General features: G+C 49.1%; 49 protein-coding genes (2 of these 49 cut by a window edge). 13 read left to right on the plus strand and 36 right to left on the minus strand.

The genetic code is table 11. The features are described 5' to 3' along the window. The 11 genes from HP548_RS08630 to HP548_RS08680 all read right to left on the minus strand — a co-directional run. Window positions 1-308, minus strand: partial view of a manganese efflux pump MntP gene (locus tag HP548_RS08630; RefSeq protein ID WP_076287585.1) — the 5' portion only. It extends 253 nt beyond the left edge of the window; 308 of the gene's 561 nt are visible here — the first part of the coding sequence; its start codon is at window positions 306-308; its stop codon lies beyond the left edge, outside the window. A 168-nt stretch (window positions 309-476) separates the two neighbouring features. After that, on the minus strand, window positions 477-1,586 hold the full coding sequence (locus HP548_RS08635) for an L-threonylcarbamoyladenylate synthase (RefSeq protein ID WP_409347647.1): 1,110 nt from the start codon (window positions 1,584-1,586) through the stop codon (window positions 477-479). A gap of 324 nt (window positions 1,587-1,910) precedes the next feature. Next, complete coding sequence (gene spoIIR, locus HP548_RS08640; RefSeq protein ID WP_099857619.1) at window positions 1,911-2,573, minus strand: stage II sporulation protein R; 663 nt, start codon at window positions 2,571-2,573, stop codon at window positions 1,911-1,913. Window positions 2,574-2,874: 301 nt separating this feature from the next. Then, window positions 2,875-4,434 (minus strand): glycosyl hydrolase family 18 protein, encoded by a 1,560-nt coding sequence (locus HP548_RS08645; RefSeq protein ID WP_246317988.1) that lies wholly within the window; start codon window positions 4,432-4,434, stop codon window positions 2,875-2,877. A 754-nt stretch (window positions 4,435-5,188) separates the two neighbouring features. Continuing rightward, window positions 5,189-6,409, minus strand: a complete 1,221-nt coding sequence (locus HP548_RS08650) for an FtsW/RodA/SpoVE family cell cycle protein (RefSeq protein ID WP_076287581.1) — start codon at window positions 6,407-6,409, stop codon at window positions 5,189-5,191. Between the two features lie 212 nt (window positions 6,410-6,621). Continuing rightward, the gene (locus HP548_RS08655) at window positions 6,622-7,842 is read right to left on the minus strand and encodes an FtsW/RodA/SpoVE family cell cycle protein (protein WP_076287580.1); all 1,221 of its coding nucleotides are present in this window, start codon (window positions 7,840-7,842) and stop codon (window positions 6,622-6,624) included. Between the two features lie 85 nt (window positions 7,843-7,927). Further along, on the minus strand, window positions 7,928-8,812 hold the full coding sequence (gene prmC / locus HP548_RS08660; RefSeq protein ID WP_175381525.1) for a peptide chain release factor N(5)-glutamine methyltransferase: 885 nt from the start codon (window positions 8,810-8,812) through the stop codon (window positions 7,928-7,930). Between the two features lie 25 nt (window positions 8,813-8,837). After that, on the minus strand, window positions 8,838-9,905 hold the full coding sequence (prfA, locus tag HP548_RS08665; protein ID WP_063566965.1) for a peptide chain release factor 1: 1,068 nt from the start codon (window positions 9,903-9,905) through the stop codon (window positions 8,838-8,840). Between the two features lie 383 nt (window positions 9,906-10,288). Beyond that, complete coding sequence (locus tag HP548_RS08670; RefSeq protein ID WP_175381409.1) at window positions 10,289-10,888, minus strand: SUKH-4 family immunity protein; 600 nt, start codon at window positions 10,886-10,888, stop codon at window positions 10,289-10,291. A gap of 219 nt (window positions 10,889-11,107) precedes the next feature. Further along, window positions 11,108-12,208 (minus strand): redox-regulated ATPase YchF, encoded by a 1,101-nt coding sequence (gene ychF, locus HP548_RS08675; protein ID WP_063566964.1) that lies wholly within the window; start codon window positions 12,206-12,208, stop codon window positions 11,108-11,110. A 192-nt stretch (window positions 12,209-12,400) separates the two neighbouring features. After that, complete coding sequence (locus tag HP548_RS08680; protein ID WP_175381410.1) at window positions 12,401-12,871, minus strand: GNAT family N-acetyltransferase; 471 nt, start codon at window positions 12,869-12,871, stop codon at window positions 12,401-12,403. A 359-nt stretch (window positions 12,872-13,230) separates the two neighbouring features. Here HP548_RS08680 and HP548_RS08685 point away from each other — a divergent pair, with 359 nt between their 5' ends. Continuing rightward, entirely contained in the window at window positions 13,231-13,662 is a 432-nt protein-coding gene (locus HP548_RS08685) for a hypothetical protein (protein WP_175381411.1), read from the plus strand. A gap of 303 nt (window positions 13,663-13,965) precedes the next feature. Here HP548_RS08685 and fni read toward each other — a convergent pair whose 3' ends face one another. The 9 genes from fni to HP548_RS08730 form a co-directional block, all read right to left on the minus strand. After that, window positions 13,966-15,033 (minus strand): type 2 isopentenyl-diphosphate Delta-isomerase, encoded by a 1,068-nt coding sequence (gene fni, locus HP548_RS08690; RefSeq protein ID WP_175381412.1) that lies wholly within the window; start codon window positions 15,031-15,033, stop codon window positions 13,966-13,968. A 333-nt stretch (window positions 15,034-15,366) separates the two neighbouring features. Further along, window positions 15,367-16,848 (minus strand): phytoene desaturase family protein, encoded by a 1,482-nt coding sequence (locus HP548_RS08695; RefSeq protein ID WP_175381413.1) that lies wholly within the window; start codon window positions 16,846-16,848, stop codon window positions 15,367-15,369. Further along, entirely contained in the window at window positions 16,845-17,993 is a 1,149-nt protein-coding gene (locus HP548_RS08700; protein ID WP_175381414.1) for a glycosyltransferase family 2 protein, read from the minus strand. Before HP548_RS08700 ends, HP548_RS08695 begins: the two co-directional genes overlap by 4 nt. Window positions 17,994-17,995: 2 nt before the next feature. Then, window positions 17,996-18,754 (minus strand): lysophospholipid acyltransferase family protein, encoded by a 759-nt coding sequence (locus HP548_RS08705; RefSeq protein ID WP_175381415.1) that lies wholly within the window; start codon window positions 18,752-18,754, stop codon window positions 17,996-17,998. Then, the gene (locus HP548_RS08710) at window positions 18,723-19,490 is read right to left on the minus strand and encodes a carotenoid biosynthesis protein (protein ID WP_175381416.1); all 768 of its coding nucleotides are present in this window, start codon (window positions 19,488-19,490) and stop codon (window positions 18,723-18,725) included. Before HP548_RS08710 ends, HP548_RS08705 begins: the two co-directional genes overlap by 32 nt. Next, entirely contained in the window at window positions 19,490-20,362 is an 873-nt protein-coding gene (locus HP548_RS08715) for a phytoene/squalene synthase family protein (RefSeq protein ID WP_175381417.1), read from the minus strand. The genes HP548_RS08710 and HP548_RS08715 overlap by 1 nt, the downstream gene beginning before the upstream one ends. Further along, window positions 20,359-21,822 (minus strand): phytoene desaturase family protein, encoded by a 1,464-nt coding sequence (locus tag HP548_RS08720; protein WP_175381418.1) that lies wholly within the window; start codon window positions 21,820-21,822, stop codon window positions 20,359-20,361. The genes HP548_RS08715 and HP548_RS08720 overlap by 4 nt, the downstream gene beginning before the upstream one ends. Then, window positions 21,819-23,369, minus strand: a complete 1,551-nt coding sequence (locus HP548_RS08725) for a phytoene desaturase family protein (protein ID WP_175381419.1) — start codon at window positions 23,367-23,369, stop codon at window positions 21,819-21,821. The genes HP548_RS08720 and HP548_RS08725 overlap by 4 nt, the downstream gene beginning before the upstream one ends. Before the next feature lie 289 nt (window positions 23,370-23,658). After that, on the minus strand, window positions 23,659-24,801 hold the full coding sequence (locus tag HP548_RS08730) for a MerR family transcriptional regulator (protein WP_246317989.1): 1,143 nt from the start codon (window positions 24,799-24,801) through the stop codon (window positions 23,659-23,661). A 21-nt stretch (window positions 24,802-24,822) separates the two neighbouring features. On the opposite strand from HP548_RS08730, the gene HP548_RS08735 reads away from it, so the two are divergent. The 8 genes from HP548_RS08735 (at window position 24,823) to HP548_RS08765 (ending at window position 34,509) form a co-directional block, all read left to right on the plus strand. Then, window positions 24,823-26,301 carry a phospholipase D family protein gene (locus tag HP548_RS08735; protein ID WP_076287568.1) on the plus strand — a complete coding sequence of 493 codons (1,479 nt, stop codon included), beginning with the start codon at window positions 24,823-24,825 and terminating at the stop codon, window positions 26,299-26,301. A 125-nt stretch (window positions 26,302-26,426) separates the two neighbouring features. Continuing rightward, entirely contained in the window at window positions 26,427-27,050 is a 624-nt protein-coding gene (locus HP548_RS08740; protein WP_076287567.1) for a TetR/AcrR family transcriptional regulator, read from the plus strand. Continuing rightward, a complete protein-coding gene (locus HP548_RS08745) occupies window positions 27,047-27,388 on the plus strand; it encodes a DMT family transporter (protein WP_024632750.1) in 342 nt (113 codons plus the stop codon). Before HP548_RS08740 ends, HP548_RS08745 begins: the two co-directional genes overlap by 4 nt. Next, the gene (locus tag HP548_RS08750) at window positions 27,388-27,702 is read left to right on the plus strand and encodes a DMT family transporter (RefSeq protein ID WP_099857480.1); all 315 of its coding nucleotides are present in this window, start codon (window positions 27,388-27,390) and stop codon (window positions 27,700-27,702) included. Before HP548_RS08745 ends, HP548_RS08750 begins: the two co-directional genes overlap by 1 nt. A 132-nt stretch (window positions 27,703-27,834) precedes the next feature. Beyond that, window positions 27,835-27,966, plus strand: coding sequence for a hypothetical protein (locus HP548_RS33695; RefSeq protein ID WP_256716718.1), 132 nt, complete (start codon window positions 27,835-27,837; stop codon window positions 27,964-27,966). 299 nt (window positions 27,967-28,265) lie between these two features. Continuing rightward, a complete protein-coding gene (locus tag HP548_RS08755; protein WP_076287732.1) occupies window positions 28,266-29,195 on the plus strand; it encodes a TetR/AcrR family transcriptional regulator in 930 nt (309 codons plus the stop codon). A gap of 40 nt (window positions 29,196-29,235) precedes the next feature. Beyond that, entirely contained in the window at window positions 29,236-32,451 is a 3,216-nt protein-coding gene (locus HP548_RS08760) for an efflux RND transporter permease subunit (protein ID WP_175381420.1), read from the plus strand. A 369-nt stretch (window positions 32,452-32,820) separates the two neighbouring features. Next, a complete protein-coding gene (locus HP548_RS08765; RefSeq protein ID WP_343054801.1) occupies window positions 32,821-34,509 on the plus strand; it encodes a PucR family transcriptional regulator in 1,689 nt (562 codons plus the stop codon). Window positions 34,510-34,513: 4 nt separating this feature from the next. Here HP548_RS08765 and HP548_RS08770 read toward each other — a convergent pair whose 3' ends face one another. The 11 genes from HP548_RS08770 to HP548_RS08820 form a co-directional block, all read right to left on the minus strand. After that, window positions 34,514-34,741, minus strand: coding sequence for a hypothetical protein (locus tag HP548_RS08770; RefSeq protein WP_175381421.1), 228 nt, complete (start codon window positions 34,739-34,741; stop codon window positions 34,514-34,516). Window positions 34,742-34,746: 5 nt separating this feature from the next. After that, a complete protein-coding gene (gene hydA, locus HP548_RS08775) occupies window positions 34,747-36,186 on the minus strand; it encodes a dihydropyrimidinase (protein ID WP_175381422.1) in 1,440 nt (479 codons plus the stop codon). Beyond that, entirely contained in the window at window positions 36,183-37,478 is a 1,296-nt protein-coding gene (preA, locus tag HP548_RS08780; RefSeq protein ID WP_175381423.1) for an NAD-dependent dihydropyrimidine dehydrogenase subunit PreA, read from the minus strand. The genes hydA and preA overlap by 4 nt, the downstream gene beginning before the upstream one ends. 269 nt (window positions 37,479-37,747) lie before the next feature. Next, entirely contained in the window at window positions 37,748-39,115 is a 1,368-nt protein-coding gene (locus tag HP548_RS08785; protein WP_175381528.1) for an NAD(P)-dependent oxidoreductase, read from the minus strand. A gap of 60 nt (window positions 39,116-39,175) precedes the next feature. Next, window positions 39,176-40,057 (minus strand): nitrilase-related carbon-nitrogen hydrolase, encoded by an 882-nt coding sequence (locus HP548_RS08790; RefSeq protein WP_076287561.1) that lies wholly within the window; start codon window positions 40,055-40,057, stop codon window positions 39,176-39,178. Between the two features lie 45 nt (window positions 40,058-40,102). Then, complete coding sequence (locus HP548_RS08795; RefSeq protein WP_175381424.1) at window positions 40,103-41,383, minus strand: M20 family metallo-hydrolase; 1,281 nt, start codon at window positions 41,381-41,383, stop codon at window positions 40,103-40,105. Window positions 41,384-41,463: 80 nt separating this feature from the next. Then, complete coding sequence (locus HP548_RS08800) at window positions 41,464-42,837, minus strand: aspartate aminotransferase family protein (protein ID WP_175381425.1); 1,374 nt, start codon at window positions 42,835-42,837, stop codon at window positions 41,464-41,466. An 87-nt stretch (window positions 42,838-42,924) separates the two neighbouring features. Next, window positions 42,925-44,001 (minus strand): ABC transporter substrate-binding protein, encoded by a 1,077-nt coding sequence (locus HP548_RS08805; RefSeq protein WP_175381426.1) that lies wholly within the window; start codon window positions 43,999-44,001, stop codon window positions 42,925-42,927. 102 nt (window positions 44,002-44,103) lie between these two features. After that, window positions 44,104-45,054, minus strand: coding sequence for an ABC transporter permease (locus HP548_RS08810; protein ID WP_246317991.1), 951 nt, complete (start codon window positions 45,052-45,054; stop codon window positions 44,104-44,106). Beyond that, window positions 45,051-45,884, minus strand: a complete 834-nt coding sequence (locus HP548_RS08815) for an ABC transporter permease (protein WP_246317992.1) — start codon at window positions 45,882-45,884, stop codon at window positions 45,051-45,053. The genes HP548_RS08810 and HP548_RS08815 overlap by 4 nt, the downstream gene beginning before the upstream one ends. Continuing rightward, a complete protein-coding gene (locus HP548_RS08820) occupies window positions 45,844-46,659 on the minus strand; it encodes an ABC transporter ATP-binding protein (RefSeq protein WP_246317993.1) in 816 nt (271 codons plus the stop codon). The genes HP548_RS08815 and HP548_RS08820 overlap by 41 nt, the downstream gene beginning before the upstream one ends. Before the next feature lie 544 nt (window positions 46,660-47,203). On the opposite strand from HP548_RS08820, the gene HP548_RS08825 reads away from it, so the two are divergent. From HP548_RS08825 to HP548_RS33700, 3 genes are all read left to right on the plus strand, one after another. Next, a complete protein-coding gene (locus HP548_RS08825; RefSeq protein WP_175381428.1) occupies window positions 47,204-49,426 on the plus strand; it encodes a methyl-accepting chemotaxis protein in 2,223 nt (740 codons plus the stop codon). A gap of 119 nt (window positions 49,427-49,545) precedes the next feature. Next, window positions 49,546-50,547 carry a GTP 3',8-cyclase MoaA gene (gene moaA, locus HP548_RS08830; RefSeq protein ID WP_076287554.1) on the plus strand — a complete coding sequence of 334 codons (1,002 nt, stop codon included), beginning with the start codon at window positions 49,546-49,548 and terminating at the stop codon, window positions 50,545-50,547. A gap of 323 nt (window positions 50,548-50,870) precedes the next feature. After that, a complete protein-coding gene (locus HP548_RS33700; RefSeq protein WP_076287553.1) occupies window positions 50,871-51,707 on the plus strand; it encodes a methyl-accepting chemotaxis protein in 837 nt (278 codons plus the stop codon). Between the two features lie 87 nt (window positions 51,708-51,794). Here HP548_RS33700 and HP548_RS08840 read toward each other — a convergent pair whose 3' ends face one another. Further along, a complete protein-coding gene (locus tag HP548_RS08840) occupies window positions 51,795-52,403 on the minus strand; it encodes a LysE/ArgO family amino acid transporter (RefSeq protein WP_175381429.1) in 609 nt (202 codons plus the stop codon). 156 nt (window positions 52,404-52,559) lie between these two features. Here HP548_RS08840 and HP548_RS08845 point away from each other — a divergent pair, with 156 nt between their 5' ends. After that, on the plus strand, window positions 52,560-54,047 hold the full coding sequence (locus HP548_RS08845) for an aminotransferase-like domain-containing protein (protein ID WP_175381430.1): 1,488 nt from the start codon (window positions 52,560-52,562) through the stop codon (window positions 54,045-54,047). A 115-nt stretch (window positions 54,048-54,162) separates the two neighbouring features. On the opposite strand, the gene HP548_RS08850 is transcribed toward HP548_RS08845, so the two are convergent. From HP548_RS08850 to HP548_RS08865, 4 genes are all read right to left on the minus strand, one after another. Then, window positions 54,163-54,990 carry a carbohydrate ABC transporter permease gene (locus tag HP548_RS08850; protein WP_076287550.1) on the minus strand — a complete coding sequence of 276 codons (828 nt, stop codon included), beginning with the start codon at window positions 54,988-54,990 and terminating at the stop codon, window positions 54,163-54,165. Further along, window positions 54,987-55,871 carry a carbohydrate ABC transporter permease gene (locus HP548_RS08855; protein WP_076287549.1) on the minus strand — a complete coding sequence of 295 codons (885 nt, stop codon included), beginning with the start codon at window positions 55,869-55,871 and terminating at the stop codon, window positions 54,987-54,989. The genes HP548_RS08850 and HP548_RS08855 overlap by 4 nt, the downstream gene beginning before the upstream one ends. A 78-nt stretch (window positions 55,872-55,949) precedes the next feature. Continuing rightward, complete coding sequence (locus tag HP548_RS08860) at window positions 55,950-57,230, minus strand: ABC transporter substrate-binding protein (protein ID WP_076287548.1); 1,281 nt, start codon at window positions 57,228-57,230, stop codon at window positions 55,950-55,952. A 144-nt stretch (window positions 57,231-57,374) separates the two neighbouring features. After that, window positions 57,375-57,671, minus strand: the 3' portion of a protein-coding gene (locus HP548_RS08865) for a response regulator (protein ID WP_076287547.1). Its footprint extends 804 nt past the window's final position; 297 of the gene's 1,101 nt are visible here — the last part of the coding sequence; its start codon lies beyond the right edge, outside the window — the gene reads right to left on this strand; the stop codon is at window positions 57,375-57,377.

The raw sequence follows: 57,671 nt of genomic DNA on the forward strand, positions 1-57,671 counted from the left end.
ACCAGTTTGGTGTCTCCCTCCCGGAAAGCGTTCAAGATCATATGGGCACCGAGCAGGACCAGCAGACCGCCAGCTGCATACGTCGTAATGTCACCAAGCAGGGAACTGACGTATTTGCCCGTATACATACCGATGAGTGGCATGATGATGTGAAACAGGGCCGTTACGGTACTGATTCGCAATACGTCTCTCAGACGAATACCCTTCATGCCAATCCCGATACCGAGTGAGAACGCGTCGAGTCCGAGAGCGACGGCCATAATCAAAATGGTTACCAACTGCCCAACATGGGCAGACACATCCCACATCCCCATACCCCCAAGTCACGTAAAGGTTCTTGTACACCATATGCGGACAAGAACACAAACATGACCTGATAAGGCTTTTTGCATGGCTGGCATTCAAAAAATGAATGGCTAGTCGTGGCTAGAGGGCGGGTGCCAAGGGGAAGTATTCATAGCGATGGAAAAAGGGGGCTATCGGTTACCGACCTGAATGAGTCGGTGACCTGCCGCCTTGAGCAGCCGGTTCATGACGGCTGCTCCCAGCCCTTCGCGCGAGCAGGCTTCAGCCACAATATATGTGGCCCCCTGCTCATCGCAGCTGCGCAGCGCGGCGTACAGCCGGCGCGCTGCTTCCTCCAGCTCGCTGGCTTCGCCCAGCGAGAACACGGCATCGGCGCGGTAGTGCTCCGCGTGCTCGGCGAACGCCAGCACCGCGGTGCGCTCCCCGCGCTGCGCCGCCTCTACGAGGGCGGCGCTGATCCAGGCCGCCACCGCTGAGGGCGGCCCCTCCACCACGCACAGCGCACCTGTGGGCGCGTAGTGCGTGTACTTCATGCCCGGCGAGCGCGGCGCCGGGCTATCATCGCCACCGGGCCCCTCGGCGAGCAGCGCCGGGTCCGTGGCGACACGGGCGGCAACGGCGGACAGCTGTTCCGCCGTAATGCCGCCAGGGCGCAGGATGGTGACGGTACCGTCGTCACCGACCTGCACCACCGTGGACTCGACGCCCACCCCGGTGGGGCCGCCGTCCACGATGCCGCCGATGCGGCCTGCCAGATCCTCGCTCACATGTGCAGCGAGGGTCGGGCTTGGCCGCCCGGAGCGGTTAGCGCTCGGCGCGGCAACCGGGCATTCCGCCGCCGCGATCAACTGCAAAGCCACCGGATGATCCGGCATCCGCACGGCCACCGTGTCCAAACCGGCGGTAACCCGCGGGGATACCGCCCCAGGCCTAACCGGCAGCACAAGCGTAAGCGGCCCCGGCCAGAAGGCTGCCATCAGAGCCTCCGCTGTGCCATTCACTTCCGTGACCAGTGAATCCAACTGGTCACGCTGTGCAATATGAACAATCAGCGGATTGTCTGAAGGCCGCCCCTTGGCTGCAAATACAGCTTCCACCGCAGCTGTACTGCGAGCGTCTGCACCCAGACCGTATACCGTCTCGGTTGGGAATGCCACGGTCTGCCCTTGACGAAGACAGGCTGCAGCATCCTGTAGGTCAGCAAGAGCCTGTTTATACGCACTCCCTTTTGCCGCCTCATCCTTGTTCTCATTGGTTACCAGTACATTGACATCCCACATACTTGTAACCATTTTCTCTGTACTTTCATCGTTCTCCATACCTTTCATGGAAGACTGATGCAATTGCTCGTTTTCTCTCATCATATATCCATCATTCCTAAACTTCAGTAGGGTAGTTAATGCAAGACATCCCACTTCCGCGATGCCTTCTTCGCTTATATTTTCTGATTCCTATAATTATAACATATCTGCTCTGCCCGAGGATGCGGTCTGAATCTTACCAGCGATTAACATCACATAGTCTCTGACTCGAACCCATAATAAAACAAAAGGGCACTTCCCTGAATCGAAGTCCCCCTAATAAAGTTTATATCTAGCACCATGTTATGCAAACAATCCCGATACCCAATCCCATAATTTGATCGCCATATCCCACAGGAAGAAACGTGCTTCCGGTGTAGCTGCCTGAACAGATGCTTGTGCGTCCCCAGGCTCAGCAGCTGCTGATGCTGTTGCTGTTGAAGGCTTCGCCAGTGCATCACCTGTTCCTGCATCTATGAAGCATAATGGTGGAAACAACACACACCACCAGTTTTGCCCTTCACCCTTTCCCAGTGTTATCCGCACTGCTTCATAATCTCCAGCAGGATATACGGTGCCGCCATATAATTTGGTTGGAAACGGAACCACCCCAAGTTCCACCTGATATGAATAGGTTAAGCCACGATTGGCAAGCTCTTCTCCCACACGATCCTCTATTTCAGATAGATGCTGACGAATGACCCCACGCGCTTCTTCCAAACTTTGCGGATTCTCCAGTTCGGTTACCCACTCATTCATTTGGGCAACGACGGCGTCACGAATCTCGCGTTTGACCAACTGATCTCCCGCTGCATCCGAGTTTGCGAGAATACGCAAACGAATGGATTGTTCCGGAATCGCTGTGGCCGCCACAGCTGCATCGGTTTTCTGACCTTCCCACATCATAATAATCATCATAAGACATACAATTATAAGTCCAATTTGTTTCACGATTTTTCTGCTCATTCCATTCTCCCCCTCGGCTCCCGTGATCATGATCCCTGTAACTCTCTCATGTCTATCAGTATGCCCGGAAGAGACGGAAGTAAACCTGCTAGATTACAAATCTACTAAAATTTTAATAGGCGGGTAAGACTTAAAACGAAAGGACTATTATCTCCCTCATGAAACTGGCGAAAAGTCAAAAAAGCGCCTGCCTATGGAACACTTTTCGGCTGGCACTTCTTTGATTAATCTAAAACTCTATCCTAGCCTTGATGTTCCATTTAGCATGCTGTTTGAATACCCTTGCTTCTCGGCTTCTCGGTTATTTATTCACCCGGAAAGCTTCCCAAGCCCCGCCAACCGAATTGCGGCTCGCTACAAGTTTACCGCCGTTATTCAGATCACAGGTCACATACAGGTTATTGGCGAGAGCCTGCAATGCAATTGTTCCATCACCCAAATCTACACGATTGAACTTCTCCCATTGCTGAATGGTTGTGGCTTTTGCGATCAGGGCACCACCCAGATTAACATCTGCTGTGACATATTTATTATTGATTTTGGACTTGAGGGATATCGTTCCATCGGAGTTCGTGATCCATTCAAAAAGCTCCCAGTCTCCTGCCGTCGTCCGATTTGCGACAAGCTGGTCATTGCCCTGATTATCAGCAGAGACGATTTGCTGATTGGCTTGAGCAACAAGATAGTTGTACCCACTTGGATTTGGAGGCTGCACCGTGCCCCCACCCGTAACCTCTGAATATACAGCCTGAAGCAGCGCACCTGAGCGGTCATTGCTGTACTCCCAGAACATGATGCCACCCAGATTGCTGTTTTTCACATATTGCACCTTCAGGCTGAGTGATTGCGGGTCATCATAGGAGATAAAGGTATTTCCATTAAACAGATAAGGAGCTTGGGCACTGCTGTCCCAGTATCGTGTATATCCGTTTTTATTCAAATACTGGCTGACAATAGTGTTGTAGTCGGGTTCAAAACCACCTGAACCGGGCCTGTCCAAACCATTGTTCGAATTCTGAACCCCAGTCCAGGCCCGGCCATAAAAGGCTCCGCCAATGACCAGTTTGTTCGCGGGAACACCGCTATTTCTGAACAGATTGACCGCAGACGTTACACTAATATCTCTTCCGGACAGATTCGTATGATGCCCAGTGGTTGCATCCCAGGTTCCATGAAAATCGTAAGTCATCAGATTGATCCAATCGAGCAGAGGCGTGATATTATTGATCTCCACACCGTTCAGATAACTGCTGCTCGCTCCGGCGGCAATGGTCAGCAGATATTGTTTGCCATTAATCTGTCCTTGAGCATTCAGCTTCTCCCGCACCTTCGAGAGCAGTTGTGTGAAGTTTTGTTTATCCTGTGGCCGCGCAGTTGTACCAGCAGCAGGGTTGGTCGGATATTCCCAATCTAGATCGACGCCATCCAAATTGTTGGAGGTTACCAGTTGCACAATGCTGTCAGCAAAGGTTGTGCGTGAGGCGTCCGTTAGCGCAGCGTCTGAAAAACCGTTAGCTCCCCAGCCACCAACAGACAATAACACCTTCAGATCAGGGTTTCTGGATTTCAATCCAACCATCAGTTGCAGTTTGGTACGATCTGAATTTGTAATTGTTGCTTTGCCGTTAGAGATGAGAGCGAAGGAATAATTGATATGAGAGAGCTGTTCTGCCTTGATATCATTCGCGGTCCAGTTGGCCCAACCAGCCACATAAGCAATAATTTTCTTCGGAAGAGGAGCTGCGTCAGCTTGTTTCGCTGGTCCGATGGCAAATGTTGAAACAGTTAGTGCAAAAGATAAAAACAAGAGCATGAACACTTTTACAAATGAAGGGATCGTACCAACTCGATTTAGGTTCATTATATAACTCTCCTTTGGGGTTTTAATTTTAGGAATTCAGCAGCACCCTTACATTTTGGTTAGCAGGAGGATCACGCCCTGTACTCCCTACTACTTCTCTCGTTAATGCCGCTGAAAGACTATGTTTGTTGATCCACATCGCCTTTTCACCCTCTCTTTCCCAATCAAATTAGAATCAAAGGAAGCGTTTACAATTAAATGTAATCGATTTCATTTATGAGAAAAAGAAATCTGGTTCGCAGAAAATCATGGATGGAATAAATAGATTCGCAGATAAAAGTAGGCTAACTTAAATAGGATCATAGTACATTAAGCTGAAGGGCAATGGGATATCAAAGGATCTTTATAGCTGAAATATTTTGATAATCTAGGGAAGAATACACCAGCGAATTACGGTTACATTCATCATTGGCATGACTGGGTGTATGGATGAGGAGTAGGTTCATAACCCACTTTCAAAGTATTGATTACTGTCTAACGTGTAGAGTGTATAAGTAGGCGGGCAAGTTACTGATATAATCTAGTTAAAATTAGGATAATACAGAATTGAAATATTTGTCAATAAAAATTAAATTTGTCATTCTTCCAAAGTTACAAATTCACATCTATTTTAAAAACAAAAAAAGACCTTCACCTGACAGCCACAGGCAAAGATCGGACTAGCACACAAATCACTTACTGCTCCATAACATACTCCAACACCCTTGGGAAGATGGATGTCCAAGGCAGAGTTGAATCATACCAAAGTTTAAGTTCACGCTGTTGTCTTTTCCTTTTTGACCATACTCCATAAACGTTCCAGCAAGGTAGGTCGTTGTTCTCCCATAAGAAGCTCGTCCTCGTCTTCCTGACCATACAATTTAATGCTCATCACCAGCCCGATACAAGCCATATTAATAAGCAACGAGGTGCCCCCATAGCTGATAAACGGTAGCGTAATGCCCGTAAGCGGCATCAGCCCGAGGAAAGCGCCAATATTTTCAAATACCTGATATAACAACATGCCGATAATCCCTACAATCACGACAGGTCCTGCCCTATCTCTACATTGTAATGCGATTAACACCATACGATGAATGAGGATAAAATACATTAAGAGCAGAACAGATCCACCTACAAAACCAAACTCCTCAGCAATGACCACAAAAATGGAATCCGAATATGTATACGGTACACGCCCCGATTGGACGGATGTGCCCTGCATGTAACCTTTGCCTGTTATGCCTCCCGAGCCTATGGCGAGACCCGCATTTTTCGTATGCCAGGAAGCTTTCGACGTTGCTTTATCCGGTACAAGCCAGGGATCAATTCGCTCGGCCCAATGCTCCCTGTTCGCCTTTTCCAAGAAGGTAAAAATCTCATCGTGATACGACGTATATGCTTTGACGAATCCAAAAAAGGTGATTCCCACAATAGCAAGAGCAATTAATGCATGAGACCACTTGATATTCCCTATCCATAACACAGCAACCAGAATCACGATGTATCCGAGGGCGTTGCCCAGGTCATTCTGAATCATTACGAGTGCAAAGGGAACGAACGTCCATAAACCAATGGGCACGATATCTTTCCAGAAATGAAGCGTAGAATTTTTTCTTTTGACCAATAAATGAGCTAGAAACAGAATTAAGATCATTTTAAACAATTCTGCCGGTTGAAAAGAAAGATAATCATTAATCTTTATCCAGCCATTCGCATTATTAATAGGTCCGCCAATAAAGTTGACAAGAACCAGTAGAATGATCCCCACTGCGTAAATATAAAATGCATATTGGATATACAGTTTATAATTCACTAATCCAATACCGATGATGGCTAGGAATCCAATCCCGTAAAACAGCAAGGTTTTGATATGATGATTGCCCAATTTCGGATCGGACTGAATCGCACTGTACACCGTAAATACACTCATGACCATAAGCAGCAACAACACAAACAGAATAACCCCATCCATCTTCTTCAGCATTCTCAGCATGTTCCCACATATCCCCCTGAGGTTTAATACCCAATAATTATTTCCATTAGTCTTTAATATTACCATTGTATAGAATTGGAAGACAAATTGGAAATCCGTCAAATAAATAACGAAAAACCCTGAAACCCACAGATCCATCTTGCTCTAATCTGTTGATTCCAGGGTTAGCTTATATCGTATTCACTTGCAAAGAGTCTGGCCTAGGATCAAAACTATTGCTCCTGCTGTGTTGATTTGCGTCTAAATAATTTCAATACCAGTTCCGTAATGCTTGGCTGTTCTGAGGAACCGAGTATATCCTCGTTCTCTTCTGTATGCACTTTGATACTCATCACAAGTCCCATACTAAGCATGTTGAGCACAAGCGAGGTTCCCCCGAAACTGATAAACGGCAGTGTAATCCCTGTCAGCGGCATCAGACCAATGAACGGACCAATGTTGACAAAGATCTGGTAGAGCAGCATCGCTATAATACCGACAATCAGGTATGGCCCTGCCCTATCCTTACACTCCAGTGCAATCAGCACCAGCCTGTGGATCAAGATAAAGTAGAGCAGCAGCAACACCGATGCTCCAACAAAACCAAATTCTTCACCAATCTGCACAAAGATCGAGTCCGCGTAGGCCAGCGGCACCCGATTCGACTGAATCGTGGTACCTTCCATGTATCCTTTACCACTAATACCTCCAGAACCTATAGCCAACTTGGCATTGTAGGTCTGCCAGAGCACGTCCCTTGACGTCTGATCCGGTACAAGCCAAGGGTCGAAACGATCTGCCCAGTGAGAGCGACCAATGTCCTTCAGAAATTTTACAATTTCATCATGGTAATGAATATAGGCTTGTGTCCCACCGATCAAAGCGGCCACGGCTATGACAAAACCGATCAGGGCATGCGTGAATTTGATATTGCCTATCCAGAGAAGCCCTACCAGGATAACGACATAACTCAGTGCATTCCCCAAGTCATTTTGAAGCAAGACGAGCAGCAACGGGGGAAGCACACAGAGTGAAATCGGGATGACATCTCGTCCAAAAAACAACGGCCTGTTTTTCTTCCTCGCCAGAAGCGCTGACAGGAAGACAATCAGACATAGCTTGAACAACTCCGCAGGCTGCAAGCTCAGACCAAATATGGATAACCATCCTTGAGCACCGTAATACTCCTGACCGATAAACATGACCAGGATAAGCAAAATCATGCCTACCGCGTAGATGTATAGATAATTTTTAATAATCACTTTGTAGTTGATCATGGACATCCCGAAAAAGACGATAAAACCTATAATGTAAAATATTACGGCTCTTTTGGGGAAGGCTTCCCATTTCGGTCTGCCGAAGGTAGTACTGTAGATCGACAAGATACTAATGACCATCAGAATGAGCAATATAAAAACAATCGAATAGTCTATTTTTTTGAATTTATGCAGCATGTAGTTATGTTCCTCCAAGCATTCAGCAATCTTCGGTATATCTCATTGTAGAGGATTTCACGTCAAAAAGAAAACCCGTGGAACCTTACATTTTCGTCACCTGTTCCGAAGTACGAACACCCAGTACATGCCGTTCAATGCCTGCAAGGTCTGGCACGACGATAATTTCCGGCCAATATCCGGCCGATTCAAGCAGAGCTGCGATGTCCCCGGCTTGTCCCTGACCCAGCTCAAAACCGATGATCTGCGGCGGTGCAGGCAGCAGCGCCAGCTGCTCCAGCATAATGCGGTACGGCCCCAGTCCATCCGGGCCGCCGTCCAGTGCCGTGCGCGGCTCATGGTCGCGCACCTCGGGCTGCAACCCGGCGATATCTGCCGCCGGGATGTAAGGCGGGTTGGACACCAGGATGTCCACCCGTGCCCCTGCGAACGGGGCCAGCAGATCGCCTTCACGGAAGTCGATCTGTACCCCGTTCGCGGCCGCGTTCCGCGCGGCCACTTGCAGGGCAGCCGCCGAGATATCTCCGGCGCCTACCTGCCAGCGCGGGCGCTGCGAAGCCATCGTCACTGCGATGGCGCCGCTGCCCGTGCCAATGTCGACGGCGAGCGGAGCGCCGCCGGGAAACACGCGGTCGGCTTCGCGCAGCACAGCCTCGACCAGCAGCTCAGTCTCCGGCCGCGGGATCAGCACGGCCGGCGTTACCTCGAACGGCAGCCCGTAGAACTCCTGGCTGCCGATAATGTACTGCGCCGGCTCACCTGCAGCCTTACGCGTGACGGCGTCTTCCCAGCGACTACGAAGATCGCTGGGAAAGGGCTCCGGCTGCATCATATAGTACTCGGCCCCTTCGCGGCCGAGTACATGTTCCAGCAGCAGCCGGGCATTGTTGTGCGGCTCGTACACGCCGCACTTCTCCAAAAAAGAGGAAGCCTCCACGAAGGCTTCCCGACAACTCTGTTCCGGCGTCATGACAAACTGCGCGCGGGTCACAGCATTATTCTCCTCTATCCATCATATCCGTCTGCTCGGCAATCGTCAGCGCAGACACGATATCAGCAATCTCACCATTCATGATTTGATCTAGCTTGTGCATCGTCAAACCGATACGGTGATCCGTAACACGGCTTTGTGGGAAATTATAGGTACGAATCCGCTCACTGCGGTCACCTGTACCCACTTTGCTCTTCCGTTCACTCGAAATCTTCGCTTCTTCTTCCTGACGCATCATATCAAAGATACGCGTACGCAGAACCTGCAATGCTTTTTCCTTATTCGAGTTCTGGGATTTACCATCCTGACAAGTAGCCACAATTCCCGTTGGAACGTGAGTTACCCGTACAGCCGATTTCGTGGTATTAACCGATTGTCCACCAGCACCACTGGAACAGAACGTATCTACACGGATATCTTTATCATGGATTTCAATATCGAAATCTTCGGCTTCAGGCATAACCGCTACTGTGGAAGTAGACGTATGAATCCGGCCGCCCGATTCCGTTGTAGGAATACGTTGCACACGGTGTGCGCCACTTTCGTATTTCATTTTGCTGTAAGCGCCGCGTCCATTAATGAGGAATACAACCTCTTTGAAGCCGCCCAGATCATTTGTGTTAACGTCCATCAGTTCGACGCGCCAGCCTTGCGTATCGGCATAACGTGTGTACATCCGATAGAGATCCGCTGCAAACAACGCCGCTTCATCGCCACCAGCAGCTCCACGAATTTCAACGATGACGTTTTTATCATCATTCGGGTCTTTGGGCAGCATGAGAACACGAATCAGATCGTCCAGTTCTTTCTGGCGAGTGCTCAGTTCATCAATTTCCATTTTGACCATTTCACGCATCTCGTCGTCCAGTTTCTCGCCCTGCATTTCTTTCGCAGCTTCAAGATCCTGGCTCACTTGTTTGTACTCATTGTATGCTTCATAGGTAGGCTGCAGATCCGATTGTTCTTTGGAATATTCCCGCAACTTCTTGTTGTCACTTGCTACATCCGGGTCACACAGCAACTCGCTGAGTTTCTCGTAACGGTCGGCTAACGCCTGTAATTTATCAAACATGTATAGTCACCTCACGCGTTATTTTCGTTCCAGCATTCAAATTTCATTCGATTCCGATAGGCATTCATTGATGCGTTATCAGACCATTTATATTTCACAAGGCACGGAGTTCACAGAAATCCCTGACCGTAACATTTCATTTTATGATCGACGTATAACATCGCTACAACGTCATCAAATCCTTTACTTTTAAGTTATATAAAAGAAATCGCGTACCCGGTATCAACCCGCTTCAACTCATTAAGCTGAGGCGTGAAATTTAACATAGGTATACGACTCTTAATTATAGCATATTCTTATGTTCCTGAATAGCAACTGTTTGCGGATCCTGCATCCAAATTTTGATTCACTTATTCTAAGTAACCAAATTGATTTGCAAAGGACTATAAGAGATCATCCTCCAGCTGCTCAAGCACAACACTCCACCATGTATCCTCATTCAAGACACTCATCGGGTCCTTTTCCACAAATAATAAACGAAGTTGCTTTAACACAAGCTTCCTCGCCGATTGAGAAGAAGATTGTTGTGAAGGTATAATCTCACCCCGCCGAAAAGCAGCCAGCTTCGCCTGTGCTTGCTCGAGCGTCATCACAGTTGGCTCGTAGCTCTCCGAATTCTCATTAATAAATGCAACATACCTTTGCAGAAACTCGATAAATAGAGTCAGATTGGAGTTCATGAGGCTGTACTCTCCCGTTTGCACATCCACCCTGTAGAGCGTACCCACATCCGTTTCCAGTCCCAATATAGCTGACGTCTCCTCATACTCATAGCCAATAGGAAGTAACGTTTTCCGATCATCCCGAGTCCTTATGAGACCTTGTTCTGTCAGAGGTTTAAAATGTATACCGAGCAAGTTCTCATCATCCAGACGGAGCTGTGGCAAGCCGAATTTCAATAATAGTTCCTCCGTCTCCTCAGGCAAACGAGCTGTTTGCACAAGCGTTTGGTTATATCGAACGTACTTCGACTGTTTCTCCAACTTGCCACCTCCCATGAGCCTTCTTCCTTTTATTATATCCAGAGCGAGTAAACAATCCAGTAGGATGTACAGGATATACAGACAATTTTATTATTGAATACTTTAGGCTACTTGAAGAATATTTTGCCCTATGTAAAAAGCCCTGCCATCTTCAAGAGAAGACGACAGAGCTGCTATACTCGTAAATTCAAGTATGTTTTCTTATCTAGATTATCGAGATTAGACGTTGAAGCGGAAGTGCATAACGTCGCCGTCGCTGACAACATACTCTTTACCTTCTAGACGAAGTTGTCCACGTTCTTTCGCACCGTTCATGGAACCAGCAGCAACCAGATCGTCGTAGGAAACAACCTCTGCCCGGATGAATCCGCGCTCGAAGTCGGTGTGAATGACACCCGCTGCGCCAGGTGCTTTTGTACCCTTACGGATTGTCCAAGCACGAACTTCTTGTACGCCTGCTGTGAAGTACGTATACAGACCCAGCAATTTGTAAGCAGCTTTGATCAACAGGTTCAGACCGGAATCCTCGATGCCGAGCTCTTCCAGGAACATTTGTTTATCTTCGCCTTCAAGCTCCGAGATCTCTTCTTCCACTTTCGCACTGATCGGCACCACTTCTGCATTTTCAGCAGCTGCGAATTCTCTTACTTTTTGCACATAAGCATTGTTCGCCACATCACCGATTTCGTCCTCAGCTACATTGGCTGCGTACAGAACAGGCTTCAGCGTAAGCAAATGCAGATCGCGTACGATCAGGCGTTCTTCGTCTGTAAGCTCCATGCTGCGTGCTGGCTTGTCTTCGTAGAGAACAGCCTTCACTTTCTCCAGTACTTCCACTTCCTGAGCAGCTGACTTGTTGCCGCCCTTCATGTTTTTCTTGGAACGATCGATTTTTTTCTCAACACTCTCGATATCAGCCAGGATCAGCTCCAGATTGATCGTTTGGATGTCGCTTACCGGATCAATTTTGCCATCGACGTGTGTGATGTTCTCGTCTACAAAGCAGCGCACCACATGTACAATCGCGTCTACTTCACGAATGTGTGCAAGGAACTTGTTACCAAGACCTTCGCCTTTGCTCGCTCCGCGAACAAGACCTGCAATATCTACGAATTCAAACGCCGTTGGTACCGTTTTTTTCGGTACAACGAGTTCTGTCAATTTGTCCAAACGCTCGTCCGGTACTTCAACGATCCCCACGTTAGGGTCAATCGTACAGAACGGATAGTTTGCCGATTCAGCACCAGCTTGTGTAATTGCGTTAAACAGTGTGGATTTACCTACGTTAGGCAAGCCCACGATTCCAGCTTTCAAAGCCATGTATATGACAACTCCTCATTGATTACTTGTTCGGTATGGATAATCCTATACATTATATATGACAAACCCCAAGGCATCAAGGAACTTCGCCAATTCGACCAGAGTACTATCCACTTCCCGAAATCCCCGGTTACTGCGGATGATTCGTTTTGCGTAGATCATACGTTTGACTTAGATTATCCGTGTTTAGGTTTACCCTTTGATTTCCTTGTACATCGTTAGATCGGTTACCTCGTACCCCATCTTGCGATACAGGCTGCTTGCCCGCACATTATGTCCAAACACATGCAGACCAATGCGATCTACGCCAAGACTCAAGGCTTCCCTTTCAAGTGCCTCCATCGTCTCTGTACCATAACCCTTGCCCCGATAGGCTTCTTCGACCACAATATCTAGCAAAAAAGCGTCTTTGCCACGGCGGTTATCCGTAACGTTAAACCAGATATAACCCACATTCCCGTCCACGGCATGTACCAGATTATAGAGGTAAGCACCCGGTGTATTCAGCCCTTCAGGCAAATATTTGTCGTAGGATGCCTCCGCAAGTCCCTGCGCCTCTTCCGCAGCCCAAGTACCCACCTCCACTTTCTCTTCTGCAAAATCTTTAATTGAGCGAATACGGAAATTAGCATATTCTTCTTGATTCATTGTGGTTAGCTTCATCAAAAGTATCCCTCCACATTCATAAATATGTATACAGTTCTGGTGATGTATTCACTACATTAGAGCCTTATCTAAATATGTTATCCTATTCAACAAAATGACGCTAATGATTTCATTTGCGACTCTAATTGTCTTGATACTTACAAACAAACGGAAATAGACCGCCCTCGGCAAAAGGAAGCGGTCTATTTTTAGGCTTTCATTCTAAATCCGGAGCCGAACGGCCCTATTATAACATCCATTTTAATGCGCAATCCACAATTCAAGCCCCTGTTCCCACGTTCATCTGCAAATTCCTATACAACTTTTAGTTACCTCCCTCTGTCTATATCTATATAAGAGAAAGGAGCAGAATACTTATGAATACGCGTCGTCCCTTTTCAAAAAGGAAAATAATCATCCTATCTACCGTGATTCTCTTCATTGGATTAGTTATTTCTATGGGTTACCAGGCGATGGACCCCTTTAGACATTTAAGGATCACAATTTATAATCAGTCCGAATATGATCTCTCTAATATTACAGCACGTGTGAGCAGCGGCGTTGACTCGTCCAATACAAACAAAGAGGGTAAGATATACACCTTAAAGAAAGGTGTACCCAGCGGTGAACAAGTGAAGTTCGCTCCACAGCTGCGACTCTCCGGTGAAGGATCCATCTATCTGGAATTTACGGATAGCCGTGGTGAAACCTATAACAAGACGGTTTGCGGTTATACCGAATACTTGTCTGGCAACTCCTATGTAACTGTAACCAACGAAACGATAACTGTGAAAGAAGAATGTATGTAGCCTTTTTTCCCTGGTTTAACAACAAAAAGAGGCTCCCCAATACGCCATGACCTGACGGGGTGCCACTTTTAACACGTTAAAGTTATCAACTTGTAACGAATCACACACGTTCTATTAGATCTTAATTGCACAGAATTGGCGGGGTAACGAACCACATACGCTTTATACCCTCATTTTGCATGTCACATCATACGGTTTGCAGGAATAGCGTGTCTAAGGTTCGTTAGTCTATTCATCCCAAGCAAATGCACATAATAAAATGCATCCAATTCGTTAGCTCAGCTCACATATAACCAAATCGAGTCAACGCCGTTCCACCAGACGTGACGTCTGCTTCAAATCCTCGATCTGTCCTGCACCAATACCAAACATCACGGTACGCAGCTCGAATTCAACCTGTTCCAGCCGCTCATTCAGCGCATCATCGGAAGCAACCGCGGATTCGAGCAGAGATCGTCCAAATCCAGCGAGATCGGCTCCGAGCGCGAGGGCTTTGGCCGCATCAACGCCTGTGTACAATCCACCGCTGCCAATCAAGGCACCCGCTGGATTTACCGCCCTGACTTCACGGATACATTCCGCTGTCGGAATACCCCAATCTGCAAAGGCTTCTGCCGCCGCACGACGAACCGGATTAGAATTTCGGAACTTCTCGACCTGCACCCAGCTTGTACCACCTGCTCCAGCCACATCGATAAAGGCCACACCTGTTTCGTACAATCGCTGTGCCGTTACTCCATCGATGCCAAAACCCACTTCTTTCACGCCAACAGGCACGTCCAATTGCTGACACAAATCCTCAATTCGATGAAGTAATCCGCTAAAATCCGTATTGCCTTCAGGCTGGAAGATTTCCTGCAAACTGTTCAAATGCAGCACCAGCATATCTGCGCCAGCAATCTCAACGGCCCGCTGAAAATCAGCAGTGTTGAAGCCGTAATTTAGCTGCACCGCTCCAAGGTTCGCGATGACCGGAATATCCGGTGCCCAGCGCCGCACATCAAAGGTCGTTGCCAGCTCGGGCTGTTCCACGGCAGCCCGAATTGAACCTACGCCGAGTGCCCAGCCTCGGGCGTTCGCCACACGGGCTAGGCGCTCATTGATGGCGCCCGTTGTCTTGCTTCCACCCGTCATCGAACTGATGAGCAGGGGTGTGCGCACCCTTTTGCCAATAAACGCAGTCTCCAGACTTACCTCTTCAAAATTCAATTCAGGTAACGGGTTATGACGAAAAGCATACCGCTCCATTCCGCTGGTTACCCCTTCTCCTGCAACATTCTCTTCAAGACAGAGGCGCACATGTTCCAGCTTCCGTTCCCCCGTAGCCACCTCGGGAAGCAGCCGTTCGCCGGCTCGCTCTTGTTCATTCATGATGAGACCTCCTTATGTGAGAATAGTGCTGATGGACAGGATAATTGCCAGTTCCGGCTAGGTTCCGTTCAGGATTTTGCCCGATACAGCAGAGAGATTCTCAAAATATTAATTCTTATTATGTAACGTACAAACGGTATGATTTGGATCTATATTATAAATAATAATCACACTCAACGCGTCAACTCTACCAGTATAACGTTTCCGGCCCGGCAATGGAAAGGGTGCCCCGAAACCCAACAATAACTTGAATTTCGAGGTCCAATTCATATTTGCTACTCAGATATTTGGAGGTTGGGTAAGTCATTCTGTTAAATGAATCTCTTCTATAACTTACGTTACGATTTCCGATGCAAGTTGCACTCCAACAAGTTGCCCGGACAATGTCACAATCGGTGTTCCGCCGCCCGGATGCGTCGTGCCACCCACGTACCACAGTCCTTGTACATCCTTGCTTTTGTTGCCGGGGCGCATGAAGGTCTGCTTCACGGAGTTGGACGAGATGCCGTAAATCGACCCTTGATGGGCAAGGGTATCCCGTTCTATATGCTGTGGCGTGTACCGGATCAGGACATCCGACTGCTTCAATCCCGTAATCCCCCGGTCGGCCAGCTTCTCCAACACCAATTCTCCATAACGATCCATCTGCTCATCCCAATGCCAGGAGTCCGACAAATACGGAGCGTTCACCAGAATGAACAGATTGCTGGCTCCCGCTGGAGCCATACCCGCTTCCGAATAACCGGAATAACAGATGTAGATCGTGGGATCGGCAGGCATTTTTCGGTCACGGAAAATATGGTCAAACTCCGGTTCATACCGTTCCGGGAAAAAGACGGTATGGTGCAGCAGGGATTCATACTGTCTCCGCACACCAGCCAGTGTCACGAACCCCGAAATCGACGGCTCATACCTGCGAATTCGCTCATCGCTCATCTGTTTGCGATATTCTGGCGCAAGCAGCAGCCGATTGACGCTGAGCACATCTCCATTTGCAACAACCTGATCAGCTTCCCGGAAGCCCTGATCCGTATCCACACCTGCCACTTTGCCATTCCTGACAACAATTTGCCGGACTTCGATGCCAGTAACGATCTGCACCCCTTTTTCCTGTGCAAGCCGTGTCATGGCTTCTATGAGTTGATAGGTTCCACCCTTGACCCCATAGATGCCCTCTTCTGCTTCCACATGACCCATCATGGCAAAGATTGAAGGCGCCTGATATGGTGATGACCCAACATAGGTAGCATACCGACCGAACATCGCAAGGGTATGAGGGTGTTGGAAATAAGAACGCAGCAGCTTATCCAGCTTCACTGTAGGTCGTACGCGCAGCAGACTGCGCAGCATTCGAAGATTATATTTATCCTTGGGCGACAACAGTAGCTTTCCAAGAAAATGACGATTAGCTTCCGCATACAGCGCAGCAGACTCATCCATAAATGCATCATAACGAGCCGCATCTTCTGCGCTGTAGGCAGCAATCTGCTCCTTCATCCTCTCTCGATTGCCCGACAAATCGACCACGGTCCCATCTGCAAAACTATTACGTGTACGTGGTTCCAGCTCATATAACTGAACGTAATCCTCCATCTCCACACCTGCGTGATCGAAGACGGAACGGAAGCTTGCGGGCATCGTGATCGTACTTGGTCCTCGGTCAAAATGATATCCATCCTGCTCAATCTGTTGCAGCTTTCCACCAACCCGCTCCTGCCGCTCCAGAATGGTGACCCGTACGCCCTGCAAAGCTAGCCGAATGGCACACGATAGACCTCCAAATCCTGCTCCGATAATAATGACGTTACCCTTCAACTGTACCGCCTACCTTTCCATACATACCCCTTGCCGGAACGACCTGCCTGCCAGGAAGCGATGCCGATCGCAATGACACATGCCATGCTAATCGGTTGCAGGAAAGCAAGCCACCAGGGTTGTCCTCCAGCGTGATCCGATACCCTTTTAACTGCCATCCCGAGTACGGTCCCCACAAGACCATAGATGATGGAAGTAGAATTCCCGGTCAACAAACCGATCATCAGACCGAGTGGAGGCACAATATACATCAGTGTATACATCAGTATCGTGCCTAACAGCAGCACATCTTTGCGCCCCATACCTTCGTACATGTTTTTCTTATAGCCGTTCCACACTTCTGCACCATTCTGGTACATTCGTGTATTTGTCACATCATGAACATCGGCCAGCATAACGGGATGTCCCGCACGCTTAACCGCCTTCGCCAGACTCATGTCATCGACCAGATCAGCCTGGATTGCAGCATGTCCACCCGAGGCCTTATAACTGGAACGGTGAATGAGCAAAAACGCCCCTGTAGCGGCTACAAACATCGGATTAGATGATCTGCGTATCATGAAAATGGGGAGATGACTGATGATGGTGAACACCATCATGGGTACAACGAGCTTTTCCATCCAGGTCTTCGTGACCTGATAGGGGAATCCCGTTACGAGGCCGCCGCCCTGCTCACACCCCGCAGCAATAGTCTGCCGGATGGCCTCAGGTCCCAAGCGAACATCGGCATCCACGAACATAAACCATTCACCCTTGGCCTCCTGCACCAGTCGGTGACAGGCATGAGATTTCCCCATCCATCCTGCGGGAAGCTCCACACCATGCAGCAGGCGTACACGTGGATCATGATCGGCAATCGACTGAACTATGGCTGCGGTCTCATCTTCGGAGCGATCATCCAGCACCAGTACTTCCATCTGGAATCCGGATGTATCGCTGGCAAGCACACTTTCCACACATCCTTGAATGTGCAGTTTCTCGTTGCGGGCAGGAATTAGCACAGATACCAGGATATCCTTGTCTTTCAATTCATCTGCGTTGAATGAACGTACTTTGGGCAGACAGGAGACGTTCCATATTGCAAACATCAACTGAACGCCCAATACACAAGTCAGTATGATCCAACCTATTTCAGATGCACTCATCGCTAACGGTTCACCCGCTTTCGTGCCGCATCGTATTTTTCACTTGTTGAACGCACATGGCGAATCAGTGGAAAAGCACCCGGCAAACTCCCCTGCCCGATGCGTACCAGCTCTGATTTATGATCATTCAACTGCTTCTCCAGCACCCTGCTCAATCTGGTCGCAATCTCTTCACTTTTCCATGCCTTCCATTCTTCTATCACAGGCGTACCCACCTGCATCGATACCTCCGGCAAATCATGCTGAACCATGCCATGACACAAAGTCACAGGTACAGCTACGGCGCGTGGGGAGCGGCGTAGCAATAAACCAATGCCTGGGCGAAACTCAATTGGCCTCGCATCCTGATGCAGAATTTCCCCTTGGGGAAAGATCCAGACCCTTTTGCCGGAGTGAAGCAGCTCGGTCGTATATTGCAAGGAGGTCCGAATGCTGGATGCATTCTCCTTGTTGATTGAATACGCGCCAAGTTTACGGAAAAAGGCATATTGTCGCAGCTGCTCTTCTTCCATCATGACATAATGATCGCCTCGGGAAGTCTGCTGCGATGCATGAAAGAGCAACAGACCATCCCACCAGGAGCTGTGGTTCATGAAATAGATGACCGGTTGATCCGGTTCCATTGGTGAACCCGTATTCGGTAACAGCGGGTCCAATGAACCTGATAGTGTAAATGAGCGAAAACGTCTCCGCAGCAAATAATAATGATTGTATAAGGAAAAAATCCGGTTAAACGGTTTTGATTTTACGGCGCAAATCATATAGCCAGCTCCCCTCAGCAAGAAGCACACCTACAATAGCAATGATGAAGCTGCCCGTAATTCCTTCTTTGAGAGCTAACAACCCAAACAAAAGAATAAACAGCTGATACAACCACTTCGCACGCAGCAATGAGTTTCGATCTGAAGGCATTGCGGGAAGAAACAAAGAGAGAAACGCTCCCATTACAAACCAGCTTATGTAATTGGTCCAGGGCACTCCGTAGAATCCACCTGGAGCTTGCCATTGCCAGAATCCTCTGGCATGCGCAACCGGGTCCAGCACCAAGTCCAGCACGATAGCCCAAAATCCGGTCTTAACCGCCCGAATCAGCTTGCCAGTCCAGGTCGATCCACCGCCACTGAGCAGAGCCGAGTTACCCACCACGGCAATCCAGGCAAAGCCTAATGTAACGGGTACACTGAACAGGTGGATTCCGAAGAAGTCCGAATACGAATATTCGCCAAAGGGCCAGTGTGTATGCACGCCGACCCATTCTACCCCCATGCCGCCCAGCCATATAATAAAGGAAACCAGCCAGAGTCCAGGTTTCATCCAAATGACTGACTGGTCGGACAACCCTGACCGTTCCCGTCCTTGATATATCAGATCCAGCACATACAGTGCATAGAAGATTAGAAACAATCCGTTGGAGAAGGACAGTACATCCGGAACACCGATCGTCAGCATCAGTACCGCTCCGATGATATACCACGCCCAGTACAGGCCCTGAACCATCAGGATACCGCCGTGCGGGAGGCATGGTAAGCCAGCATTGGATAACGTTTCACAATGGCACCCAGCATCTCCAGTTTCAGTTCATCACTGACAAATGCACGCTTCGTATACACGTCATAGTCGTTGCGCTCAACCGCATGCAGAATAGTCGAATAAAAGGCTGCTGCCAGCTCAATCGCAAATGCACTTTCGGTTGGATACGTATCCAGACGGTCCATACCGATACGGAACCAGCCCAGGGCAGCTGCTTTTAATTCATGAATAATGGCTTTAAACCTTTCATCAACAACACCGTTAGCCCAATCCTGTTCGGAATATCCATGCTTCTCCATCAACTCCAGCGGAACATAGCGGCGGAGCCTTGCCCGGTCTTCACCCACATCACGGATAATGTTGACGATCTGCATACCTTTGCCCAGCGCAATCCCGTTCATCGCAACGTCTGCACCGTTATCATCCCGCAATACAGGTAGCAACATCTCGCCCACGGTTCCGGCAACCAGATAACAATACTGCTCCAGTTCCTCCATTGATGTATAATGCGTCACTTTAAGATCGGTTAATTGACCGTCCATTTGACGAAAAAAAGGTCCCTTGTCTAGATGAGGGAAACTTGCAAACAGCCATCGTAATGCCGGCCAAATAAAGTGTCCTTCCGCTTCTTCCAACAGATTGAACAGATGGCGAATTTCATGAATCGTATAGGGCGACTGCTCCGGCTCATCCACACTGTCATCGATCATACGGCAAAAAGCATAGATCACGTACACGGCCTCGCGGCGTGGGCTGGGCAGACCTCTGAAGGCTTGATAAAAAGATGACGAGCCCTTTTGCATTAATTCCTCACACTTGTTCAAAATCGCTTCATTCATGTTTCCATCTCCTTCATGAGTTGATTCACTGCCATCCGTGCACTTTGCATCACAATAGGAACCCCGCCTCCCGGATGTACAGAAGCTCCAGCTGCATATAGTCCCCGGATTGCCGGGAACGGTTTCGGTTGCGGACGATATACACCGGATTGGAACAATACGGGTGCGATGCCAAAGCTGCCACCGCCATACAGCCCGTCACGCTCAGCGTCAGCGGGTGTACGTATTTTTTGCCACTTAATCGCTTCACGAAGTCCCGGAAATCCGCGTTGCTCCGCTTCTTCCAGTACACGCTCTGCCAGCGCCTCGCTCTCCCGAGACCAGTCGACACCATTGGCATCCGGCACCGGAATAAGGAAGTACAACACACTCTGACCTGGCGGAGCTGCCGTCTCGTCCAATGCAGCCGGATTAAATACATAAAAAGAGGACTTCGCCGGAATGCGGCGCTGGTCGAACACTTCCCGCAAACTGCCGTCCAGACTTGGAGGCAGGAAAAACTGATGCGTCGTTGCATCATCCCACGTTTTGTCTACACCCGCGTAGATCAACACACATCCCGATGAGGGACGATATGGCTTTCGTTTGCGTGAACCATCAGGCGTCTGACCAAGCAGACCCGACAGATGGGGGAAATCGCCATTGTAGATAACTGCATCCACATTTTCTGCGCCTGCGGCGGTTTCTATACCTTCGCATACACCATTTTTAATATTCAGTCCCGTCACTTCGGTGTTTAATACGATGCGACCACCACGTGATATCAGTTCCTGTTCCAGTATGGTAGGTAATGCAGCATAGCCACCTTTCACCATCCAGATGCCATATTCGTGCTCTGCATAAGGAAGCAGGGAGTAAATCCCCGGCGTACCGAAGGGAGATCCACCAATATAAAGGCTTTGCAGCGAATATGCATCCAATAGTTCCTCATGCTGAAAATAATCACCTACAGCCTTCCGTACACTCTTGTGCGCGCGTAATCGGCCCATCAAGGACATCAGAGACGGAGTGAAGAAATCCCTTTTTCGCGGAAAAGCCCGTTCCAGAAACGCAGCCCGTCCCGCAGGAAACAGCGTGTCCATATCTTTCATAAATTTCGAGAATCCCTGACTTTCTCCAGGGAAGAGACGTTCAATCTCTTCGGCCTGCTGTTCACGTGCCGTCATTTTGGTCATCACACGACCGCTGCTATAATGCACCCTGTACAATGGATCACAACGCAGCAGCTCAATCTTCGAACGATCCACCCCTGCTTCCTCCAAAATGCCAAGCAGCATCTCAGGCAGAAGTACGATGGTCGGGCCTTGATCGATCCGATAGTCCCCTTCCTGCTCATAGCCGATACGACCACCAACTCTGGAACCCCGTTCATATACGGTTACGTCCCAACCCTGTCGATTCAGAAGCAACGCTGAAGTCAGTCCGCCAATACCTGCACCTACAATGGCTGCCCGTTTCATGAATGGCCTCCTGCTTCCGCCGTTTTCACATACGAGGATGGTTTTGAGCGCTTGCGAGCGTCCTCTTCCTGGATCAGCTTCACGCTGATTCGAGCTGATTCAAAGATGGTCGGCAATCCACTGCCCGGATGTGTTCCACCACCTACCAGCCACACCCTTTTCAACTCTTCAAACTGGTTATGCGGCCGCAGGTACATCATCTGCCCAAGATTATGAGCCATATTAAATGTTGCTCCACGGTACACGTCGAGTTCATTTTGCCAATCCAGCGGTGTAAACATCATGGATTCTTCAATACGACTGCGGATGTCTGACAACTCAGGAATCGATTCCATCCGCTTCATCATCGCCTCCCGCACATTCTCCCGTTCCACCTCCCAATCGATGTCTCCGGTAAGGTTCGGCGTAGGCATGAGAACATATAATGCAGATTTTCCTTCCGGTGCGAGCGTCGGATCGAGTCTGGAAGGGTTATGAATATAGAGGGATGGATCCGCAGACAGCACTTTATGCTTCGTAATCTCGTCGACGTTCAGTCGATAGTCCTCGGGAAAATAGATGGAATGATGCGGTAAATCCACTTCACCGTCCACACCCAGATACAGCATGGCTGTGGAGCAAGAGAATTTTTTACGCTTCATTTTCTCCGGTGTATATTTCTTAAGTACGCCAGGTTCAAACAGATGGTTCACGGCATGCGCAAAGTCCGCATTAACGACGACATGATCTGCTTCAATGCGTTCGCCATTTTCAAGCAATACGCCTTCTGCACGACCATTGCGAACAATGACCTGTTTGACCGGACAGGATGTATGTATTCGTCCTCCATATTCTTCAACGACATCAGCCATAGCTTGAAATACGCGATTGACGCCGCCAATAGGGTGAAACAAACCATAGTTGTGCTCAATAAACGACAGAATCGTAAACGTACCCGGGCAATCCCATGCAGACATGCCAAGGTATTTGGATTGGAACGTGAATGCCCAGCGCAAGCGCTCATCCGTGAAATAGCGGGACAGAATGCCATAGACCGTATTGTTAATATCGAGTTTTGGCAGAGCTGTCATGGCATCTCTTCGCAAATAATCTGCCAGCTTGCCGAAAGGTCTGCGCAGCAAAGGCATAACTTTGCCAAACTTCACTTCCTCTTCCTGCATGAATCGAAGGTAATTGTCCTCGTTGCCGGGGAAAAGCTCCTTAATCTGTGCGGCTGTATCTTCACGGTTACGGGAAGGCTTAAACACCTTATCGCCAAAGTTCAGGGCATACAGCGGAGTCAGCTCTTTCATCTCCACATAGTCGGATAATTGGCGTCCCACAACATCGAACATCTCTTCAATCAGCTGAGGCATCATCAAAAACGTCGCACCCCGGTCGAACCGATATTCGCCCAACTCCAGTCTGGAAGAACGTCCCCCGATGACTGGCTGTTTCTCATATACATCTACTTCGTACCCCTGGCCGGACAATAACATCGCTGCTGCAAGTCCACCCGGACCTGCACCAATGACTGCTGCACGTTTACGTTGCTGATTCGGTATCATGCCACTCACCTTTCCTATGTTAAGAACTATCTCTAGTACTATAGTCTCTAACCTATTATTAAACCGCCCTTGAACTGTTCAAGCGGGTAAACGCAAAAACATTATACAAATGTAGTACAAATATTATACAACCTATTAAATCAAAAAATGACCCGCTGGTCAAATTCTCTATTAAGATATTTTAGAAAGCAAAAAAAACACCCTCCGCGCTCTTGCGTCAAAGGATGTCCTGTATATCTAAACCTATACATTTTATTTTAAAATACATTTTCAAAAAGACACGAATCCGTTATCTTCGCCCAGGCGAATGTTCAACAAAATACTCACGTTCCATCCATGTTTGCCAATCCGCTGAATCTCCGGGCATAATCCACTGCGGATAACGTGCGTTCTCTGCACGCTCATAGCCCTTCCCTCCAAGTACAAAGCGCATATCAGGGAACTCGTCCAAAATTCGTCCTATGAGTTGATCACACCGTTCAAGCAGTTCTGAACTGGTAATCGAAAGACAAATCAACCGAATTTTCTGCTCCCGGATAATTGGGTATATTCCTTCTTCAGGTGTGTTAGCTCCGAGATAGAGCACTTCTGCACCATTTTTACGCATAAACAGGGAGAACAACATTAAGCCAACCTGATGATGCTCCCCTTCCGGGCACAAGGCTAGAACTTTGGGCAGATGCGGATAGATCGGGAACAGATGGAAAAACTGATAAAAGCGCTGTGAAATCAATTGAGTCATAAAATGTTCTTGAGCGACCGAAGCCCTGCCCTGCTCCCACGCATCCCCAACACGAACGAGAATAGGCACCAGCACATGATAAAACATTGAATCATATCCGTACATGGTGAAGCCAAAATCAATCAAACCATTGGCCCGTTCGCCCTGAAAGTTGTATAACGAGTCGTAGATCTGATCGGCTATACGTACATATGCTTCTTCCATCGTGGGTACTGGCGGCGTAAATGACGTAGGCACTACAGCAGCTTCCTGTGAACTGGTTTTGTTCACCTTCAACATGCGTACCGCTTCCGAAATATTGGTCTGGTGCTGCTCCACTTGCTCTTTCAACCAGCGCAGATCTGCAACGTTCTCTTCCGTGTACAAGCGATAACCCGATTCCGTCCGCTCAGGGGTGACCGCACTGTACCGATTCTCCCAAGCCCGGAGCGTTACCGTCGGAATACCCAGCATGGCAGCGACTTGTTTGATGGAATACACCTTATTACCTACTTTCTTTCCTGAAATAGCTGGACTTTCATAGGTTAAACGAATCCTTATCCCGCCCTTGTCAGGTATATGCAAATCCGAACATTCCACAAAAATAATACACTCATTATACACAACGCTCATATGCATGTCGATTGAATCGATCGAATTGGTTTTGCACTGCTTCAATGTTGTCATCCGGGTGGTAATAGAAGTCAGCAAGTTCAGAAAGGGGAGTTATTGTTGTTTTCTTATTATCGCCGCCAGACATCAGGCCGCAAGTCTTCACGCGGCAAATTTCCATACATACGAACAGGTCTCGTACTACTGGTCCTATGGCTCATCGCCGTCATGCTCTACCAGACCTATAAACCTTTACCAGCCGGCGTTTCCTATGAAAGTCGTGAATACCGTGTGGATCAGGTGCAATTTCTGCATGATCTGACTTACCCCTCTGCTGACGGACAGATGGAACACGAACAGCAGATCTTCCAGCGCATGCAACAGATCGTTGAAGACGCGGAACAGTTCGTCGTCGTTGATATGTTTTTATTCAATAACTACCAGCACAAAGGTCAGAGTTTTCCACCCGTCAGCACTGAGTTCACGGAAACACTCGTCGCCAAAAAAAATCAGAACCCGGACATGGATATCTGGTTCATTACGGATGAAGTGAACACCAACTATAACTCTGCACCCAATCCACTGCTAGAGCAGATGAAACAGGCTGGAATTCATGTAGTGATCACAGATGTAGACCCTTTACGCGATTCCACTCCCGTGTACTCCGCGGTCTGGCGAACCTTCTTCCAATGGTTTGGCCAATCCGGGAAGGGATGGATTCCGAACCTGATGGCAACCGACGGACCGGATGTCACTGTGCGTTCCTACCTTAAGTTGCTCAATGTGAAAGCCAATCACCGTAAAGTGGTGGTCAGTGAAAAAACGGCCATCGTCTCTTCGGGTAATATTCATGATGCCAGTGCCTACCATTCAAACATCGCTTTTGAAATAACTGGACCGATCATCGGCGATATCCTTGAGTCGGAACAGGCTGTGCTGAATTTCTCAGGCGGGGGAAAACTTCCTTCCTATACAGCTCCTTCTACAGATCCGAATAAGGGAGATTTGCGAATTCGTTATCTAACCGAGGGCAAAGTGAATGACGCAGTACTCCATGAGATCAATCAATCGGCAAAAGGGGACACCTTGTGGATGGGCATGTTCTATATTGCTTCCCCCAAAGTATTGGACGCCCTGCTGGAAGCCTCGAAACGGGGAACCGAGATACGGCTTGTACTCGACCCGAATGAAAATGCCTTTGGTCAGGAGAAGACTGGTATTCCCAATCGCCCTGTAGCTGCTGAGTTACATGATAAATCAGATGGCAAAATCCAAATTCGCTGGTATAACACAACAAAGGAACAATATCATACCAAGATGATGTATATTGCCAAAGCTACCGGGGATCATATCGTCCTTGGAGGATCGACCAACTTCACCCCCAGAAACATGAATGATTATAATCTGGAAAATGACCTCTGGGTTGCTGCCCCACCAGACAACTCATTCACTCATGATGTCGCGAATTATTTTGACCGGATATGGAATAATGAAGATGCCGAGTTCACCCTGGACCTGGATGAATTTCAGGAGAAGACTACATTTTTGAAAGAAATCGTATATAAGCTGCAGCTGATTTTGGGTTTAACGACCTTCTAATTGAAAATGAAATCTCTAGCATAAACCCGCCTGTACACTATCGTGCAGGCGTTTTTTGTGGCTTGACAGGGAATATAAAGTGTGAAAATATAGGTTACCTAACGACCGTTAGGAAGGTGAGAATAATGACTGCACATTTGATTCGGGATGCAGCCCTGTTCCATTTTGCAAGAGATGGATATGAAGGAGCCTCCTTAAGAGCAATTGCTGACGAAGTCGGGATTAAAAAACCGTCCATATATGCACATTTTAGCGGCAAGGATGACCTGTTTTTGCAAACCCTTGCGCATGCGTTTAAGGATGTTCAGCGTCGAACGCTGGAATATTTTCGTGATCACGCCGATCTGCCACTGGAACAAAGGTTGAAGGGTTTACTGATATGGTTTGAGCAGGAGTATAACTGTAATGCCTCTGCCCGCTTTATGCTGCGTATGTGTTACTTCCCGCCGCTTTCGTTATATAGCGAAGTGATGGATCTCGTTTATCCGTTCCTGGACGGTATGGAGCGGTCACTGACACGAATGCTGCAAGGAGCGACGCGCAGGGGAGAACTACAGGCTGTTCCAGCAGAACAAGCTGCGATTACTTATATGACTTTTCTCGATGGCATCACAGTTGAGATTATTTATGGAAGTTCACGTCGATACCGAAGACGGATTGAAGCTTCCTGGCCAGTCTACTGGCATGGCATTCATCATCTGAAACAAGAGGCACAGCCCGTTGTGCCGAAAGGAGATTCATCATCATGAACCGCAACTGGTTATATGTATTTATCGGAGGACTCATTGAGATTGTATGGGTAAGTGGGCTGAAACACGCCTCCAATGTTTGGGAGTGGGCTTTGACGGCCCTAGCCATCATCCTCAGTTTTGGATTAATCATCGCTGCTTCCAAAAGATTGCCTGTGGGTACGGTATATGCCGTATTTACGGGGATTGGTACTGCAGGTACGGTACTGACTGAAATGCTGCTATTTGGTGAAGCATTCTCACTCGCCAAAGTTTTGCTAATCGGTCTTTTGCTATGTGGTGTGGTCGGACTGAAATTGGTCACGGATCAACAATCGGCAAAAGGAGGTGAAGCATAATGGCTTGGATGGCAATTGTAGGTGCAGGCATATGTGAAATTTTTGGCGTCATCGGCATTAATGGTGCTTCTTCCCGGAAGGGCTGGCCTTATATCGTGCTCATGCTTGTATCGTTCGTATTCAGCTTCTCCCTACTATCCTATGCGATGATGTCTATTCCCATGGGTACCGCGTATGCGGTGTGGACTGGAATTGGTACGGTAGGCAGTACATTAACAGGGATGTTCCTGTTCGGTGAGCGGAAGGAAGCCAAGCGGCTGCTGTTTATTGCCATGATTTTGGTGGCGGCAATCGGATTGAAACTGATTACGTAAATACCTTCATTATATTTTTTATAATATTTAATTATTAATAAAGACGACTTCGTTCAGGAAGTCGTCTTTTTGGGATATGATATAAAAGGAAACCTCCTCACACTCTGTTACGTAAGAAAGGATGTCGTGATGATGAAAAAATTGTTCGCGCGCATGGGTTCTTTTACCGGTTACTTCTTTCTGATCGCTGTCGGAGCCTTTTATTTGTTTGCTCTTGTAGCCATCATCCTTCTAGCCATTTACGTCTTTAAGGGCGGAGCCTGATATAGACTATTTTGAACTCATCCTATTCAGCTTGCTCGCCCTAACTAACCTGAGTACTCATACTTATCATACATATTGCAATGAACATTCGTCGCTCATTATATAGCCTTTATGGCGTCTACATGTTATAGGAAAAATGCTCCAATCCCCTTATATTACGCCTCTTCTTTTTCCATTTTTCTCCCATTTGAATTCCGTTGTCTTTATCGTTTATACTTGGTTTGACCCTAAAGTCAATTCAAGAACTCGTAAGTTCCGTAGGTGAGGTGGATGTATCGTTAATGAACCCTATCCATGAAATGAATGAGAAGAAAAAGCTCATTATTACCACAGCACTCAAGCTGTTCTCAGCCAAAGGTAGTGCTGCAACCTCCATGCAGGAGATTGCAGAGATATGTGGGATGTCAAAAGGAAGCCTCTACCTCATGTTCAAATCCAAAGAGGAATTAGAGGCCAGCACGATGGAATACTGCATATTCACGCTCATGGACGAAATGTCCCAGATTGAACATGAAGCTGGGCTCACTTCGAGAGAACGTCTGCACAAACAGATTGAAACACTGCTTGTCCATGTATCCGAGCTGAAGGAATTTTTACGCGTGCAAATGCGCAGCATGATGATGGATGAAGAGCAGCATCGCAAGGAAAAGTGCAAACCGAAAAACAAGGATCTGGAGATCCGTACCCTGCACTGGTTTAAGGACAAACTGGAGGATCTGTACGGACCGGAGATTGAACCCTATACCATAGACCTTATCATGCTCACGCATGGTCTGTTCCTCTCCTACGTCAAAATCTGGTTTACGGAAATGCCTTCCCTTACCGTATCCAAGATGGCAAGCAACATGCTGCAAACGATTGATTATGCAGCTCGCGGATTGCTCGATCAACGCCCCGCCCCTCTGGTTCCTTTGGAACATTGGCCAGCATGGAGCAGCGATTCAGATACAGATTCGACAATGATGCGTCACCCCATTCATATCATCAAACAAATGAAGGATATCATCACTTCTGATATGCCTCCAGGGCAATTACGCAATGACGCGCTGGAGACCATCGCCATCCTGAGACAGGAAATGATGGAATTCACACCGCGACGTGCCATTATTCTGGGCATGATGCGCAACCTGGATCACATTCCTGTCATCCAGCCATTGCACTCCGAGCTTCAGCATATTATGGATGCCATGTATAGCCGGTTTATCCAAGCTGACTCGTCACAACAATAAAGAAATATAGGGAGAAACAGAGAGGAGAAGAAACCATCGTATGAAAGGAATTATTAATTTTTCACTGAACAACAAGTTTGCGATCTGGATTCTGACCATCATCGTTTCCTTCGCCGGTTTGTACAGCGGACTGACGATGAAACAGGAGACCATTCCAAACATCAATGTGCCATTCTTGAGTGTTACGGCCATTGATCCAGGGGCAGCTCCTGAAGGTATTGTCGAGGATGTCACCAAACCACTCGAACAGACCTTAAGAAATGTAGAGGGAATTAAGACACTCACCTCCACTTCCATGGAGAATGCCTCTTCCATCACCCTCGAATTTGATTATGGTACCGATCTGGATAATGCTACCGCAGCGGTTCGCGAAGCACTGAATGAGGTGCAGTTGCCGGATGGTGTACAGAAACCAACCATTTCCAAGTTCAGCATCAACTCCTTTCCAGTTGTCTCGCTTAGCTTGTCTGACAAGGACGGCGGCGATCTGGAGCAATTGACTCGACTGGTTGAAACGGATATCCAGCCAGCACTCGAAGATATTGACGGTGTAGCTCAAGTCCAAGTTTCCGGCCAATATGTTAAGGAAGTTCAACTGAAGTTTGACCAGAAAAAAATGAATGAACTCGGTTTGACTGAAGATACAGTCAACGGCATCGTTCAAGGCTCTTCTGTCCGTGTACCACTCGGACTGTTCGAACTGGACAAAGCGCAGAAAGCTGTTGTTGTTGATGGCAATATCATCGATCTGGATGATTTGAAAAATCTCGCCATTCCGGTTGTACCAAGCGGTGCAGGAGCAGGCAGTGGTTCGGCCACAGCACCACAAGGCGCCGGCGCACAAGCTGGCGGGGCTCAAGGCTCTGCACAAGGTTCTGACCAGGCTGCAGGACAAGCTGCTGGCGGAAATGCCAGTGTGGGCAGCACTTCAGGTGCCGCTAATGCACCTGGAATTCCAACGGTTAAATTAAGTGAGATCGCCAAAATTGAAGTCATTGGTCAGGCGGAATCCATTTCCCGCACAGACGGTAAGGAATCCATCGGGATCTCCATCGTTAAGTCCAATGATGCCAATACCGTTGATGTCGTGAAGGCAGTTAAAGACAAAGCGGAAGAGTTGCAGACGCAATTCAAAAACGCAGAGTTGACTGTTTTGCTCGACCAAGGTAAACCTATCCAGGACTCCGTAAACACGATGTTGTTCAAAGCGATGTTTGGTGCTTTGTTCGCCATTTTGATTATTCTGTTGTTCCTACGTGATATTCGTTCCACCATTATTTCCATCATCTCCATCCCGCTCTCCTTGCTCATTGCATTGACAGCACTGAATATGATGGACATTACGCTGAACATGATGACCCTGGGTGCCATGACGGTTGCGATTGGACGGGTTGTCGATGACTCCATCGTTGTTATCGAGAATATCTATCGTCGATTGACACTCAAGGGAGAGAAACTTAAAGGCCGTGATTTGATCCGGGAAGCTACTCGTGAAATGTTCATTCCGATCCTTTCTTCCACCATCGTAACCATTGCGGTATTCCTGCCGCTGGCTCTGGTGAGTGGTATGGTCGGTGAGCTGTTCATGCCATTTGCCTTGACGATGGTCTTCGCTTTGCTGGCATCCCTGATTGTAGCTGTTACGATTGTACCTATGCTGGCACACACGCTGTTCCGCAAAGGTCTGAAGAACAAGCAGAATCATGAGGAAAAACCAGGCAAGATGGCGGAAGCTTACAAACGACTCTTGAACTGGACATTGTCACACAAACTTATCACCGTCGGCGTTGCTGTATTGCTGCTTGTCGGCAGTTTGTTCCTGTATCCGTTCATCGGTGCAAGTTTCTTGCCGGAACAACAGGATAAATATGTGACCATTACGTACAGCCCGGAAACTGGAGCTTTGCGTGAAGATGTAGAAAAAGAAGCACTGGTAGCCGAGAAATGGTTGCTGACGCAGCCAGGTCTGGAGAAAATGCAGTATTCCATAGGCGGCAGTAATCCACTGAGCAGCATGGGTGGAGGCAGCTCCAACTCTGCTCTCTTCTATATCGAATATAACGAAGATACGAAAGACTTTACTAAAGTGAAAGAACAGCTTGTAGAAGGTCTGAAGAAAGAAGTGACTGTAGGAACCTGGAATGAGCTTGATATGTCCGGGGGTCTGGGAGGCAGCAGCTTAAGCCTTTCCATCTATGGTGACAATGTAGATCAGATCAAACCTGTCTCGGATGAAATTCTGAAACTGGTTGAAGCAGATACCGAATCTTTTGAAAAAGCCGACACTACGCTCTCCGATACCTACGGGCAATACACGCTCGTCGCGGATCAGGAGAAACTGAGCTCGCTGGGTCTGACAGCTGGCCAACTGGCTATGACGCTCAGTCCTGCACGTGAACGCCCTGTGCTCACAGAAGTGGATATCGAGAACAAAACGTATAAAGTCTATGTAGAGACTGACAAAAAGACATTTACCAGCATTGCTGATATTGAAAACGAAAAAGTCACTTCACCACTCGGCATTGAAGTACCTATCAAAGATGTCGCGAAAGTGGAAGAAGGTACTTCACCGAACTCCATCATGCGTATTGATGGCAAAGTCGTTGTGCAGGTATCAGCCAACATTCTGGCTTCCGATGTGCAAAAAGCATCATCAAACTTGCAGGCGAACATCGACAAACTGGACCTGCCAGATGGTGTTGAAGTGAAATTTGGTGGTACAACCGAACAGATTAATGACACGTTTACCCAACTTGGTCTGGCCATGCTGGCAGCCATTGCGATTGTGTACTTTGTGCTTGTCGTTACGTTCGGTGGTGGACTGGCGCCATTTGCCATCCTGTTCTCCCTGCCATTTACCGTCATTGGTATTATGGTCGGCCTGTTCGTAGCTGGTGGTACGCTTGACGTATCTGCCATGATGGGTGGACTGATGCTTATCGGGATCGTGGTCACCAACGCCATCGTCCTGATCGACCGTGTTATTCACAAGGAAAAAGAGGGAATGCCTACTCGTGAAGCCTTGCTGGAAGCCGGAGCAACGCGTCTGCGTCCAATTCTGATGACAGCTCTGGCTACCATTGGTGCCTTGCTGCCACTGGTGACAGGACTTGAAGAAAGCGCAGGGATCATCTCGAAAGGTCTCGGTATTACCGTAATCGGCGGTCTGATCAGCTCCACGCTGCTGACTCTGGTTATCGTGCCAATCGTGTATGAGTTCCTGATGAAGTTCAAAAAGAAAAGAATTGAAGATTAATCGACACCTTCTGTTGATCAATAAATCATCATTCAGAATTAAGATGAACTTCTAACATAGAACACCCCTTAGTCCGCATTAGAATGGTTTGTACATTCTGATCTCCGGCTAAGGGGTGTTTTACATTTAGATACGATCTCTTGAATAGTCACAGCAACATTTACATGTTAGATAGATCTACATAGGAATAATCCCATTTGTTTTATTTCATAAAAGGAAGAGATCATTTTGTGAAATAAAACAAATGAACGTGAGATTTCAGCTCATCTGTTGTTAACAGACTTATAATCAAGACAAACGCTCTTCAGAAGCTCGACTTACAAAGCGGGTATGTAAACTGCATGTATTTGAGGGAAGGACGGTGGTTGTGTGGGGGAAACGACGCTGCATATTCAGATGAGAGACATGCTGAAACGTCCAGTGTTCCGCAAGGCTGAGGTACTCGCCAGTGAACGGGCATTGGAGCGATATGTGCGTTGGGTGCACATTATGGAGGTTACCGAAGTAGGCAACTTGCTGAATGGCGGGGAACTGGTGCTAACGACTGGCATTGGCTGGCAGGATGATGAAAAGCAGGGACTGTCTTTCATGCGCCAGTTAATTGCTCGTGGAGCTGCGGGACTCTGTATCGAACTGGGGGCTCACACCAAGTCCCAGCTCGGACCTATGAAGGAACTTGCAGCAGAAGAGGATTTTCCACTGATCTGGTTCCACGAACAAGTACGTTATATCGATATTACACAAGACCTGCATTTCGCCCTGATTCGCAGCCACCAGCGTATGCTCGCTGATCTCGACAGCCTCACTACCTCGTTCAACCAACTTCTTTTGAATGGAGACGGTGTACAACCACTGCTCCGACTGTTGTCTCGAACAACGGGTTACCCTGTAGCGCTATATCCACTGGATGGGGAAGCAAGTGCCGTTCCCTACTGCCCTCCAGCCCAATTGGAGATTCGTCGGCAGGAGTGGTTGTCACGTCGTGGTCATTCGGACGAGGGAGAGCATTTGGGAGATCATTCCGTGCAGAGGAATCATTCGGTGCATTCACCGGATGCACTCACTCTGCCTGTACAGGCGCTTGATTATGCATTTGCCGATCTGGTGCTGATGCTCGACAAGCTGTCGGATCACGATCAGGATCTGCATAACAGGCCCTCTGAAGAGTTCATCATCCAGGCACTGGAACGTTGTGCAGCCGCCATTGCTCAGGACTGGATGCGTACCAAATACATGGAGGAAAAGCGACGCTACAAAGAAGATATGTGGGTCATTGACTGGCTTAACGGACATCATTCTGCGAAAGAAATTCTTGAATATGTATCTGTTGCCAACGCCCAGCTTGCTTCTGGAAAAGGTACCGTCATTTTGTTCGATAGCAATCCCAGCTACACAGACAGTCTCAAGCTACAGAAACTGCTGATTCAACGTAACATCGTTGCCCGTTCCGTGTTCTCGCGGGAAGGATTTGCACTGTACAGCACGGTGCTAAACCACCAGATCATTCTGATTATTGTTGACCCTCTGCCTGGATCTCAGCGAAAAAGCAGTCTATGGCGCTGCATTGAACAGTTGCAGCAGCATGAGCAGGAACAGACCCATCGCCTCTTCTCGGGTCTGTTCGGCATCGGTCACAGCTGCGCTGATCTATCACGTCTGAAAGACAGTCTTGAGGCAGCAAAGGATACCCTGCGCATTCAGAAGGACATCGGTGTGATGCAGCAGCCCTTTTACAGCAATCTTCACTGTTATCGCATTATTGCCAGCATGAAGCAGAGCGGCAGTCTGGATGATTTCATTGAGGAATATCTCGGGCCAGTCATTCGTTATGATGCCGAAAAAGGCGGTCAGTTGTTACGTACGCTTAAACAATATTTTATTCTATGCTGCTCCAAGCAGGAGACGGCCACGGCTTTGTTTATTGTCCGACAGACGCTTTATCACAGATTGCACAAAATTGAGACACTGCTGGGTGATGACTACACCCTCCCCGAGAAACGTGTCGCCATCGAACTGGCTATCTATGCATACGAATACGTTCATGGACCACTCGCGTGACCTTCTACGCTCCTTTTTGCTCCTGAAGCTGCCTGATCAGGATATGACTGAACCACTTCCGCCCAGACGCCGTACCCACATATTGCTCCTGTTTTTCTCCGGGAAGGTCGGGGTGCCCCCACACGACATGAGCACCCTCCAGATGTTCCCGAACGGCATAAATGTGATAACCCTGTGCCACCATTCGTTCAATCGCTATCTTTTCCGCTTCAAATACTTCATGATCAGACATCAGCCTCACCCTCCATTCACTGCCGTCACAGGCTGTTTTACAGGTAATGGTGCATCGGCATCATATTTTTCACGCTTCACATAGCGACCCGCGCCTGCCACTCCGGCAAACTGCCGGTCCCGAATCACATATTCCCCGCGGCATAACACCGTCACTGGACATCCCTGAACCTGCATGCCCTCAAAGGCGCTATAGTCCACATTCATATGGTGGGTAGCTGCCGAAATCACCCTTGAGATAGATGGGTCAAAAATAACGATATCCGCATCTGTCCCCACAGCAAGGGTTCCTTTCTGCGGAAATAACCCAAATAACTTGCTTGCCCGTGTAGAGCATAAATCCACCCACTGATTAAGCGAAATCCGCCCCTTCATTACCCCTTCGGAATATAAAATACTGAGCCGATCCTCAATGACTGGTCCGCCATTTGGAATTTTGCTGAAATCATCCCGTCCCAGATCCTTCTGTCCCTTGAAGTTAAACGAACAATGATCCGAGCCAATCGTCTGCAACTGACCGCTCTTGAGTGCATTCCACAGCACTTCCTGATGAGGGGCTTCACGCAGCGGTGGGGACCAGACATACTTCGCGCCTTCAAAATCCGGTTGATTCATCTTCGATTGATCCAAGGTTAAGTACTGCGGACAGGTCTCGCCCCAGATTCGATAACCCATGTCTCGCATACGCGCGATCTGCTCCACGGCTTCAGCACAGGTGACGTGCACCACATAGAGCTGTGAATCGGCAAGTGCTGCCAATCGGGCCGCACGCCCTGTAGCCTCTCCTTCCAACATGGAAGGTCGGGTAAGTGCATGGTGGATCGGCTCGGTTCTTCCATCCGCCAGCGCCTGCCGGACCAGCAGATCAATAACATCGCCATTCTCAGCGTGCACCATGACGAGTGCACCGTACTCTTTGGCTTTTTGCAGCGTCTGAAAGAGAATGCCGTCATCGGCCTGGAACTGGTTTTTGTACGCCATGAACACCTTGAAGGAAGACACACCCTCTTCTTCAATGATCTGTGGCAGTTCCTCCAGCACCTGATCATTCATCTCGCCAATCATCAAATGAAACCCATAATCAATGGCGGCTTTGCCCTCGGCTTTGGTATGCCATTCCTGTAGGGATTCAAGCAAAGGTCGGCCTTTTTGCGTCAAACAGAAATCAATGACTGTCGTTGTGCCGCCGAAGGCAGCAGCTGCGGTTCCTGTTGCAAAATCATCCGCCGTCACCGTTCCGCCGAACGGCATATCCAGATGAGTATGCGGATCAATCCCGCCAGGGATGACATAACAGCCAGACGCATCCACAACCTCCGTTCGTTCATCCGGCACAAGTCCCATGCCAATCTGCACGATCTTTCCATTTTCAATGTAGATATCCGCCTCAAACGTATCCGAAGCTGTGACCAACATTCCATTACGAATCAATTTGCGGGTACTCATGATATCGCCTCCTTGGTGGATTGATCTCTGGCCGATTGCAGCAGGGCAATCGCAGACTGACGGTCATTCCAGGTTAACGGTTCCTGTTCATGTGCGATCTCTACCATCTCAATTGCGCCGTCCACCGGACAGACAATCGAGCACAGATTACATCCGACGCAATCTTCCTCAACGACCTCCAGATAGGAGCCAGAGGGATCAGACAGCATATCAATACATTGATGCGAGGTGTCTTCGCAGGCGATATGGCATTTGTTGCAGTTGATGCAGACATCGCGGTTGATGCGGGCTATCACTTTGTAATTCAAATCGAGATTGCCCCAATCGGAATAGCGCGGAACCGTTTGGCCAATCAATTCAGATACACTTCGCAGACCTTTCTCATCCAAATAATCGTTCAAGCCATCGATCATGTCCTCCACGATACGGAAGCCGTGATGCATGGCTGCAGTACATACCTGGACCCCCGTCGCGCCCATAAGTAAAAATTCTGCGGTATCCCGCCAATCGGATATGCCTCCTATACCGGAGATGGGCACACCAACTGCCGGATTGCGCGCACACTCGGCAACCATGTTCAGCGCAATCGGCTTCACAGCCGGACCGCAATAGCCGCCATGCGCCCCTTTACCACCTACATGCGGCACGGTATTCCAGGAATCGAGATCCACACCCGCCAGGGAGTTGATCGTATTAATCAGGGAAATCGCATCCGCACCGCCGCGCACGGCCGCCCGGGCAGTCGCCGTAATATCGGTGATATTAGGCGTTAGCTTCACAATGACAGGTGTGGTCGCCACTTCCTTCACCCACATCGTCTGCAATTCGACCAGATCCGGTTGCTGACCAGACGCTGCTCCCATACCACGCTCAGCCATGCCGTGCGGACACCCAAAGTTCAGCTCCAGCCCGTCTACGCCGACAGCTTCGACTTTCTTCACAATCTCATGCCACTTCTCCCGTTTCGGTTCAACCATGAGTGAAGCAACCACTGCCCGATCCGGGAAACGCCTTTTGGTCTCGGCAATTTCCCGCAGATTCACCTCGAGCGGACGGTCGGATATTAACTCAATATTGTTAAAACCCGCGACGCGCTGTCCGCCAAAATGAACGGCTGCAAATCGCGAAGAGGTATTAATGATCGGCTCGCCCAACGTCTTCCAGACGGCACCACCCCAACCTGCTTCAAAGGCGCGCTGAACCTGGTATCCGGTATTCGTCGGCGGCGCCGAGGCCAGCCAGAATGGATTGGGCGATCGAATACCTGCCAGATTAATAGATAAGTCAGCCATAACGATCCCTCCTTGGTGTGGTTTGAACTCACAATGGTGTTTGTTTGAACTTCACAAGATAGACTGGAATCTCTCGTATGACCCAGGAATCCTGCTTGATCAGGGTTAGTATGAGTGATTGGTGTTGCCAACCTGCTGTTATAAACTGTTGGTGTACATTCTAACGAACCGTGCACCTTCTGTTTGGTGCACATGCGGTAGGTGAGCGTTTTAACGAATCGTAGAAGGCTTGGTGCATAAGATTCTCGTTAGCTATAACTAAATATATCTCATGCCGTCTCTTCCACCTGTCCGGGCAACGCCTTCATCACCGATGCAGCCGCCAGCTTGCCCTGCTGTGCAGCGGAGACCACCATCGCTTCGCCCTGCCCCTGTCCGAAGATTACATCTCCTGCCGCGTAGATCTGTGGATGGGACGTACGGTACGTCTGTGGTTCCACTTCAACAACGCCCCAGTGATGACGCAGGCCAAATGCCTCAATTAATGGCAGCAAACGGTTCTGTCCAATGGCTCGAACAACAGTGTCACATTCAAGCATGAACTCCGATCCCTCTATCGGCACAGGCAGTGCCCGACCACCTCCAGATGGAGTAACCAGCTTCATTTTCACACACTCTATAGCCTGAACTCGCCCATTCTCGTCTCCAATAATGCGCTTCGGCATAGTGAACCAGCGAAATTCCACACCTTCCTGCTTCGCAAATGTATATTCAAAGGCATAAGCTGTCATCTGGCTCTCCCCGCGTCGATAAAGCATCTGCACACGCTCGGCCCCCAGGCGTACCGAACAGGTCGCTGCATCCACTGCCGTATTGCCCGCACCAATAATGGCAACCTTCAGACCGTTCAGCGCCGGAGGCACACCCTGCTTCGTGGATTCCACTAGCTCAATGGCATCATAGACACCTTCCAGCGTCTCTCCTTCAATGCCAAGCATTGGGACTGCGCCCATCCCGCAGGCTAGAATAACTGCTTCGTGCTGTTCCAATAACTCTTCAGCGGACACATCCACCCCAATACGCACACCATACCGAATCTGCACACCCAGTGCCTGCACCTGTTCGACTTCCCATAAAGCTACGGATTCTGGCAGGCGAAAGGACACGATACCATACGTGTTCAGCCCTCCGCCTTTCGCTTTTGCTTCATAGATCGTCACCTCATACCCTTCACGCCCCAACTCTCTGGCCGCAGACAGTCCCGCTGGCCCTGCGCCTACAACTGCAACACTTCTCCCGTTGGCAGGCGCTGCCTTGAATAACGGTTCATTCTTCGTCCGTGCCCAGTCTGTTGCATATCGCTGCAAATCACCGATCCGAATCGGCTTGGATGACTCATTCAGTACACAAGCTCCTTCACACAGTTCCTCTGTGGGGCAGACCCGTGCACAGCTAGCACCAACCGGGTTGGCTTCCATAATGGTCCGAGCCGAGCCTTTGAGGTGACCTGTCGAGATTTTTTTGATAAACGAAGGAATATTAATGTCGGTTGGACACGCCTTGATACACGGTGCATCATAACAGTACAGACATCGGTTCGATTCCTCCATCGCTTCCTTGCCTGTCATTGCAGGCTTCATTTCGGTAAAACGACTCTCCCATCCGTAATCGGACAACGTTGCTCCTGCGCTGTTCATCATGTCTTACACCTCCAAGGTTGATCTCTGATATCCCCAAATTTTCATTCCAGGCCACTGCTACAGGTTAACGAGATGTTCGTAGGTCTCAGGCCGTCGATCGCGGTAAAATTGCCACACATTGCGTACTTCCCGAATCAACTCCATATCCATCTCACCAATGATAACCTCATCCTGATCCCTGCTGCCCATGGCAACCATCCTGCCTCGCGGGTCCACCAGATACGACTGACCATAAAACTCACCCATATTCCATGGCGATTCCACTCCCACTCGGTTAATGGCAGCCACATAATAGCCATTAGCTACCGCATGGGCAGGCTGCTCCAGCTTCCACAAATATTCCGATGTTCCGGCTACCGTTGCGGAAGGGTTGAATACAATCTCCGCACCAGCCAGCCCAAGAAGTCGTGCTCCCTCCGGAAAATGACGATCATAACAGATGTACACACCCACTCTGGCGTAGGCTGTATCAAATACCGGATAGCCCAGATTACCGGGTCTGAAATAATATTTTTCCCAGAATCCATTCGTGCCTTCGCCTGCTTCCACATGCGGAATATGATGTTTGCGGTATTTCCCCAGGTAGGAGCCGTCCGCATCTATAACAGCAGCTGTATTGTAGTACGTAGCGATTCCTTCTACCTCATATACAGGCAAAATGATGACTACCCCGAGCTCCTTCGCAAGCTCCTGAAAACGCCTAGTCGTCGGTCCTTCCGGCACCTGCTCGGCAGATGCATACCACTTGGGGCTCTGCTCTGTGCAGAAGTATGGTCCGTAGAACACTTCCTGCAAGCCAATAATTTGTGCTCCTCGAGCAGCCGCTTCACGTACCAGCGCAATGTGTTTCTGAATGGCGGCCTCCTTATGCACTTCAACTGGGGCCGAGCCTTCAACCTCGTGCGAAGCCTGAATCAATCCGATACTGATTTTACCCATAATGTCACATCGCCTCCCTGGGAAATGGTTTGATATGAACAGCTTTTACATGTCCGTCCCGTTACTCGCAATTTCCGGGCTGCACATTTGCCTGATCGTGCGGTACAACACTTCTGTACCGAGAGCAATGTCCTCGGGCGAAGAATACTCACTTGGATGATGGCTGACCCCATCCTTGCTGCGAACAAAGATCATGCCATAGTCACACACGTAAGAAAGGGCAAGTGCATCATGGAACGGACCACTCATCAGCTCTGGTAAAGGCAGGCCGATCTCTTCGGCAGACGAGCGAATGGCATTTTTGATTCGTTCTGCACAATATCGCGGTTCACTGTTGGTATCTTCGGTCAAGGAGTAGGTCAGCCCATATTCCGAGCTAATGTCATCCAAGAGGTTCATTAACCTTCCTTCAAGCCGATTTCTGCGTTCCATCTCCATATCTCGCAAATCAACCGTAAAGCTGACTTGTTCAGGAATGATGTTGCGTGAGTCCGGGAAGACACTGAGGCTCCCCACGGTCCCTACTGTCGGAGCTTCCGGTTCTTCTCTGACCATATCGTCAAAAGCCGCAATGACCTTGGCGCTGCCCACCAGCGCATCATGACGCATCCCCATCGGTACGGAACCGGCATGCCCTGCCATGCCTTTCATTGTCACCGTGAGCCACAGCGGGCCAGAGATGCCAGTCACCAGACCTAACGGGGCGGCCAGCGATTCGAGAACAGGTCCTTGCTCAATATGCAGTTCCAGATAACTGCCAATAGAGCCAGCCGGATAGATCGCTTCGGCAAATTGTTCTGGTGCACAGCCAAAGGCCTCCAATGCCTCTCGTCGGGTCACCCCATTTTTGTCCTTTCGCTCCAATTCTCCCTCTTCCAACTGTCCGGTTATGCCACGTGAGCCAAATAATCCTTTGTTAAAACGCGATCCCTCTTCATCACAAAAAGCAATGACCTCAATCGGCATCCGAGGGCGAATGCCTTGTTCCATCAGGCACTGTACAGCTTCCAGCGCGCCAAGGACGCCGATGGCCCCATCATACCGACCGCCGTACGGCTGGGAATCGATATGTGAACCGATCATGACGATCGGCAGGGACGAATCTGTACCTTCAAGGCGACCAATCAGATTGCCAAACGGATCAAGCCAAGTCACAAGCCCGGCCTCTTCCATCCAGAGGCGAACCTGGATAATGCCCTCCATATCTTCCGGAGTCAACGCGAGTCGGCAGACACCCGTCTCCACAATTTGGCCAATACAAGACAACTGTTCAATTCGATTATCCAGACGCAACTGATTGATGATTTTCCCGGTGGTGGTCTGCATCCTCCATCGCCTCCTCACGCATATTCATAAGCACGATTTAAATGAAGATCCCACCTAGATTTCCGCTTCGCCCTCCATCACTACCCAGCATCCAGACTGCGTAGTGCAGCCAGCAAACTGCCAGCGATCAGGTCCAATTCTTCCTCACTGGTGACGAACGGCGGTGAGATGGTCAAAATATTCGCAAATCCCGGCACGGTATCGCCGTTCTTGCCAATCAGGACACCGTCCTGTTTGCAGCTTGCCAGTACTTTCATGACCTTATCCGCATGAGCAGGCGAACCATCGGCTTCAATCAGCTCCACCCCGCAGGCAAAGCCAAATGTGCGGATATCTCCAACCACCGATAACTCCAGCAGAGGCTCCAGCTTATCCCGAAGCAGGTATCCAAGTTCATCAGCACGGCTGACCAGATTCTCTCGTTCCAGAATTTCGAGATTCGCCAGTGCCACGCGGCAGGATACAGGGTTGCCCCCGAACGTATTCACATGACGAAAGTGTGAATCGGGTCCGGGTTCTCTGAACGTGTCATACAGATCCGCTCGAACGGCTGTCGCCGATAGTGGAGCGTACGCACTCGTCATGCCCTTTGCCATCGTGACGATATCGGGCTGCACGCCATAATTCTGATGACCGAATTTTTGCCCGGAGCGGCCAAATCCGCAGATGACCTCATCCACTATGAACAGCACCCCATAACGCTCACAAATCTCCTGCACGATACGCATGTACGCCAGAGGCGGGACAATCATGCCGCCCCCTGTAATGACCGGTTCCATAATGACCGCAGCTACCGTCTCCGGCCCTTCCCAGCGAATAACCTCTTCATAGATAGTGGCGCATTCCAGTCCGCATCCCTCCTTGTTTCGTCCAAATGGACAGCGGTAGCAATAAGGAGGTGGTACATGAGAGAAGCCTACACCCAGTGGCTCGTATTTGATTTTGCGGGCGGCTTGCCCCGTGGCGCCCAGTGCGCCCATCGAGTTGCCGTGATAGGCACGGTGACGGGAGATGAATTTGTGACGGGTGGGCTCACCATTCTGGTGATGAAACTGACGGGCAATTTTGAACGCCACTTCATTGGCATCTGAACCTGAGTTGGAGAAAAAAATGCGATACTCTCCCTCCAGCCAGTCGTTCAGCTTCTCTGCCAGCAGAATCGCCGGCTCATGACTCTGGGTCATGGGCACGTACGCGAGAGCTTTCATCTGCTCATAGGCACTTCGAGCAATTTCCTCGCGTCCATGCCCGACGTTCACACACCACAGTCCCGACATCGCATCCAGATACCGTGTGCCATCCTGATCCGTGATCCAGCTGCCCTCCCCGCTTACGGCAATCATCGGATGATCATTATGAGGCGAGATGTGATGCCACACATATTTGCGATCTTTTTCCAGCCACTCTTCCTTTGTACCACCAATCGGTTGGGGTTGCTGATCCACTGAGCTCATTCGTCATCCTCCTCTCTACCTGAACCTATGGACTTTACACTTGACCACTCCGATTGCAGTGCCACATTCCGAACGCTCCACGCTTATTTATTTCGTCACATCCTTCACCGCTTCTTCATAGACGCTTTTCTCCAGTGCTTCGTCCAGATTAGCGGCTTTCTTGATCAGGCCATACTTCAGGGCAATATCCGCAGTCCGGGTAAACGATTCATCCACAAAACTGCCCACCTGTTTCTCCGTAAACCCTTCCGGGCGAATCAGCTTCGCAATCTCTTCCAGCATGGTCACCTGATGTTCACGGGTCGTACTGCCGTCCGTTACGTTCTTCATCACGATATCTACCGTTTCACTCTGATTGTCGATGGCGTAGTTCCAGCCTTTCAGAACGGCACGGGTCACTTTCACCGCGAGCTCTTTATTACTGTCCACCCAATCCTTCTTGGCGATCAGCGTATCCTCCAGCATGCCTACCCCGGCATCCTCAATGTTGAATACATCCAGGTCGGACTCCTTCGTCCCACTTTCAAGTACCACGTGATATTCGTTATAGATCGTTGCCGTGGCGACATCCACCTGATCGTTGAAGAACTGATCCATCGTGAAGCCCTGCTTCACCAGTTCAATATCCTTCTTTGGATCAAGGCCGTTCTTCTCCATAAAAGCGAGAACCTGAAACTGCTGGCTACCAAACCATGTGCTCACTTTCTTGCCTTTCATCTGGGCGGGATCGGTAATACCCGCGGACTTCTTCGCAATCAATCGATAACTGCTCTTCTGCGAAATCTGGGCGAGGGAGACAAGCGGAAGGCCGTTATCCCGGCTAACCAGCAAACTGTCTACCCCGGTGATGCCCACATCGGCTGCGCCGTTGACCACCTGCTGTTCGATCACGATATCCGGGCCACCCGGAATAATCTCCGCATCAATACCTTCATCTGCAAAAAAACCTTTCTCTTTAGCCGCATATATCCCGGCGAACTGAGCCTGAGGCACCCATTTGAGCTGAATCTTCACTTTGGTTAAGGGCTGATCTGACCCTTCCGCTCCCTCCGAGCTGGCAGCAGCAGGGGTGACGGACGGCTCTGATTTCGCAGAGCACGCTCCCAGCATCGCAACGACCAACAGTACCAACACCAGAAAACCCGGTTTTAACGTTTTGTACATATACAGAACAACCCCCTGTTTATATAAGGATCTTCAATCAGGTACTGTGAAGCCTGCTTCACGAGTCAATCGATCTGTGGAAGGTTGGCATCTTAATGAGCTTTAAGGATCTGTATTTGCACGATTCCACGGGGTCAGCCGTTTCTCGGCCAGAACGACGGCTTCATACAACACAATACCGAGCACGGCGGCGATAACAATACAGGACCAGGCAAGTGGCATGTTTGCCAGTCGGATCTGATCTGAGAGCAAGTAACCCAGCCCCTGGGAGGCGATGAAAAATTCACCCACAATGGCGCCAATAATGCTGGTCGACATATTAATTTTCAGACCTGCGAAGAGGGAAGGTAGCGCATGTGGCCAGCGTAGCTTCAAGAAAAACTGCATCCTACTGGCGGCAAGACCACCCATCAGATCACTGTATTGCGGCTGAATCGAGGTCAAGCCCTTGAATAAACTCACAGCCATGGCAGCCATCGTAATTACAGCCACGACGGCAATTCGGGACCAGATACCATCCCCAAACCAGTTGTTCATAATCGGGGCCAGCGCAACAATCGGAACGGCGTTCAGTGCTGACATCACGGCAACCGCCGCCCTGCCGCTCGTCGGGAAGAAGGATGCACCCGCAGCGGCCAAGGCTCCCAGCAAGGAGCCGAGCAGAAAGCCACCCAGCATCTCGGTTCCGCTATACATCGCGTATCGGAAAAGCATCTCTGCATTTTCCCTGATGGACGCTGCAATCGCTGACGGAACAGGCAGTTGGTAACTTTCAAGCGAGAATAACTGATGGAACAATCGAAGCTGCCACAGGGTTAGAAATAAGGCTCCGGCAAGCCACGGCAGTAGGCGCAATCCAATTGATCTTTTGCGAACACTGCTGCCCAGCGGCCTCTGTGCGGCTTGTCCCTGATGTCCATCGATATCCGTACTTGAAGGAGATGGTACCCTAACCGAATCCGCGATAGACTCCCCAATAGATGCCGTGCTTGAGACAGCTGCCGTCGCACCCTCCTCACCTTTGCGGCTTACCATCACACGTTCATTCATCATGCAGCATGCCCTCCCTTGGCCCTGAATTCAGGCTGCCATGGGGTTAGCCAGCGCTCAGCAAGGCTGATGGCAAGATACGAGATGAGTCCAATGCCAATGCTGAGCATGATGGTTGCCCAGAACATGCCGATTTGGGCACTGCCGTAATACAAGGAACTGACCATCAGTACGCCAAGTCCATCCGGCGCTCCCATTAGCTCCACCACAATGGAAGAGGTGACTGCAAGTGGAGCAGCTATTTTCATACCGGAAAACAGACCCGGTAGCGCAGAAGGCAGCAAACATTTGATATAACGAGCAGGCAGGGAAGCTCCACAGGAACGCATAAGCTCCAGATGCTCCGGCGCTGCACTTTTTAATCCTTTGAGTGTGTGGATGATAATCGGGAAGAACGTAACGTAAGCCGCCATTATAATTCGGGCCCACTCGGCGTTATGGATAATGCCATAGACAATGGGCGCAAGACCGATTACGGGCACCATCTGGGAAGAGATGACATACGGAGATAAGGTACGCTCCACCCAAACCGCCACACTCATGAGCAGGGCCAGCAACAGGCCTAACACAGTTCCACCGGCAAAACCAATTGCTGCATTCCCAAACGTTACGGCCCCCTGTTCAGCCAATGTGCCTGAGTAACGAAACAAGGCTGCTAGAACCTCGTGCAGATAAGGAAGACGGGATGCTGCCTGCTGGGGTGACAAGAACAAGTGGAGAATCCAGGCGATACCTTCCCACAGCAGCAATACGGACAAAATCCAGATCACTACCCAGGAGCGAAAACCCAGCTTATTGGTGTGCAGGAACATGGATTGGATCACGCTCCTCATAGAAACAATTGCGGATGGTGGTCATCATGCGGTAAAAGGCTTCGGTTTCCCTCAGCTCTCGATCCCGCTCGGCTGGCAGGTTGACGGAATGAATGGAGTGCACCTGACCGGGGTGTGCGGAAAGGACGATGATGCGGTCAGATAGAAATACGGCTTCGGGGATGCTGTGTGTAACAAAAAGGAATGTCTTGCCTGTAGATCGCTTAATATCAAGCAGTTCCAGTTGCAGCTTCTCCTTCGTGAATTCATCCAATGCGGAGAAAGGTTCATCCATAAGCAGCAATGGCGGATCAAGCGCGAGTGCACGTGCAATGGAAACGCGCTGCTGCATGCCCCCACTGAGCTGCCACGGATAATGGTCAGCGAAGCGGGTCAACCCGACCATTTCAAGCAATTCACCACTCATGCGGCGGCACTCCTTCCGGCTTGTGCCGAGCAGCTCCAGAGGAAGCTCCACATTGTGGCGTACCGTGCGCCAATCGAACAGAGCTGGAGTTTGGAAGACAATACCGAACTGACGCTGCAACCGCGCCCGCTCTGGTTCTTCCCCGGCAACCCGGATGCTGCCTGTCGTTGGCTGGAGCAAATCGGCTACGAGTCGCAGCAGTGTGGACTTGCCACACCCCGAGGGGCCAAGCAGAGAGACAAATTCATTGGAATGGATTTGAAACGAAATGTCGGACAGGGCGGTAACTTGTTGTGCTCCACTGCCAAATACAACGGACACGTGATCCAGCTCAATATGGCAGGTGTCGGGGACGATGATTGAGGACATGGGCATTCTCCTTTTCGCGGGAAGCTCGCAATCTTTTCACACCAAGGCTGAATGGAAGGTTTGTATACACGAACGTAACAGGTTTTGCTTGTTAGGTAATACTATATATCTTTGGGCGGGGATTACATTATACAGACTGTTTTGAGTATGGGCCTGTTCATGTTACACATTGTAAAATGATACCGATTCTCAGTCCTAAACATGTCAATGTCCGTGTATGTTATCTTACATCTGCTTCACTCACACAGAACTCTTGTAATATCCAAGTAAAGGCGCATAATCATTTGTATTTATTGAATAAATATTCGGAAAATATGACATATACCCTCGTAATCTTGTTGATTTTCTTGTATAAACATTGATAACAGCATTTTGCAAAATGCTCATATAGAAGGACGTGAAATCTCGCCCCGATACGGTGTCTGGTTCTGGGATCATGAAGGCGGTGTCATTGATTCCCGTCCACCACCCATAGTGGCTGGATAATCGCGTTTCCGAACAGTCTCGCAAAAGATTTTTAAAATCAGAAATCGGGGTGGTCCGTATGTTTGATTGGCTGGGATGGAGAAAAGGGTGGCCGCTGTGGCGGTCGTATCGGTTGAATGAAAATATGAAGCAAGACGTAGAGGAAATCTTTGAGGGCATCGCCGAGACCCGGCGGCAGCTCTTGATGGATTGGGCTGATGAGCAGTGGAATCATCTGGATCGATTGCTTCAGCAGGTACGAGCTGTTCATCCGCAAGGTATGTTACAAGGCACAGAAGATGTACACGGATTGGAGGTATGGTTCGCAGCAAGTTATGTACGCGCTACTGATTGTACTGAGCTTTTTATGCTTAACGAGCAAAATCAGGTTGTATTTTCTACATATAAGAAACATATTGGACAAGTCTACGAAGATGGAAATGCTTTGATCGGGCAAGGATTAAGGTATACCCAAGCGGATATCAACGGACAAAAGTGCCTGTTTGGACCTTATTCTGATCCGCTCACACTAGAAATTGGACCACGTTCTTCCACGTTTCACGATGATGTAACCTTGACGTTTATCGTACCGATCATGGAAAACGGCCGTTACATCGGTTCCCTGTGCAGTCGTGTGCCTAATGATGTATTGGGCGATCTGATCCAGCGTGAATCAGGCCACATCTACCCTGATTCGGGGGATAATTATCTTTTTATGGCTGAATCAAAACTGCGGCCCACGCTTCAACCCGGGACTGCCCTGTCCCGCAGCCGCTTCGAGGATCATACATTCACCCATGGGGAGAATCTGAAAGACGGCGTAACCACCGCATGGGGCGTTGTATCTGTTAAAGAACATACCGAATTGGAACTGATGTTTACCGATCCTTCCACCAACGAACTTCATCCTGGTGTAGCGAATACCATTCGCAATGGCTCCAATCTGTTTGTGGCTTTTCCGGGTTATTCGGACTATCGTCATATTTCAGTTATTGGTAAAGGCATCACATTCCAGCTTCCCCACTGTCCGGATCTGTGGGGCATGATGTGTGAAGGCGATCTGGAGGAAGTATATCGTATACGCAGCATTGGCTGGCGCCAATTCAAGCAGCACAGCTTATACATCCTGTTGTCAGGCATTGCAGGAGCGGCAATTGTATATGCGCTGACTGGAAGTGCATGGAGCGCAGCAGCCATCGCTGCCTTTAATATCATCTATGGATTTCTGACCGCAAACCAGCTGCAACGAAAACATGTTCAACGGGTCCATGAGGATTTGCGCCGCATTAGCCGATTTATTCGAATTAACGCAGAAGGCAAGGGCGATCTGACCCAGCGTCTGGATACGTCGGCTTTTGCCCAGGATGAATCAGGTGAACTGGCGAAATGGATCAACAATATGATTGACTCTCTGGAAGGAATTATGCTCAAAGTACAGCTTGCCACCGTGGATGTGATGAACAACCAGCACCAAATGCGGACGTCAACGGAAACTACACAGGGAACAACCGAACGTGTAAATCTCAAACTTGGCTCTATGATTCAGGGGATACGCAAGCAGCTTGAGGACCTGGATCAGGCCAAAGTAGCCGCCGACGAAATGCGCCTCACCCTTCAGCAGCTTGAAGTGTCTGCCACCGAGCAGATTGACGTTGCCCGTCAGGAAGTGGAGCGTATCGGAGACAAAATGACCCAGATCTCGGGAGCCGTGTCCGACACCAACCATACGATTTTATCCTTTATGGCGACCATGCAGGACATCTACCGCGCACTTGCTGTCATTGATGAAATTTCGGCACAGACCAATCTGCTCGCACTGAATGCTTCCATTGAAGCAGCTCATGTTGGCGAACACGGACGTGGATTTGCCGTCGTTGCTGGTGAGATCCGCAAGCTGGCCGAATTATCCCGTTCCTCCACTGAAGATATTCATCAGATTCTGGATAATATCTCTGTAGCGGCAGGAGCAGCCTCGCAATCCATCAAGGAAGGCGATCAGGTGCTGGCTGAAGGCACAACGCTTGTTCAGGCTGCTTCGCAGTTACTCCAAAGTGCGACGGCTGAAGAACCTCAAAGAACACAGGTTGTGGATCAGGTCGTGGTATTGATGGAGAATATCGCTGCCATCAGCCACAAAAATCGTTCCACGTCTTCGGAGGTGGAAGCCGAGATGGTCGAGCTTATTAACGACATGCTGCACGTTCAGCATTCATCGCACAATGTGGAAGCCATCACGGTCTTCTTGCAGCAGCTTGTCGGACAATTCCAACTGACCCATCCCGATAAAAACGTAATTATCTGAGGTCATCATTGACGCGGATTGGAGAAATAGCTAAAATTTGATGCAACTGTTCGTTTAGATATTGTCGGTTCATTTCATATAGAAGCTTTCCAATTTGAATCAATGAAAGGGTGGTCTGCATGGAAATGCTCCAGGATTCTTTTGGCAGAATACATGACTACATCCGTATTTCTGTTACGGACCGCTGTAATTTGCGTTGTGTGTACTGTATGCCCGAAGAAGGCATGGAATTTGCCCCGCATGACCAAATTATGAGCTACGAGGAAATCGCACAGGTACTCAAAGTGCTAGCTCCAATGGGAATGCGCAAAGTCCGTCTGACCGGAGGCGAGCCTCTGGTACGGAAAGATCTGCATCAACTCGTAAGTATGATCTCGGCCATTGACGGGATTGAAGATATTGCTTTAACTACCAATGCATTGCTGCTGGACAAACAGGCTCAGGCCCTTAAGGACGCCGGACTGAACCGGATTAACATCAGTCTGGATTCCCTGCAAGCGAGCCGTTTCTCCATGATTACTCGCGGCGGGGATGTAAATAAGGTGCTGAAAGGCATTGAAGCCGCCACGGCAGTTGGACTTGCTCCGATCAAGCTGAATGTCGTCTTAATGAAGGGCATCAATGATGATGAGATCAAAGATTTCATTGCCATGACCATAGATCAGCCACTGCATGTGCGCTTCATTGAATATATGCCGATTGGGCAGGCTTCAGATTCATGGCGCAAATCGTATTTGCCGCTGGAAGCAGTCACCGATGTATGCGCGGAGGCTGGCTGGACGGTGGAAAGTACGGCAGGTCCGGCAGGGAATGGTCCATCACGAAACATGAAGATTGCCGGTTCACAAGGAACATTTGGATTGATCCATCCGGTCAGTGATCACTTCTGTGATAACTGCAACCGACTCCGCCTGACAGCAGACGGGCATATCAAAGCTTGTCTGTACTGGTCGGATGAATACAATGTTCGCCGCTTCGTAGATGCCCCCGATGCTATGGCAGCTCTCTTCCTCAAAGCTCTTGGCACCAAACCGAAGAATCATGAAATGGCGCTTGCCCTAGAGCAAAAAATGCAAAGTCATACACCGACGGTACGACGCATGTCCCAGATTGGTGGATAGGCAAGCGTGATGTGGCGGGTAACACATCCATATTTATGTGCATCAGAGCAGGCAGATATAACAAACGTAAGCACCCGATATACTTCACAAAATACAGCCATTATCGATGTACTAAATGCTGCTGAGGTCAGATGATCCTCAGCAGCTTTTTTATCATGTATTCTTCTTTTGTCTAACCTTGTTGATCAATTTTCCTGATTCCAAAATTAAAATAAAATTAATCTGCCATTTGCCCTCTTTAGGCCTTCAAGAATCCCGCAATTCTGACGATGAATATACAATACATCACGATCATACGCACACATATATAGGAGTTGATCCAATTGAATATTGTTGAAGCACTTGTTGCAGCAAGCCCGTATTTTAAAATCATGCTCAAGGAAAATGATTTGATGATTGCTGTTACTGATATGGAGCAGTTCCGGTATTACGTACGGAGCGAAGATCTTGATCTGGGTATCAAGGCTGGAGATCCGATCTCGCTTGAAGATCCTACACTACGCCGGGCACTTATCCATGGTGAGACTTCAGCCAATCGTATTGAAGCGCATCATTACGGGACTCCCATTAACTCTGCGGCTACCCCGCTTCGCGATGAAGCAGGCCAGATCGTAGGCGCATTGGCCATTGGATTTTCACTCAAAAACGAGGAAAAACTGGGGCACTTCACCGAATTGATCGGGGAAATCAGCGGTAAGTTAACCGATATGGTTCAGACCGTAGCGGCTCAATCCCAGCAACTGACCGCTTCATCTTCACAGATTTTGGACAACACACGGATGGCGGTGCAAAATTCCAGTGAAGTCACCAAGGTCGCTTCATTCATTCGTGAAATTTCGGAGCAGACGAACCTGCTGGGTCTGAATGCTGCCATTGAGGCAGCACGAGCAGGAGAAGCTGGAGCCGGCTTTGGCGTTGTTGCTACCGAAGTACGCAAATTATCCACCGGAACCAAAGAAGCTACAGTAAACATTGAACGCTCCTTGAAGGAAGTACAGCATTCCATTCGTCAGATGGAACAGGAGATTACATCCATCGCCCAATCCAGCAACCAGCAGGCCGAACTCGTCACCGAGTTCAGCGAGGTGATTGATCAACTGAACAATGCATCTCAGGATCTCAAAGCTTTTATTGAATCCATGCTATTGAAGGCAGAATAAGATAGAATACTCATTTGGCGCATTAACTATAAGGCCAGCATATAAACAATCCCCACACGTTTACCGTGAGGGGATTCTTTTCTATTTTTACGATACGATCAGCTTCCACAGCATCATGCCTGCCATTCCGACCATGACTACAGCGGACAATCGATTGAAGAAAATACTGATCCGGCCTGTACGATCTGTTCTACCTACTAGCCTGCCTGCACCTGCCAGTCCCAGAAACCATACCCATGATACCACTGCCGCCGTTATTGCAAAATAAAAGCGTGCCACCCCCTCGTATTGAAGTGAACTGGTGCCGATTACGGCTACCGTGTCCAGCAGGGCATGTGGGTTAAGTAAGGAAACGGAAGCAGCAAAGGCGATCTGTCTTCCCGCAGACAGCACTGCTGCTGAACTATTCGCAGGCCCGGAAGACTTCCAAATGCTCCATGCCATATAGAGCAAAAACACACCCCCTCCTGCATACAATACATTCGTCAGCACCGGCCATTGCAGTAAAATGAGGGACACCCCTCCGACGGCTGCTCCAATCAACAAACTATCACTGAGTCCTGCGGTTACTATCGCTGGCAGCGCCCGTGCATAACTTCGCTGACTCATGCCCTGATTAAAAATAAACACATTTTGTACACCGAGTGGCAAAATCAGGCCAAATGCCAGCACCACCGCGTGAATAATTACCCCCATCGTTCATCCCCCTTAGATATGTCTCCATAGTAGTAGAGATAACGTCAGGCGTAACCAACCACTTGGATGGCACTGGACCCAACCAAATGATATAGTGTTCAAAATAAGAGAAAACATAAATCCCATCACTATTCTATAAAGGAGGCAAACCTGCCCATGAATCGGTCTGATTCTCGACAGGGGGGCATCTGGAAGCCGGACCCCTCCCATTCCCTACCTCTGTACCGACAGATTGAAGTCTATATCAGTGAGAAAATTACTGCCGGCGAATGGACAGCAGGATATCGGCTTCCTTCACAACGAACATTGGCTCAATCCATGGGTGTGAACCGCAGCACGCTGGTTACTGCACTGGAAAATCTGGCCGCCTCAGGCATGATTGAAGGCAGACATGGCGGCGGAACATATGTCTGTGGCTCTGGCTGGCATGCGCTGGCTCACGGAGCTCTGCCCAACTGGGAGGAAGCCATCGAAGAAGGCTGGTATTACCCCAATCTGCCAGAGGTACAGCAGATTAACCGGGCTGAGTTCCAGCCAGGCATCATCAGGCTTGGTACAGGTGAGCTTGCACCTGAGCTGATGCCCCAGGAGGCTTTTAACGACATCCTCCATGCTCTATCCAGTCGTTCTCGTACACTAAACTACCTCGAACCTCAGGGTAGTCTGGAGCTCCGTCTGGCATTGTCCGTTTACTTGCAAGCAAGAGGCATCCAAGCCTCCCCTGACTCCATTCTGATCGTATCCGGCTCTCTCCAGGCACTGCACCTTATTTCAGTTGGGCTTCTGCCCCGCGGATCGGCAGTCCTGCTGGAAAAACCATCTTATCTGTACTCCATTCATGCCTTCCAATCGGCAGGATTGAAAATGAGTGGCATTCCGATGGATGCCGAGGGATTACACACTCCGCGTCTGGAAGATGCCGTACAGAATAATGCAAACAGGGAAAGCATCTCGCTGCTCTATACGATTCCGAGCTTCCACAATCCTACCGGCTCCGTCATGAGTGACAGCCGCCGGGAAGAACTGCTCGCCACAGCGCGGAACATCGGCATCTCCATATTGGAGGATGCCGCGTACAGCGACCTGTGGCTGGACGAGCCCCCGCCGCCATCACTGAAAGCGCGTGATAAAGAAGGACGGGTGCTGCACATGGGCACCTTGTCCAAGGCGGTCAGCCCCGGTCTGCGCCTCGGCTGGCTAGTTGGGCCGGAGCCGGTCATCCGTCGCCTCGCAGACATCAAGATGCAGACGGATTATGGCACCAGCTCCATCGCTCAGGAGGCTGCTGCACTCTGGTTTGCGGATGGATACCACGAGCAGCATATGGATCGCCTGCGGCCAGAACTGCGCAGACGCAGAGACTTTATGCTTGAACTTCTGCAACGCGATTTCAGTGAACTCGCCGAGTGGAGCGTACCTGCCGGAGGCTTTTATATCTGGCTCCGATTCACCGCCAGTCCTCTTTCCATTCGCGAACTGTTCCATGCCTGTCTGGAGAATCATGTGCTGATTCATCCGGGTTATCTCTATGACCGCCTAGATGCAGAGCACATTCGTCTGTCCTATGCCTATGCTTCACCGGATGAGATGGAGCGTGGTCTTCACTTGCTGGCACAGGCAGTCAAGAAGCTGATGTCATCATGAAATGAAAGAACCGCCATGATCGGAAGGAGTGACATCCCTCAGATCAAGGCGGTTCTTTCATGTTTTGTTATTAATAAGACAGATACGTCTCGTCTAGATCGCAGGCGGGTTTTCCTTACCCTTTTACCGCACCTTCTGCAATACCCTCCATGATGAACTTTTGGAAGAACGCATAGATGAGAACCACCGGAATCGCGGTAAGTACCAGGGAGGACAGAATCAACGGCCATTCCTTATTGTACTCGCCAAACAGCATGTTCGTGGACAGAATCAGCGTATACCGATTCACATCCGTCAGCATGAGCAGCGGCAACAGGAAGTCATTCCAGATCCACAGGAAGTCCAAGATGGCGATGGTGACCGTAATTGGCAGCAACAGTGGGAATATGATCTGGAAGAACGTCTGGAACTCATTACATCCATCCATCTGTGCCGATTCTTCCAATTCACGCGGGATGGACTTAACAAACCCGTGATACAGGAAGATCGCCATGTTCACACCAAGTCCGATATAGATCAGGGCCAATCCGTATGTGCTTCCTTGGACATGAAGTCCTTTGGCAACCCGTGTCAGCGGAATCATGATCGAGTGAAAAGGAACGAGCATGGATGCCACGAACAGGAAGAAAATCAGGTTGCTCAATCTGCCTGAAGTACGCGACAGCTTGTAGCCGGCCAATGAAGCGCAGAATACAATACCGCCAATCCCTAGGAAGGATACAATCGCCGAGTTCAAGGAACTGCCCAGTAGATTGATTTTGTGAAATGCATCCGAGTAGTTTTCCCAATGAAATGTCGTTGGGAGAGCTATAAAGGACTGGAACATTTCACCTTGTGTTTTGAATGAGTTCACAATCGCCATGTAGATTGGCAGCATTGCGACGAGGGATCCCAGCACCAGCAGCAGTCGAATCAGATAGCTGTTAATTCGTTGCATCCTCATGCTTCCACCTCTTTCTTCTTCATCACCGTAATCTGAATGAGCGTGAAGATGAGCACGATGACGAATAACACAACCGACTTGGCACTGGCATATCCGTATCTAAAATTGTTGGAGAATGCCTCTTCATAAATATTCATCGTAATGACCTGAGTGGCTCTGCCTGGACCGCCACCTGTCAGACCGTACACAACTTCAAATACTTTGAAGGCTCCGTTCAGTGTCAGGAAGAAACAGATTGTAACGGCATGCGTAATCATCGGCAATACGACATTACGCAGTACCTGGAACGCGTTGGCTCCATCAATAACAGCCGCTTCCTTCAGACTCTTCGGTACACCCTGAAGTGCTGCCAGATAGATGATCATCATGTACCCCACACCATTCCAAAGCGATACGATCAGGATGGAGTAGAATGAAAATTTCGGATCACCCAGCCACTGTTGGTCCAAAAAGGAGACCGCCAACTTCTCGGCCAGCTGCGGCAGCACCTGGGAGAAGATGAATGTCCACATAAAGGCGCTGATGATCGTACTGATCATGTTCGGCATGAAAAACAGGGTCCGGAATAACCCCTTGCTGCGCGTCCGTGTCTCAATGAACACGGCGAGCAGCAAGGCAATTCCATTTTGCAGAATCAGCATAAACACCACATATTTTAACGTGAACCATAGGGAATTCAGAAAGTCGGGATCTTCCTTGAACAGCTCCACGAAGTTTCCCAAACCGATAAAACTATAATCCCGGTTCAGACCATTCCAGTCCGTCAAGCTGTAGAACAAGCCGCTAAATGTAGGATACAGCAGGAAAATGGCATAGATGATAAAGGCAGGCGCAGTGAACGCTAGCAGCGACAGATACTTCTTGAATACATTCGTAGCCATTGGTTCTCCCCCTTTTCACTATAAGCAGACTCGCGGAAACGGGGGAACGAAGACCGTTCTGCCAGCCGTTTCATCTGCTTACTTGTTGACTTTGTTGTAGGATTTCCACGCCTTGTCGAGCGCATCAATCACCTGCTGCTGATCCAGTTGTCCGGAGTAGTAACCTTGCAGCGCTTTGCCTGATTCATCCTTAACCGCTTGAGGAATGGATGGATCCTGATACGCTTTGCCTTCATTAACATATTTCAGGGCATCGTCTACCCAAGGGAAACTTTTGAAGTCATGAATTTTGGCAACCGGATTGAATTTCAGTGCTTCGTAGAATGCACTTGAATCCTTGTCATCGAGAACATAGTTTACGAAGTCGAGTGCCACTTCCTTGTTTTTGCTGGAGGAAGATACGGCCAGTGAAGTCGATGTGCTCAGGTTGATTTTGGTATCATCCGGGTTGTCATTGATCGGCAGTGGAGCTACGCCGAAGTTGATATCCGGATTGGACTTCAGGATGGTTTCTGCGAACCAAGGTCCTTGAATCCACATTGCTGCTTTGCCTGTTGCAAAGGCTGCCGATCCATCATCGCCGCCCACTTCGAGCGCTTTCTCCGTTCCATTGGCATTGACGAGATCGAAGATGTCGAACAAGGATTTCATATCCGAGAAGGAACCTTGATCCTGATTCATCTTATCCAAGAAGTCTTTATGCTCTGACTGAGTCAGTGCACCTACTGTAAGTGGCAGGAAGAGTTGTGGAATCCAGGCCTCTTTGTAGGACAGTTCAAACGGTGTGATGTTGGCTGCTTTCAGCTTTTCCACGACCGCTTTCATTTCCGTCAAGGTGGTAGGAACCTCTAGCCCCTGCTCTTTGAAAATATCCTTATTGTACAGGTATCCCCAAGACAACGTTTCCAAAGGAACGGCCACGACTTTACCCGACGCATCCGTTACGGAAGGCTTAACGGAATCCAGTAATTTATCGACAAAAGGTTGACCCGACAGATCTTCCAGATAACCCGCTTTGCTGAACGGTGGGATTTCATTGACCGCATGAAGTGCGAACACGTCCGGTGCATCATTGGAGGCAAGTCGTGTTTTCAGAATCTGCGGCGCATTATCTGCTGGCGGCATCTCCAGTTGTACATTAACCTCAATATTCTTTTCGGCTTTCTCCTTGGCTTTGAACTGTTCTATATATTTATCGTAATGTTCTTTCAGCCGCGGCTGTGCAATGAATACTTTGAGGGACACCGTACTGCCCGATGCAGTCCCCTCCTCCTTACCATCCGTACCCGCATTGGAACCGCAGCCTGCGAGCAGAACACTCACAAGTACCGCACTTGCTACGCTTTTCCATACTTTCATCTCTTATGACCTCCCGGTGTAACTGGTTTGTCTTTCATACGATCATTATATATCACGAAATGAAAGCGCTTCATTGGACATTATTAGACTCGTTTATTGGATTATTTTAAACCTTAATCCAATAGTAAACTCTCTGTGAATGAATTATTTAGGGCTGTTACCTGATATTCGAGGTTGTCCCTTTCGCATCTCTCCAGGTGAAACCCCGAAGTGTTTCTTGAACACCCGGTAAAAGTACGATACATCCTCATACCCCGTCATCTCGGCAATATGTTTGAATGGAATCTGATCATCGAGCACCCATTCCTTGGCTCTTGCCATGCGTAACTGGACAATATAGTCGGTCACATTCACGTTATATTCTTTTTTGAACACCTTGCTGAGATATTCTTTGCTGACAAAAAAGATCTGAGCAAGCTGCTCCAGCGTAATCATCTCCAT

The organism is Paenibacillus taichungensis, assembly GCF_013359905.1.
In the GTDB taxonomy this organism is placed as follows: Bacteria; Bacillota; Bacilli; order Paenibacillales; family Paenibacillaceae; genus Paenibacillus; species Paenibacillus taichungensis.

Excerpts from the sequence above, each read along its gene's own strand:
- HP548_RS08825 (WP_175381428.1), top strand. The coding sequence starts at position 47,204 with ATGTTTGATTGGCTGGGATGGAGAAAAGGGTGGCCGCTGTGGCGGTCG.
- prfA (WP_063566965.1), bottom strand. The coding sequence starts at position 9,905 with ATGTTTGATAAATTACAGGCGTTAGCCGACCGTTACGAGAAACTCAGC.
- HP548_RS08845 (WP_175381430.1), top strand. The coding sequence starts at position 52,560 with ATGAATCGGTCTGATTCTCGACAGGGGGGCATCTGGAAGCCGGACCCC.
- prmC (WP_175381525.1), bottom strand. The coding sequence starts at position 8,812 with ATGACGCCGGAACAGAGTTGTCGGGAAGCCTTCGTGGAGGCTTCCTCT.
- HP548_RS08840 (WP_175381429.1), bottom strand. The coding sequence starts at position 52,403 with ATGGGGGTAATTATTCACGCGGTGGTGCTGGCATTTGGCCTGATTTTG.
- HP548_RS08745 (WP_024632750.1), top strand. The coding sequence starts at position 27,047 with ATGAACCGCAACTGGTTATATGTATTTATCGGAGGACTCATTGAGATT.
- HP548_RS08820 (WP_246317993.1), bottom strand. The coding sequence starts at position 46,659 with ATGTCCTCAATCATCGTCCCCGACACCTGCCATATTGAGCTGGATCAC.
- fni (WP_175381412.1), bottom strand. The coding sequence starts at position 15,033 with ATGAATGAACAAGAGCGAGCCGGCGAACGGCTGCTTCCCGAGGTGGCT.
- HP548_RS08645 (WP_246317988.1), bottom strand. The coding sequence starts at position 4,434 with ATGAACCTAAATCGAGTTGGTACGATCCCTTCATTTGTAAAAGTGTTC.
- ychF (WP_063566964.1), bottom strand. The coding sequence starts at position 12,208 with ATGGCTTTGAAAGCTGGAATCGTGGGCTTGCCTAACGTAGGTAAATCC.
- HP548_RS08720 (WP_175381418.1), bottom strand. The coding sequence starts at position 21,822 with ATGAAACGGGCAGCCATTGTAGGTGCAGGTATTGGCGGACTGACTTCA.
- hydA (WP_175381422.1), bottom strand. The coding sequence starts at position 36,186 with ATGAGTACCCGCAAATTGATTCGTAATGGAATGTTGGTCACAGCTTCG.
- HP548_RS08860 (WP_076287548.1), bottom strand. The coding sequence starts at position 57,230 with ATGAAAGTATGGAAAAGCGTAGCAAGTGCGGTACTTGTGAGTGTTCTG.
- HP548_RS08725 (WP_175381419.1), bottom strand. The coding sequence starts at position 23,369 with ATGATACCGAATCAGCAACGTAAACGTGCAGCAGTCATTGGTGCAGGT.
- HP548_RS08740 (WP_076287567.1), top strand. The coding sequence starts at position 26,427 with ATGACTGCACATTTGATTCGGGATGCAGCCCTGTTCCATTTTGCAAGA.
- HP548_RS08795 (WP_175381424.1), bottom strand. The coding sequence starts at position 41,383 with ATGCAGACCACCACCGGGAAAATCATCAATCAGTTGCGTCTGGATAAT.
- HP548_RS08650 (WP_076287581.1), bottom strand. The coding sequence starts at position 6,409 with ATGCTGAGAATGCTGAAGAAGATGGATGGGGTTATTCTGTTTGTGTTG.
- HP548_RS08715 (WP_175381417.1), bottom strand. The coding sequence starts at position 20,362 with ATGAATGAAGCGATTTTGAACAAGTGTGAGGAATTAATGCAAAAGGGC.
- HP548_RS08810 (WP_246317991.1), bottom strand. The coding sequence starts at position 45,054 with ATGATGAATGAACGTGTGATGGTAAGCCGCAAAGGTGAGGAGGGTGCG.
- HP548_RS08760 (WP_175381420.1), top strand. The coding sequence starts at position 29,236 with ATGAAAGGAATTATTAATTTTTCACTGAACAACAAGTTTGCGATCTGG.
- HP548_RS33695 (WP_256716718.1), top strand. The coding sequence starts at position 27,835 with ATGAAAAAATTGTTCGCGCGCATGGGTTCTTTTACCGGTTACTTCTTT.
- HP548_RS08800 (WP_175381425.1), bottom strand. The coding sequence starts at position 42,837 with ATGAGCTCAGTGGATCAGCAACCCCAACCGATTGGTGGTACAAAGGAA.
- HP548_RS08770 (WP_175381421.1), bottom strand. The coding sequence starts at position 34,741 with ATGTCTGATCATGAAGTATTTGAAGCGGAAAAGATAGCGATTGAACGA.
- HP548_RS08635 (WP_409347647.1), bottom strand. The coding sequence starts at position 1,586 with ATGTGGGATGTCAATGTACTGGTAACCAATGAGAACAAGGATGAGGCG.
- HP548_RS08655 (WP_076287580.1), bottom strand. The coding sequence starts at position 7,842 with ATGCTGCATAAATTCAAAAAAATAGACTATTCGATTGTTTTTATATTG.
- HP548_RS08855 (WP_076287549.1), bottom strand. The coding sequence starts at position 55,871 with ATGGCTACGAATGTATTCAAGAAGTATCTGTCGCTGCTAGCGTTCACT.
- preA (WP_175381423.1), bottom strand. The coding sequence starts at position 37,478 with ATGGCTGACTTATCTATTAATCTGGCAGGTATTCGATCGCCCAATCCA.
- HP548_RS08790 (WP_076287561.1), bottom strand. The coding sequence starts at position 40,057 with ATGGGTAAAATCAGTATCGGATTGATTCAGGCTTCGCACGAGGTTGAA.
- HP548_RS08685 (WP_175381411.1), top strand. The coding sequence starts at position 13,231 with ATGAATACGCGTCGTCCCTTTTCAAAAAGGAAAATAATCATCCTATCT.
- spoIIR (WP_099857619.1), bottom strand. The coding sequence starts at position 2,573 with ATGAGCAGAAAAATCGTGAAACAAATTGGACTTATAATTGTATGTCTT.
- HP548_RS08755 (WP_076287732.1), top strand. The coding sequence starts at position 28,266 with ATGAATGAGAAGAAAAAGCTCATTATTACCACAGCACTCAAGCTGTTC.
- HP548_RS08815 (WP_246317992.1), bottom strand. The coding sequence starts at position 45,884 with ATGAGGAGCGTGATCCAATCCATGTTCCTGCACACCAATAAGCTGGGT.
- HP548_RS08700 (WP_175381414.1), bottom strand. The coding sequence starts at position 17,993 with ATGAGTGCATCTGAAATAGGTTGGATCATACTGACTTGTGTATTGGGC.
- HP548_RS08705 (WP_175381415.1), bottom strand. The coding sequence starts at position 18,754 with ATGATTTGCGCCGTAAAATCAAAACCGTTTAACCGGATTTTTTCCTTA.
- HP548_RS08805 (WP_175381426.1), bottom strand. The coding sequence starts at position 44,001 with ATGTACAAAACGTTAAAACCGGGTTTTCTGGTGTTGGTACTGTTGGTC.
- HP548_RS08680 (WP_175381410.1), bottom strand. The coding sequence starts at position 12,871 with ATGAAGCTAACCACAATGAATCAAGAAGAATATGCTAATTTCCGTATT.
- HP548_RS08710 (WP_175381416.1), bottom strand. The coding sequence starts at position 19,490 with ATGGTTCAGGGCCTGTACTGGGCGTGGTATATCATCGGAGCGGTACTG.
- HP548_RS08785 (WP_175381528.1), bottom strand. The coding sequence starts at position 39,115 with ATGAACAGCGCAGGAGCAACGTTGTCCGATTACGGATGGGAGAGTCGT.
- moaA (WP_076287554.1), top strand. The coding sequence starts at position 49,546 with ATGGAAATGCTCCAGGATTCTTTTGGCAGAATACATGACTACATCCGT.
- HP548_RS08750 (WP_099857480.1), top strand. The coding sequence starts at position 27,388 with ATGGCTTGGATGGCAATTGTAGGTGCAGGCATATGTGAAATTTTTGGC.
- HP548_RS08850 (WP_076287550.1), bottom strand. The coding sequence starts at position 54,990 with ATGAGGATGCAACGAATTAACAGCTATCTGATTCGACTGCTGCTGGTG.